The sequence below is a fragment of the Oscillospiraceae bacterium genome (assembly GCA_015068525.1).
GTDB lineage: Bacteria > Bacillota > Clostridia > UMGS1840 > HGM11507 > SIG450.
In genome coordinates this window covers 1-57,105 of record SVKJ01000007.1, presented here as the reverse complement: position 1 = coordinate 57,105, position 57,105 = coordinate 1, and the positions used below count along the sequence as shown (strand labels likewise).

Annotated in this window: 71 protein-coding genes, 2 tRNA genes and 1 riboswitch (1 of these 74 only partly in view); of the genes, 66 read left to right on the top strand and 7 right to left on the bottom strand. The window is 33.8% G+C overall.

The features are described from left to right. The 12 genes from E7419_03765 to E7419_03710 form a co-directional block, all read left to right on the top strand. Window positions 1-804, top strand: partial view of a bifunctional oligoribonuclease/PAP phosphatase NrnA gene (locus E7419_03765; protein ID MBE7014310.1) — the 3' portion only. Its footprint begins 138 nt before the window's first position; the window shows 804 of its 942 coding nt (coding positions 139-942); its start codon lies off the left edge, out of view; its stop codon occupies window positions 802-804. 10 nt (window positions 805-814) lie between these two features. Then, window positions 815-1,729 carry a tRNA pseudouridine(55) synthase TruB gene (gene truB / locus E7419_03760; protein ID MBE7014309.1) on the top strand — a complete coding sequence of 305 codons (915 nt, stop codon included), beginning with the start codon at window positions 815-817 and terminating at the stop codon, window positions 1,727-1,729. A 147-nt stretch (window positions 1,730-1,876) separates the two neighbouring features. Beyond that, complete coding sequence (locus tag E7419_03755; protein MBE7014308.1) at window positions 1,877-2,899, top strand: bifunctional riboflavin kinase/FAD synthetase; 1,023 nt, start codon at window positions 1,877-1,879, stop codon at window positions 2,897-2,899. Then, window positions 2,878-3,681 carry a peptidoglycan editing factor PgeF gene (pgeF, locus tag E7419_03750; protein ID MBE7014307.1) on the top strand — a complete coding sequence of 268 codons (804 nt, stop codon included), beginning with the start codon at window positions 2,878-2,880 and terminating at the stop codon, window positions 3,679-3,681. The genes E7419_03755 and pgeF overlap by 22 nt, the downstream gene beginning before the upstream one ends. Next, window positions 3,581-5,209, top strand: a complete 1,629-nt coding sequence (locus E7419_03745) for an ABC transporter substrate-binding protein (protein MBE7014306.1) — start codon at window positions 3,581-3,583, stop codon at window positions 5,207-5,209. Before pgeF ends, E7419_03745 begins: the two co-directional genes overlap by 101 nt. A gap of 47 nt (window positions 5,210-5,256) precedes the next feature. After that, window positions 5,257-6,303, top strand: coding sequence for a D-alanine--D-alanine ligase (locus E7419_03740; GenBank protein MBE7014305.1), 1,047 nt, complete (start codon window positions 5,257-5,259; stop codon window positions 6,301-6,303). Window positions 6,304-6,465: 162 nt separating this feature from the next. After that, entirely contained in the window at window positions 6,466-7,272 is an 807-nt protein-coding gene (locus E7419_03735) for a glutamate racemase (protein ID MBE7014304.1), read from the top strand. A gap of 5 nt (window positions 7,273-7,277) precedes the next feature. After that, window positions 7,278-7,697 carry a DUF1934 domain-containing protein gene (locus tag E7419_03730; protein MBE7014303.1) on the top strand — a complete coding sequence of 140 codons (420 nt, stop codon included), beginning with the start codon at window positions 7,278-7,280 and terminating at the stop codon, window positions 7,695-7,697. 12 nt (window positions 7,698-7,709) lie between these two features. Next, window positions 7,710-9,401: an arginine--tRNA ligase gene (locus tag E7419_03725; protein MBE7014302.1), complete on the top strand. Its 1,692-nt coding sequence runs from the start codon at window positions 7,710-7,712 to the stop codon at window positions 9,399-9,401. A gap of 3 nt (window positions 9,402-9,404) precedes the next feature. Next, window positions 9,405-10,163: a hypothetical protein gene (locus E7419_03720; protein MBE7014301.1), complete on the top strand. Its 759-nt coding sequence runs from the start codon at window positions 9,405-9,407 to the stop codon at window positions 10,161-10,163. A gap of 1 nt (window position 10,164) precedes the next feature. Then, a complete protein-coding gene (locus E7419_03715) occupies window positions 10,165-11,577 on the top strand; it encodes a PDZ domain-containing protein (GenBank protein MBE7014300.1) in 1,413 nt (470 codons plus the stop codon). Window positions 11,578-11,607: 30 nt separating this feature from the next. Further along, window positions 11,608-12,186 carry an orotate phosphoribosyltransferase gene (locus tag E7419_03710; GenBank protein ID MBE7014299.1) on the top strand — a complete coding sequence of 193 codons (579 nt, stop codon included), beginning with the start codon at window positions 11,608-11,610 and terminating at the stop codon, window positions 12,184-12,186. Between the two features lie 353 nt (window positions 12,187-12,539). Here E7419_03710 and E7419_03705 read toward each other — a convergent pair whose 3' ends face one another. Together E7419_03705 and E7419_03700 are read right to left on the bottom strand one after the other, a co-directional pair. Next, window positions 12,540-12,953 (bottom strand): transcriptional repressor, encoded by a 414-nt coding sequence (locus E7419_03705; GenBank protein ID MBE7014298.1) that lies wholly within the window; start codon window positions 12,951-12,953, stop codon window positions 12,540-12,542. A 487-nt stretch (window positions 12,954-13,440) separates the two neighbouring features. Continuing rightward, complete coding sequence (locus E7419_03700; protein MBE7014297.1) at window positions 13,441-14,403, bottom strand: RluA family pseudouridine synthase; 963 nt, start codon at window positions 14,401-14,403, stop codon at window positions 13,441-13,443. A 728-nt stretch (window positions 14,404-15,131) separates the two neighbouring features. Between E7419_03700 and rpsJ the strand changes: the two genes are divergently transcribed. From rpsJ to E7419_03505, 39 genes are all read left to right on the top strand, one after another. Beyond that, window positions 15,132-15,443 (top strand): 30S ribosomal protein S10, encoded by a 312-nt coding sequence (rpsJ, locus tag E7419_03695; protein ID MBE7014296.1) that lies wholly within the window; start codon window positions 15,132-15,134, stop codon window positions 15,441-15,443. 96 nt (window positions 15,444-15,539) lie between these two features. Then, window positions 15,540-16,169: a 50S ribosomal protein L3 gene (locus E7419_03690; GenBank protein MBE7014295.1), complete on the top strand. Its 630-nt coding sequence runs from the start codon at window positions 15,540-15,542 to the stop codon at window positions 16,167-16,169. Between the two features lie 27 nt (window positions 16,170-16,196). Then, the gene (rplD, locus tag E7419_03685; protein MBE7014294.1) at window positions 16,197-16,820 is read left to right on the top strand and encodes a 50S ribosomal protein L4; all 624 of its coding nucleotides are present in this window, start codon (window positions 16,197-16,199) and stop codon (window positions 16,818-16,820) included. Then, window positions 16,820-17,116, top strand: a complete 297-nt coding sequence (locus E7419_03680; GenBank protein MBE7014293.1) for a 50S ribosomal protein L23 — start codon at window positions 16,820-16,822, stop codon at window positions 17,114-17,116. Before rplD ends, E7419_03680 begins: the two co-directional genes overlap by 1 nt. Before the next feature lie 40 nt (window positions 17,117-17,156). Further along, the gene (gene rplB / locus E7419_03675; GenBank protein MBE7014292.1) at window positions 17,157-17,990 is read left to right on the top strand and encodes a 50S ribosomal protein L2; all 834 of its coding nucleotides are present in this window, start codon (window positions 17,157-17,159) and stop codon (window positions 17,988-17,990) included. A gap of 36 nt (window positions 17,991-18,026) precedes the next feature. Further along, window positions 18,027-18,302: a 30S ribosomal protein S19 gene (gene rpsS / locus E7419_03670; protein ID MBE7014291.1), complete on the top strand. Its 276-nt coding sequence runs from the start codon at window positions 18,027-18,029 to the stop codon at window positions 18,300-18,302. A 46-nt stretch (window positions 18,303-18,348) separates the two neighbouring features. Next, window positions 18,349-18,684: a 50S ribosomal protein L22 gene (locus E7419_03665; protein ID MBE7014290.1), complete on the top strand. Its 336-nt coding sequence runs from the start codon at window positions 18,349-18,351 to the stop codon at window positions 18,682-18,684. A gap of 15 nt (window positions 18,685-18,699) precedes the next feature. Further along, a complete protein-coding gene (rpsC, locus tag E7419_03660) occupies window positions 18,700-19,368 on the top strand; it encodes a 30S ribosomal protein S3 (protein ID MBE7014289.1) in 669 nt (222 codons plus the stop codon). 1 nt (window position 19,369) lies between these two features. After that, the gene (gene rplP, locus E7419_03655) at window positions 19,370-19,807 is read left to right on the top strand and encodes a 50S ribosomal protein L16 (protein MBE7014288.1); all 438 of its coding nucleotides are present in this window, start codon (window positions 19,370-19,372) and stop codon (window positions 19,805-19,807) included. Next, window positions 19,797-19,997: a 50S ribosomal protein L29 gene (locus E7419_03650; GenBank protein ID MBE7014287.1), complete on the top strand. Its 201-nt coding sequence runs from the start codon at window positions 19,797-19,799 to the stop codon at window positions 19,995-19,997. Before rplP ends, E7419_03650 begins: the two co-directional genes overlap by 11 nt. Window positions 19,998-20,017: 20 nt before the next feature. Beyond that, window positions 20,018-20,275 (top strand): 30S ribosomal protein S17, encoded by a 258-nt coding sequence (gene rpsQ / locus E7419_03645; protein MBE7014286.1) that lies wholly within the window; start codon window positions 20,018-20,020, stop codon window positions 20,273-20,275. A 30-nt stretch (window positions 20,276-20,305) separates the two neighbouring features. Then, window positions 20,306-20,674 carry a 50S ribosomal protein L14 gene (gene rplN, locus E7419_03640; GenBank protein ID MBE7014285.1) on the top strand — a complete coding sequence of 123 codons (369 nt, stop codon included), beginning with the start codon at window positions 20,306-20,308 and terminating at the stop codon, window positions 20,672-20,674. Window positions 20,675-20,701: 27 nt separating this feature from the next. Beyond that, window positions 20,702-21,016 (top strand): 50S ribosomal protein L24, encoded by a 315-nt coding sequence (locus tag E7419_03635; GenBank protein MBE7014284.1) that lies wholly within the window; start codon window positions 20,702-20,704, stop codon window positions 21,014-21,016. A gap of 26 nt (window positions 21,017-21,042) precedes the next feature. Further along, window positions 21,043-21,585: a 50S ribosomal protein L5 gene (gene rplE / locus E7419_03630; protein MBE7014283.1), complete on the top strand. Its 543-nt coding sequence runs from the start codon at window positions 21,043-21,045 to the stop codon at window positions 21,583-21,585. A gap of 21 nt (window positions 21,586-21,606) precedes the next feature. Further along, window positions 21,607-21,792 (top strand): type Z 30S ribosomal protein S14, encoded by a 186-nt coding sequence (locus tag E7419_03625; GenBank protein ID MBE7014282.1) that lies wholly within the window; start codon window positions 21,607-21,609, stop codon window positions 21,790-21,792. Between the two features lie 61 nt (window positions 21,793-21,853). Then, window positions 21,854-22,252, top strand: coding sequence for a 30S ribosomal protein S8 (rpsH, locus tag E7419_03620; GenBank protein ID MBE7014281.1), 399 nt, complete (start codon window positions 21,854-21,856; stop codon window positions 22,250-22,252). Between the two features lie 22 nt (window positions 22,253-22,274). Continuing rightward, window positions 22,275-22,817, top strand: a complete 543-nt coding sequence (locus E7419_03615) for a 50S ribosomal protein L6 (GenBank protein MBE7014280.1) — start codon at window positions 22,275-22,277, stop codon at window positions 22,815-22,817. Window positions 22,818-23,128: 311 nt separating this feature from the next. Then, window positions 23,129-23,491 carry a 50S ribosomal protein L18 gene (locus E7419_03610; protein MBE7014279.1) on the top strand — a complete coding sequence of 121 codons (363 nt, stop codon included), beginning with the start codon at window positions 23,129-23,131 and terminating at the stop codon, window positions 23,489-23,491. An 18-nt stretch (window positions 23,492-23,509) separates the two neighbouring features. Next, window positions 23,510-24,016: a 30S ribosomal protein S5 gene (locus E7419_03605; GenBank protein MBE7014278.1), complete on the top strand. Its 507-nt coding sequence runs from the start codon at window positions 23,510-23,512 to the stop codon at window positions 24,014-24,016. An 11-nt stretch (window positions 24,017-24,027) separates the two neighbouring features. Beyond that, on the top strand, window positions 24,028-24,210 hold the full coding sequence (gene rpmD, locus E7419_03600) for a 50S ribosomal protein L30 (GenBank protein ID MBE7014277.1): 183 nt from the start codon (window positions 24,028-24,030) through the stop codon (window positions 24,208-24,210). A 21-nt stretch (window positions 24,211-24,231) separates the two neighbouring features. Beyond that, on the top strand, window positions 24,232-24,672 hold the full coding sequence (locus E7419_03595) for a 50S ribosomal protein L15 (protein ID MBE7014276.1): 441 nt from the start codon (window positions 24,232-24,234) through the stop codon (window positions 24,670-24,672). A gap of 1 nt (window position 24,673) precedes the next feature. After that, complete coding sequence (gene secY / locus E7419_03590) at window positions 24,674-25,945, top strand: preprotein translocase subunit SecY (protein MBE7014275.1); 1,272 nt, start codon at window positions 24,674-24,676, stop codon at window positions 25,943-25,945. 25 nt (window positions 25,946-25,970) lie between these two features. Beyond that, window positions 25,971-26,603 (top strand): adenylate kinase, encoded by a 633-nt coding sequence (locus E7419_03585; protein MBE7014274.1) that lies wholly within the window; start codon window positions 25,971-25,973, stop codon window positions 26,601-26,603. A 1-nt stretch (window position 26,604) separates the two neighbouring features. Then, the gene (gene map, locus E7419_03580) at window positions 26,605-27,351 is read left to right on the top strand and encodes a type I methionyl aminopeptidase (GenBank protein MBE7014273.1); all 747 of its coding nucleotides are present in this window, start codon (window positions 26,605-26,607) and stop codon (window positions 27,349-27,351) included. A gap of 8 nt (window positions 27,352-27,359) precedes the next feature. After that, window positions 27,360-27,653 (top strand): RNA-binding protein, encoded by a 294-nt coding sequence (locus E7419_03575; GenBank protein ID MBE7014272.1) that lies wholly within the window; start codon window positions 27,360-27,362, stop codon window positions 27,651-27,653. A gap of 12 nt (window positions 27,654-27,665) precedes the next feature. After that, window positions 27,666-27,884 (top strand): translation initiation factor IF-1, encoded by a 219-nt coding sequence (gene infA / locus E7419_03570; protein ID MBE7014271.1) that lies wholly within the window; start codon window positions 27,666-27,668, stop codon window positions 27,882-27,884. Between the two features lie 26 nt (window positions 27,885-27,910). Further along, window positions 27,911-28,024 carry a 50S ribosomal protein L36 gene (rpmJ, locus tag E7419_03565; GenBank protein MBE7014270.1) on the top strand — a complete coding sequence of 38 codons (114 nt, stop codon included), beginning with the start codon at window positions 27,911-27,913 and terminating at the stop codon, window positions 28,022-28,024. A 108-nt stretch (window positions 28,025-28,132) separates the two neighbouring features. Beyond that, window positions 28,133-28,498: a 30S ribosomal protein S13 gene (gene rpsM, locus E7419_03560; protein ID MBE7014269.1), complete on the top strand. Its 366-nt coding sequence runs from the start codon at window positions 28,133-28,135 to the stop codon at window positions 28,496-28,498. Window positions 28,499-28,511: 13 nt separating this feature from the next. Then, a complete protein-coding gene (gene rpsK, locus E7419_03555; protein MBE7014268.1) occupies window positions 28,512-28,910 on the top strand; it encodes a 30S ribosomal protein S11 in 399 nt (132 codons plus the stop codon). Window positions 28,911-28,927: 17 nt separating this feature from the next. Next, complete coding sequence (gene rpsD / locus E7419_03550; GenBank protein ID MBE7014267.1) at window positions 28,928-29,557, top strand: 30S ribosomal protein S4; 630 nt, start codon at window positions 28,928-28,930, stop codon at window positions 29,555-29,557. Between the two features lie 83 nt (window positions 29,558-29,640). Then, window positions 29,641-30,588, top strand: a complete 948-nt coding sequence (locus E7419_03545) for a DNA-directed RNA polymerase subunit alpha (protein ID MBE7014266.1) — start codon at window positions 29,641-29,643, stop codon at window positions 30,586-30,588. Between the two features lie 19 nt (window positions 30,589-30,607). Next, window positions 30,608-30,952 (top strand): 50S ribosomal protein L17, encoded by a 345-nt coding sequence (locus E7419_03540; protein ID MBE7014265.1) that lies wholly within the window; start codon window positions 30,608-30,610, stop codon window positions 30,950-30,952. A gap of 59 nt (window positions 30,953-31,011) precedes the next feature. Further along, the gene (rpmE, locus tag E7419_03535; protein ID MBE7014264.1) at window positions 31,012-31,218 is read left to right on the top strand and encodes a 50S ribosomal protein L31; all 207 of its coding nucleotides are present in this window, start codon (window positions 31,012-31,014) and stop codon (window positions 31,216-31,218) included. A gap of 248 nt (window positions 31,219-31,466) precedes the next feature. Continuing rightward, window positions 31,467-31,557, top strand: a tRNA-Ser gene (locus E7419_03530). 585 nt (window positions 31,558-32,142) lie between these two features. Further along, on the top strand, window positions 32,143-32,406 hold the full coding sequence (locus E7419_03525) for a winged helix-turn-helix transcriptional regulator (protein ID MBE7014263.1): 264 nt from the start codon (window positions 32,143-32,145) through the stop codon (window positions 32,404-32,406). After that, a complete protein-coding gene (locus tag E7419_03520) occupies window positions 32,403-33,014 on the top strand; it encodes a DUF1648 domain-containing protein (GenBank protein ID MBE7014262.1) in 612 nt (203 codons plus the stop codon). The genes E7419_03525 and E7419_03520 overlap by 4 nt, the downstream gene beginning before the upstream one ends. A gap of 230 nt (window positions 33,015-33,244) precedes the next feature. After that, on the top strand, window positions 33,245-34,174 hold the full coding sequence (gene cysK, locus E7419_03515) for a cysteine synthase A (protein ID MBE7014261.1): 930 nt from the start codon (window positions 33,245-33,247) through the stop codon (window positions 34,172-34,174). A 170-nt stretch (window positions 34,175-34,344) separates the two neighbouring features. Next, window positions 34,345-35,361 (top strand): Gfo/Idh/MocA family oxidoreductase, encoded by a 1,017-nt coding sequence (locus E7419_03510; GenBank protein ID MBE7014260.1) that lies wholly within the window; start codon window positions 34,345-34,347, stop codon window positions 35,359-35,361. Window positions 35,362-35,378: 17 nt separating this feature from the next. After that, a complete protein-coding gene (locus E7419_03505; GenBank protein ID MBE7014259.1) occupies window positions 35,379-36,407 on the top strand; it encodes a GNAT family N-acetyltransferase in 1,029 nt (342 codons plus the stop codon). A 448-nt stretch (window positions 36,408-36,855) separates the two neighbouring features. Here the strand turns inward: E7419_03505 and E7419_03500 are convergent, their stop codons facing one another. After that, on the bottom strand, window positions 36,856-37,287 hold the full coding sequence (locus tag E7419_03500; protein ID MBE7014258.1) for an ACT domain-containing protein: 432 nt from the start codon (window positions 37,285-37,287) through the stop codon (window positions 36,856-36,858). A gap of 34 nt (window positions 37,288-37,321) precedes the next feature. Then, window positions 37,322-38,629, bottom strand: a complete 1,308-nt coding sequence (locus E7419_03495) for a phenylacetate--CoA ligase (protein ID MBE7014257.1) — start codon at window positions 38,627-38,629, stop codon at window positions 37,322-37,324. A gap of 719 nt (window positions 38,630-39,348) precedes the next feature. Between E7419_03495 and E7419_03490 the strand changes: the two genes are divergently transcribed. Both E7419_03490 and E7419_03485 read left to right on the top strand, forming a co-directional pair. Continuing rightward, window positions 39,349-41,649 (top strand): GGDEF domain-containing protein, encoded by a 2,301-nt coding sequence (locus E7419_03490; GenBank protein ID MBE7014256.1) that lies wholly within the window; start codon window positions 39,349-39,351, stop codon window positions 41,647-41,649. Window positions 41,650-41,662: 13 nt separating this feature from the next. After that, window positions 41,663-41,745, top strand: a riboswitch (cyclic di-GMP riboswitch). Window positions 41,746-41,959: 214 nt separating this feature from the next. Next, complete coding sequence (locus tag E7419_03485) at window positions 41,960-42,637, top strand: HD-GYP domain-containing protein (GenBank protein MBE7014255.1); 678 nt, start codon at window positions 41,960-41,962, stop codon at window positions 42,635-42,637. 272 nt (window positions 42,638-42,909) lie between these two features. On the opposite strand, the gene E7419_03480 is transcribed toward E7419_03485, so the two are convergent. Continuing rightward, window positions 42,910-42,985 (bottom strand) — tRNA-Pro (locus E7419_03480). Between the two features lie 42 nt (window positions 42,986-43,027). Further along, window positions 43,028-43,477 carry a DUF386 domain-containing protein gene (locus tag E7419_03475; GenBank protein MBE7014254.1) on the bottom strand — a complete coding sequence of 150 codons (450 nt, stop codon included), beginning with the start codon at window positions 43,475-43,477 and terminating at the stop codon, window positions 43,028-43,030. A 156-nt stretch (window positions 43,478-43,633) separates the two neighbouring features. On the opposite strand from E7419_03475, the gene E7419_03470 reads away from it, so the two are divergent. From E7419_03470 to E7419_03460, 3 genes are all read left to right on the top strand, one after another. Continuing rightward, window positions 43,634-44,674, top strand: coding sequence for an N-acetyl-gamma-glutamyl-phosphate reductase (locus tag E7419_03470; protein MBE7014253.1), 1,041 nt, complete (start codon window positions 43,634-43,636; stop codon window positions 44,672-44,674). A 96-nt stretch (window positions 44,675-44,770) separates the two neighbouring features. Continuing rightward, on the top strand, window positions 44,771-45,646 hold the full coding sequence (argB, locus tag E7419_03465) for an acetylglutamate kinase (GenBank protein ID MBE7014252.1): 876 nt from the start codon (window positions 44,771-44,773) through the stop codon (window positions 45,644-45,646). 65 nt (window positions 45,647-45,711) lie between these two features. Then, on the top strand, window positions 45,712-45,897 hold the full coding sequence (locus E7419_03460) for a hypothetical protein (GenBank protein ID MBE7014251.1): 186 nt from the start codon (window positions 45,712-45,714) through the stop codon (window positions 45,895-45,897). Between the two features lie 18 nt (window positions 45,898-45,915). On the opposite strand, the gene E7419_03455 is transcribed toward E7419_03460, so the two are convergent. Beyond that, on the bottom strand, window positions 45,916-46,731 hold the full coding sequence (locus tag E7419_03455) for a hypothetical protein (protein MBE7014250.1): 816 nt from the start codon (window positions 46,729-46,731) through the stop codon (window positions 45,916-45,918). Window positions 46,732-46,751: 20 nt separating this feature from the next. Between E7419_03455 and E7419_03450 the strand changes: the two genes are divergently transcribed. The 10 genes from E7419_03450 to E7419_03405 all read left to right on the top strand — a co-directional run. Continuing rightward, on the top strand, window positions 46,752-47,462 hold the full coding sequence (locus E7419_03450; GenBank protein ID MBE7014249.1) for a hypothetical protein: 711 nt from the start codon (window positions 46,752-46,754) through the stop codon (window positions 47,460-47,462). 83 nt (window positions 47,463-47,545) lie between these two features. Further along, on the top strand, window positions 47,546-48,019 hold the full coding sequence (gene greA, locus E7419_03445; protein MBE7014248.1) for a transcription elongation factor GreA: 474 nt from the start codon (window positions 47,546-47,548) through the stop codon (window positions 48,017-48,019). Window positions 48,020-48,030: 11 nt separating this feature from the next. After that, window positions 48,031-49,590, top strand: coding sequence for a lysine--tRNA ligase (gene lysS, locus E7419_03440; GenBank protein ID MBE7014247.1), 1,560 nt, complete (start codon window positions 48,031-48,033; stop codon window positions 49,588-49,590). A gap of 363 nt (window positions 49,591-49,953) precedes the next feature. Beyond that, window positions 49,954-50,214 (top strand): hypothetical protein, encoded by a 261-nt coding sequence (locus E7419_03435; GenBank protein ID MBE7014246.1) that lies wholly within the window; start codon window positions 49,954-49,956, stop codon window positions 50,212-50,214. Between the two features lie 190 nt (window positions 50,215-50,404). Then, entirely contained in the window at window positions 50,405-50,770 is a 366-nt protein-coding gene (locus E7419_03430; GenBank protein MBE7014245.1) for a BlaI/MecI/CopY family transcriptional regulator, read from the top strand. Beyond that, the gene (locus E7419_03425) at window positions 50,770-53,160 is read left to right on the top strand and encodes a hypothetical protein (protein ID MBE7014244.1); all 2,391 of its coding nucleotides are present in this window, start codon (window positions 50,770-50,772) and stop codon (window positions 53,158-53,160) included. The genes E7419_03430 and E7419_03425 overlap by 1 nt, the downstream gene beginning before the upstream one ends. A gap of 304 nt (window positions 53,161-53,464) precedes the next feature. Then, window positions 53,465-53,851 carry a BlaI/MecI/CopY family transcriptional regulator gene (locus E7419_03420; protein ID MBE7014243.1) on the top strand — a complete coding sequence of 129 codons (387 nt, stop codon included), beginning with the start codon at window positions 53,465-53,467 and terminating at the stop codon, window positions 53,849-53,851. Beyond that, window positions 53,848-55,740, top strand: coding sequence for a hypothetical protein (locus E7419_03415; protein MBE7014242.1), 1,893 nt, complete (start codon window positions 53,848-53,850; stop codon window positions 55,738-55,740). Before E7419_03420 ends, E7419_03415 begins: the two co-directional genes overlap by 4 nt. A gap of 313 nt (window positions 55,741-56,053) precedes the next feature. Then, window positions 56,054-56,431 carry a BlaI/MecI/CopY family transcriptional regulator gene (locus E7419_03410; protein ID MBE7014241.1) on the top strand — a complete coding sequence of 126 codons (378 nt, stop codon included), beginning with the start codon at window positions 56,054-56,056 and terminating at the stop codon, window positions 56,429-56,431. Between the two features lie 3 nt (window positions 56,432-56,434). Beyond that, a partial coding sequence (locus E7419_03405; protein MBE7014240.1) for a hypothetical protein occupies window positions 56,435-57,105 on the top strand: 671 nt, incomplete at its 3' end.

Here is a 57,105-nt window from a genome sequence, read left to right as displayed (position 1 = left end):
GTTCTTCTTAGTTCCCCTCTTCCTGAAAGCCTTAAAATTTTCGGAGATTATTTTTCTTTCGGGGACACTGATTTTTCCTATGACTTAGCAGTTTCGGTTGATACAGGCGATATTGACAGGCTGGGCGACCTTAAAAAGTATTTTAAGGGAGAAACTTTAAATATTGACCATCATAAGTCAAATACTAATTTTGCCGATGTGAATTTTGTTGATCCGTCTGCTTCTGCAACAGGTGAAATAATTGCAAGGCTTTCTAAGGCAATGAATATTGTGCCTGACGCAGAGATTGCAAGTGCCCTTTATGGTGCAATTTTAACTGATACAGGCGGATTTATGTTCTCAAATACTACTGAGGAAACTCACAAAATTGCAGGAAAACTTATATCTTTGGGGGCTTCATTTTATAACTTAAATAAAAAACTTATGCTTGAAAAAGATTATAAAAGGCAGTATCTGACTGCAAAGTGTATAGAGAATATGGAATTTTTTGAAAACTCAAAGATTTCAGTTATTACCATTACAAACGAATACGCTAAGCGTAACAATATAAAAGAAGAGGACTTAAACGGTCTTGCACAACTTCCAAGAACGGTGTCGGGCGTTGAGGTCGGAGTCTTGATTTCTGAGGTAAACAAAGGAACTGTTAAGGTTTCTTTAAGGTCAGATGAAATTGTAGATGTATCAGAAATTGCAGAAAAATTCGGCGGAGGCGGGCATATAAGAGCCAGCGGAATACGAATTGCAGACGGCGATATTGAAAAGGTAAAGAAAAATATATTAAAAGAAATATCTGATAAATTATAAGAGGTGCCAGATGATAGAGAGTGGAATTATTGTCGTAAACAAGGCAAAAGATATGACTTCTCATGATTGTGTTAATATAATAAGGCGCGCCCTTAAAATAAAAAGAGTGGGGCATACAGGTACTTTAGACCCTATGGCAACAGGAATTTTGCCTGTTTGTATAGGCAAGGCTACCAAAATTGCTGACTTTATCTCTTTAGGGGATAAAGAGTATGAAGCCGAGTTTAAATTAGGGTTAAAGACCGACACTTTAGACATAACGGGAACAGTAGTTAAGACAAGTGATGTTTCCCCGAAAAAAGAGGAAGTAATTGAAACTATCAACTCATTTTTAGGGAAAATTATGCAGGTTCCCCCTATGTACTCTGCAAAGAAAATAAAAGGTAAAAAATTATACGAACTTGCAAGAGATGGTATTGAAATTAACCGTGACCCTGTAGAAGTCGAAATAAAGGAAATTGAAATTTTAAAAATTGATTTAGATGAAAATATAATATCAATTAGAGTATTATGTTCAAAAGGTACATACATAAGAAGTCTTATTGACGATATAGGCGAAAAATTAGGAACTTATGCCACGATGACTGCGCTTAACAGGACAAAAAGCGGAATGTTCACAGCAGAGCATCCTAAAGTTATCGATATAATGGATATAAAAAAGGGAAATGTTAATGTAATAGCTAACTTAATCGGGGCAGACAAAGTGTTTATGGAATTTCCTCAGATTATTTTATCCTATAATTTAGAAATAAGATTTAAAAACGGTATTTTTATTACACTTAATGATTTAGGTTTTAAAAAAGAAGATGTGGAAGAAGATTCTATATACAGAGTTTACAGTACGGCAGGAGAATTTATGGCACTTGGAACTATGGTTTTAAATAACGGAAATCTTGTTCTAAAAGTGTTAAAGAGCTTTTATTAAAGTTGATTTAATTAGGAATTAGGAGTTAGGAATTAGGAATGAATGTATAAATTTCTTGCGAAATTTATGGAATTAACGGGAAATCTTCGATTTCTAAATTGTAGGGTACGGCGTCCTCGACGTACCGAAACATAACAATTAAAAACAATGTTGATGGGTTTAATGTTAAATGAAACAGGCAACCGCAAAAGGCTGAATAGCATCTTTTGCGTACGTTCATTCCTAACTCCTAATTCCTCATTCCTAATTATCAAAAAGGCGGAAATTATGAAGATAATTCTTATAGATGACAACAGGAAAATTGAAAATAATGACAAGTATGCTGTATGTCTTGGTATGTTTGACGGTATTCACTTAGGGCACAGGGAACTTATCAAAGAAACGGTAAAAAAAGCAAAAGAGAACAATCTTAAATCTGCCGTTTTAACTTTTGTGCCACAGTTTGAAGAGGAAAAATTATACCCTTTTTGTGAAAATTTAAAGATTCTTGAAAAATTGGGAATTGATACTGTGTTTGCAGTTAATTTTACTAAAGACTTTAAAAAACTTAGTGCCAAGTATTTTATCGATAAATACTTAATAGAATATATTAAGGCTTCTTTTGTTATATGCGGATTTAATTTTAAGTTTGGATATAAAAGAGAAGGAGATATAAAAACTTTAGAAGAATACGGCAGGGGTAAATTTGAACTTACCGTTATTCCCGAAGTTAAAATTGATGGAAAAACTGTTTCATCTACTTTTATAAAAAGCCTTTTGAAAGATGGGAATATAAAGAAAGCAAACTTATGTTTAGGGGAAGACTTTCGGATTTCAGAAGCAGTAATTATGGGTAAAAGATTGGGAAGGGAAATTTCATTCCCGACTATAAATATGCCCCTTCTTAACACTGTTACACCTATAAAAAAAGGTGTTTATCTGTCAGAGGTAAAAATAGGTAATAAAATTTACAAAGGAATTTCAAATATCGGTATAGCGCCGACTTTAAAAAGTGAAAAGAAAGCACTTATTGAAACTCATATAATAGACTTTTCAGGCGACCTTTACAATAAATATGTAACTGTTTACTTAAAGGACTTTATAAGAGAAGAAAAAAAGTTTAAAGATATAGATGAACTTAAAGAAACCATAAAAACAGATTTGAAAAGATGCCTGGAGGCTTCAAGATGATTTTTAAAAACTTTGACTCACTTACTGTTTTAGAATCGGAACTTTTTTTAAACTATGATATTAAACATTTATTTACAACAATAAAGGACGAAACGAAAGATAATAGAGTCGATTACAGTTTTAAAAATAATAATAAAACGGATATTTTAAAAAACTACGAAAAAATTGCAGAGTTTTTTAAAGTACCCGTATCAAATATAGTAAAATCAACTCAGATTCATGAGGATAATATATTAAAGATTACATCCTATCATCACGGAATGGGTATAGTGAAAGAAACTGAGATTACAAATGCCGATGGTATTTATACTAATACTAAAAGCACACCATTATGCATATTCTCAGCAGATTGTGTTCCCATACTATTTGCTGATAAATCAAAAAAGGTGGTTTTCGGTGTCCATTCGGGCTGGAGAGGAACGGCAAAGAACATTGCGGGAAAAGCAATAGACATTATGACAGGCAAATTTGGTATTAAAAAAGATGATATTATTTGCGCTATAGGCCCTGCGATTTCACAGTGTTGCTTTGAAGTATCGGAAGATGTAATTTTAAAACTTAGCGATGTGTATAAAAAGGACGACTGTTATTACAAGAAAGATAATGGTAAATATCAACTTGATTTAAAAAAATTTAACAAGCGCCTTTTAGAAGAAAAAGGAATTTTAAAACAAAATATAGATGTATGCCCATTATGCACAAAATGTGAGGAAGATTTGTTCCATTCATACAGACGGGAAGGGGAATATGCAGGAAGAAATGCTGCATTTATCATGCTTTAAAATGAAAAAGATTATACTGTTTTTGATTGTTTTATCAGTTCTGTTTATTTCAGGGTGCTCTGAAGAATTCGGAATAGTAAATAATAGTGAGGAAGAACTTAAAGATACTCTGTTTGTTATAGGGTATAACTTTGAGGGAACAAACCCTTTACTTGTAAAAAATGATACAAACAGGGAAATATTTTCTCTTATATATGATCCGTTATACAGTATTGACCTAAATTGCAAACCCTATGGGAAACTTGCAGAAGGTACGTTTATGGTAACTGATGACGGACTTAATTACAGAATTGATTTAAAGAAAAATGTTACCTTTCACGATGGGACTTATCTTACTTCGACAGATGTTTGCGCAACTATAAATTATTTAATTAAAAACAGCACATCTTTTGATTATAATGTCAGGAATATATTAAACGTCAGCGTTAATACGGAACATTCCGTAAATGTGACTTTAAAAGAACCTGTACCTTATCTGGAAGCGCTTTTAACATTTCCTATTGTTAATTCAAAAGATATACTAAAAGAGTTTTCCTTTAACGGAACGGGAATGTATAAGGTATCTTCCTACGTAGATAAAAAATATATCGACCTTGAAGTTTTTCCGAATTATTATAATGAGAAAAACGAAAATATAAGAAAAATAAAAGTTCAACTTATGCCTGATAAACAAACTTCCGATTACGCTTATGCAAGCGGAATGTCAGATGTATTTTCACAGGATATTTTTACCGATACTGAAAATGCTAATCCCAAAAGCGGAGTAAAGGCAAAAGAATTTTTAAGTATGAACTATAATTTTCTTCTTCTTAATCACGATAATCCTGTATTTAAGAATTTAAATGTAAGAAAAGCAATAAATATGGCGATAGACCGTGAATCCATTGTAACAGACGTTTTATTTTCACATGGGGAAGCGGTTTATACACCTTTTTTCAAAGATGCGTGGTGCTATAACCAGAATATAAAACCTGTGTTCAGTGTGGACGAAGCAAAAAAAATATTGATTTTGGAAGGATTTGTACCCGATGTCAATACGGGAATACTTAAAAAAGAAGACGGGACTTTGCTTTCATTTAATATACTTGTTAATAATGACAATAATTTCAGAATTCAGGTTGCAAATAAAATAAGTGAAAATTTAAAATATATAGGGATTGACTGTAAGGTTAAGATTGTATCTTTTGAGGAATATCAGAATGCATATTACTCAAAAACCTACGAGGCATTTTTAGGAACTGTTCCTATGTCTTATGATTTTTCGATGTCGCTCTTTTTAGGCGATTATAATATAAGTAATTATTATAATGCATCAGCGCTTGAAACTTTAAACAGTCTTTGCCTTCTTAAAGGCGCAGAAGAAAAACAGGGAAAATACGTAGAAATTCAAAAAATTTTTTATTACGATATACCCCATATAAGCCTTTATTACACAAAGGAAACCCTGCAATTTTCAAATAAAATAAAATCGGGGCTTAATCCTAACTCCTTTAGTATTTTTAACAATATGGAAAACTGGGAATTTTAGATTGTTATAATGATAAAAAGATTCTTATAAGAAAGGAATTGATTATATTGAAAAAGAATGTACTTGTATTATTCGGCGGAGAATCCTCCGAGCACGAAATTTCTTTAATTTCTGCATATAATGTACTATGTGCTATAGACAAAGATGTGTATAACATATATACTATAGGTATTACCAAAGATGGAAAATGGTACTACTATGATGAGGATTATGAAAGCATAAAAGACGGAAGCTGGGAAAGTAAGGACATAAAAAAGGCAATTATTTCTCCTTGCAAAAGTGATTCAGGTATTATAATATTTGATAAAGAGGTAAAAAAGATAAAAATCGATGTATGTTTTCCTGTTCTTCACGGAAAATGCGGGGAAGACGGTACAGTTCAGGGGCTTCTTACATTAGCAGGAATTAAATTTGTAGGCTGTTCTTGTATGTCATCGGCACTTTGTATGGATAAAGTTATGACGAAGATAGTACTTGAAAAGAATAACATTCCTCAGACTCCTTATGAATTTGTTAAAAAGAATGATTTTGATATGATAGATATTGCAAAAAGAGTTGACGAAAATATAGGCTATCCTTGTTTTGTTAAACCTGTTAATGCAGGCTCAAGCGTAGGTGCATCAAAGGTAGAAAAAAAAGACGGACTTTTCGATGCAATATACGATGCATTTAAATACGACTCCAAAGTTTTAATTGAAAAGTTTATAAATGCAAGAGAAATTGAAACTGCTGTTTTAGGAAATGAAAAAATTACTGTAGCAGGGCCGGGTGAAATAATATCAAACAGTGAATTTTACGATTACGATACAAAATATGTAAACGGTACAACCGAGTATAAAATTCCCGCAGATCTCAGCGAGGAAATGACTGCAAAAATAACGGAATATGCCAAAGATGCATATAAAGTTCTTGACTGCAAGGGGTTATCAAGAATTGACTTCTTTGTAGATAAAGATACCTCAGAGATTTACTTAAATGAAATTAATACACTTCCGGGTTTTACAAATATAAGTATGTATCCCAAACTGTTTGTAGAAAAAGGGTTTAAATATAAAGAACTTGTTACAACTTTAATAGAACTTGCGTCGCTGTGAAATTTCTCACTTGTGAGAAATTTCAATGAGGAATTAGGAATGAGAAATTAGAAATGAAGGTATAAATCATAAAATTTCAAAGAAATTTTATACCATAATTATTCATTATTCATCATTCATTATTCATTATTCATTATTCATTTTTTTAGAAAGGAAACCATAATGGACAAATGTATAGGCGTTTTTGATTCAGGGCTTGGCGGACTTACGAATGTTAAAGAGTTACATAAAATTTTAAAAGGCGAAAACATAGTATATTTCGGAGATACAGGCAGAGTACCTTACGGAACACGTTCGGATGACATAATTTTAAAATATACTCTGCAGGATTTAAGGTTTTTAACAAGTTTTCCCGTTAAGGCGATAATTGTTGCCTGCGGAACAGTAAGTTCAGTTGCACTTCCTAAGATTAAGGACAGGATAGATGTTCCGATTATAGGAGTTGTTGAGCCTGCCTGCAAAAAAGCAGTTAAGATTACAAAAAATAAAAAAATCGGTATTATAGGAACTGAAGGCACAATTAAAAGCGGTGCTTATAAAAAGAAACTTCTTATGGAAGATGAAACTCTTAAAATTTATGAAAATGCCTGTCCGCTTTTTGTACCGCTTGTTGAAAACGGATATTTAGAGAGCGAGGCTACTAAAATTATTGTAAAAGATTATCTTTTACCGCTTAAAGAAAAGGGGATAGATACTTTGATTTTAGGATGCACCCATTATCCTCTTCTTACAAAGGTAATAAGCGAATTTATGGGGGATGAAGTCTGCCTTGTAAGTCCGGGAGTTGAAACTGCTTCCTATGCAAAAGAACTGCTTGAAAACAAGGGGCTTTTAAATAAATCAGATACTTTGGGTAAAACCGAGTATTATGTGAGTGACAATGTTGAAAAGTTTTCATATCTTGCATCAATGTTTTTAGATGATAAGGTATTTGAAAATGTTAAGAAAATAAATATTGAGGATTGGTAAAGCAAATGAAAAAAGATGTTCTTGTTACTTTTTCAAGTAATAATGCGTATCACGAAATTGATGATAAAGATTCTGTTGTTTTTCAGACAAGGGGAACTTTGTATGATAAAGATGGGAAATTTTATCTTAACTATAATGAAGAAATAGAAAACAGTAAGGTTAAAAACACCTTAAAAATTGAAGACAGGAAAGTTACCATAATGCGTTTTGGGGAAGTGAATACCCAGATAACAATAGAACAGGGCAAAAAGCACTTAAACTATTATGAAACACCTGAAGGTACTTTTCTTATGGGAGTTTTAGGGGACAAGGTTAATGTTTCGCTTGATGACAAAAAGGGACGTATTTTACTTAAATACGGTGTTGAGTTTAATAATGTACTTACTACTTTAAATACGATAGATGTAAAATACGAAGAAATATAGGAGTTGATACAAATGATAAATCTTATTAAAGAGGTAAAAGACAATATAAGAGAGGCTTTACTTAAAGGGTATAGTCTATCATGTGAAAAAGGGCTTTTACCGGAAGTTGAAATTTTTGATATTGAAATTGAGAATACGAAAGAAAAAAAATTTGGTGATTTTGCAACTAATTTTGCGCTTAAAATGTCTAAACAGTTAGGTAAAAATCCAAGAGAAGTTGCCGCTGTTTTAGTGTCTGAAATTGAAAAAGGAGATTTAATAGAAAAGGCAGAAGTTGCAGGACCTGGTTTTATAAACTTCTTTCTTAATAATAACTGGCTTTATAATAATGTTAAGTACATAATAGAAAATAAAGATACTTATGGTAAAGTTTCAGTCGGCAACGGTAAAAAAATAATGGTTGAATATATTTCTGCAAATCCAACAGGGCCTATGCATATCGGTAATGCAAGAGGGGGCGCTTTGGGGGATAGTCTTGCCAACATTTTATCCTTTGCAGGATATGACGTGTTAAAAGAATTTTATGTTAATGACTACGGCAACCAGATTGAAAAATTCGGGGTATCTTTAAATGCAAGATTTATTCAGAAAATCTATGGGGAAGACGCAATAGAGTTTCCCGAAGATGCATATCACGGTCAGGATATAATTGATAATGTTAATGAATTTATTGAAAAATATGGTTCAGACGACTATGTGAATATGCAAGAAGATGAAAGAAAGAAGCATCTTGTTAAGTTTGCACTTTCTAAAAATATTGAAAAGTTAAAGAGTGATACTGCACGTTACGGTATAGTTTATGATAACTGGTTTTTTGAAAGCGAACTTCACAAAAACGGAAAAGTTAAAGAGGTTATCTTGGAACTTACCAAAAACGGTTATACTTATGAAAAAGACGATGCTGTATGGTTTAAGGCAACCGAATTTGGTGCTGAAAAAGATGTTGTTTTAATAAGAGGGAATAACATTCCTACCTACTTTGCAGCAGATATTGCATATCATAAAAATAAAATTGAAAGAGGATATGAAACCCTAATTGATATATGGGGAGCAGACCATCACGGTCACGTGGCAAGAATGCAGGGCGCACTTACTGCGCTCGGTCTTGGCGGAGAAAAACTAAATGTTATTTTAATGCAGCTTGTACGTCTTATGAAAAATAAAGAGGTTTATAAAGTTTCAAAAAGATCAGGTAAGGCAGTAACTTTAACCGACCTTTTAGATGATATAGGAACAGACGCAGCAAGATTTTTCTTTAATTTAAGACAAGCCAACACCCATTTTGATTTTGATATGGATTTAGCAGTTTCAAAATCTAACGATAACCCTGTATTTTACGTTCAGTATGCTCATGCAAGAATAGAAAGTATTTTATCTATTTTAAAAGAAGAAGGTATAAATACAGATGAAGATAACTTCTCTTATCTGTCATTATTAAAAGATGAAGAGGAACTAGACCTGATAGAAAAAATCTCATATTTCCCTCAGGAAATTTCCGATTCTGCGCTTACATTTGACCCGTCAAAGATTACTAAATATGTTATAAGCGTTGCATCAAGTTTCCATACTTTCTATAATGCAAAAAGAGTTAAAGTTGAAGATGAAAAACTTATGAAGGCAAGAATTATGCTTATAAAAGCGACAAAAATAACTCTTAAAAATGCGCTTGATGTTCTTGGTATATCAGCGCCTGACAGGATGTAGTATATGAAAAAATTATTTTTGGCACTAAGTTTATTTATTTTGTTAAACTGGAACACAGCTTTTTGTAATACATATTCTTATATTTCTGTATTAAATAACGGTATGGAATTTAAAGATAATTATGTATCCAAAGCAGAACTTAATGAAACTTTTAAGAATCTTTTTTTGAAAGAAACGGATTTTTTAGAAGAAAGTACAGGACATGCTACAGGATATGAGTTTTTTAGTATAATTAAAGAACTCGGTATGGAAGAATATATAGTTCCGAATAATGAAATGTACTATAGCCGTGCCCTTACGCCTGACAGATTGTATGAACTTTTAGAGTATTATTTTCCCTATATTGCAGATTTGAACGGATTGGAAAGCCATTTTGGAAAACTGTCAAAAAGCCACAGCGGATATATACTCACTTATGACAAGGGAACTGTCAGCGAATTTTCAGAGTTTGATTACTTTAAAGTAAAAGAAGAACTTACTGATGTATTCGTAATTACAAAAGATGAAAATATTATAGGTGTTTTACCTTTTTTAAAAGATATTCCTTTTTCTCAAATTACAAATAAAAGGGAAATTGAAGGGGAAATATATCTTTCTTACGAGGGAGGTATAATAATTGATACAGGAAACGACCTGTTAGAATTTCCCGTAACATATGATTTTAAAATTCTAAGAAAAAAGAATGATAGGGTTGTACTTATTTTGGGGGATTATAAATACTATAAAAATATAGCAACAATAGCGATAGGAAAGGACAATTGATATGAAAAAACTCATTGCTTTAATTTTAACTTTAACATTATCTTTTAGTTTAGTGCCTTTTTCGTATGCAGAAGAGTATACTAAAGAAGAACGAGGCTATGATGTTACACTTCAGCTAATTAATCTTTTTGGAATAACAGAGAAAACTGAGGCTCAGATTTTAGAAGAAGCACTTTTAAATATTGCAAAAGAGGACGAGGAATCTTTACATAAAGTGCTTAATGCTATTGCCAAAACAGTTGATGAATATTCAGTCTATTATAATGAGGAAGAATGGCAGGAACTTTCAAAAAGTATGTCAGGTTCAGTTTGTGGAATTGGTGTGACTGCTGTTGTTAATGATGGTTGTTTCGAGGTTGTAACAGTTTTAGACGGAGGTTCTGCCAAACAGGGAGGAATTGTACCGGGTGACAGAATTATCGAAGCAGATGGAGTGGATATAACAGGGGACAGGGCTGAAAATGCAAGTTCATATATTACAGGTAAAGAGGGAACAATGGTTACCTTAAAAGTAAAAAGAGCAAATGGAGAGATAATTGAACTGACTCTTGAAAGAAGGCTTGTAATTGTCCCATCGGTTGTCGCTTCAACCATAGATGAAAAAATAGGATATATTCTTATTAATTCATTTACCGAGCATACCCACGAAGAAGTGGAAAAAGAAGTTATAAAACTTAAAGAGAAGAATATTGACGATTTAATTATAGACTTAAGATATAATGGTGGAGGGGTAATGGATTCCGGCATTGCTACTGCCGAATTGTTTATGGAAAAGGGTAAAACCATTATTTCAACCAAGGGTAAAGACAGTGAACAGCCTACAAATTATATATCCGAAAAAGACGGATATAAATTTAATCTGGTTTTACTCACAAATGAATATACGGCATCTGCAGCAGAAATTTTTTCCTGTGCACTTATAGAAAACGGATACGCTGTAAGTGTAGGTAAAACTACTTTCGGCAAGGCCTGTGCACAAGGGCTTTATCCGCTTGGAATTGGCGGCGCATTAAGAATTACTGTCTTGAATTACTACACTCCGAAAGGAAATTTCATAAATAAAACAGGTGTTGAGGTTACTCATAATGTGGATAATACAACATACTTTTTAGAAGAAGATGAACTTCCGAAGTTATCCTTCAGTATGAAATTTAATTCGGGCGATGTCCATGAAGATGTGGAGAAAATTGAAACTATACTTTATGATTTGGATTATCTTACCGTTAAACCTGATAATAAATATGATGATAACACAAAATCAGCTGTTTTAAAATTCCAGCAGGACGCAGGGCTTTTCCCTTACGGAGTATGTGATATGACAACTCAGTCCTATCTTATCACAAAATACAGCGAAACAGAATTTTTAAAGGATAATCAATTGGAATTTGCAAAAAAATTATTAATTAAAGAATAAAAAACATACATAAGAAAGAGGTAAGTAAAAATGGAAAGAGAAAAAGTACTTGAAATTTTAAAAGAAGCAGGTGTTTTACTGGAAGGTCATTTCCTTTTAACAAGCGGAAAACATTCAAACAGATACTTGCAGTGCGCAAAAATATTTAAAGATACCAAATACTCAGAAACTTTATGCAAAGACCTTGCAGAACAGTTTAAAGATAAAAATATTGATGTTGTAGTAGGTCCTGCAATGGGGGCCGTTATAATGGCTTATGAAGTTTCAAGACATTTAGGTGTGCCTAATTTCTTTACCGAAAGAGAAAACGGAGAAATGGCATTAAGAAGAGGCTTTGAAATTAAAGAAGGTCAGAGAATTTTAGTTGTTGAAGATGTTATCACAACAGGCGGTTCTGTTAAAGAGGTAATTAAACTTCTTACCGATATGGGCGGAGTTGTTGTTGGTGTCGGCTCAATTGTTGACCGTTCAAACGGCACTGCAGATTTCGGCGTTCCTTTCTCATCGGTTATAAAAATTGATGTTGAAGCGTATGAACCTGATAACTGCCCTCTTTGTAAAGAAGGGAAAATTCCTGCATATAAACCGGGAAGCCGTAGTTTAAAATAGTTTTATTCGCCATTCGGCGAGGTATATTGTCCCTGCGGACAGTTTTATTGCTTACGCAGTGATATTACTTTCAGCAGTTAAAGACGCAAAAGATACCATTCGGTCTTTTGCGTTTTTTAATTACAAAACGGAATGGACGCAAAAGGGACAGACCCCATTGCGTCCATTTTGATTGAAAATTGCACCAAAAAGGCACGGATCCTTTTTGGTGCAATTTGTAAGTTTTTGGGATTTATTATAATAAGAACCTCACGAAAATCTAAAAGCCAAAGGCTTAAGATTTTCGGAGAACCTTGTTGTGTTAATTCACAATAAAAAAGCAAAACCATGCTATACAGTGGTTTTGCTTTCCTTCATTTTGCATTTTGCATTTTGCATTCTGCATTTATTTTGCATTCTGCACAAACTCCCGTAAACACAAGACTGTGATGTTTTATAAGATGGGAACATTCTTTTTGTGCTTCCTGTTCAATATCATTAAGATACCCGATGTTTACATCAAAAATATGATTGCATTCTTCACACATAAGATGATAGTGCTTCTCAGTATTTCCGTCATAATGTTCTGAATTACAGCTTGATGTTATTTTTATTATAAGCCCGCTCTCTGTCAGTACATTAAGATTTCTGTAAACAGTTCCCAGACTTAAGTCCGGATAGTCTTTTTTTAAACTGTTATATATGTAATCAGCTGTCGGATGCACAGGATTACTTTTTATCATATCATATATTATTTGCCTTTGTTTTGAAAATCTTCTTTGTACCATATTGATTCTCCTTTAACAATATTAGTAATTATTATTAATAATAACATATATTAAAGGAAAAAGCAATATAAATTTCAAGGATAATTATTCCAATAAGGAATTAGGAGTTAGGAATTAGGAATGGTGGAAGACAAAATCATGCTATACAGCGATTTTGTCCTTTCTTAATGTCATTCCCCATACCTATTGATGTTATTTTATTGATATGTTTCGGGAGGAGTAAGTTTTCCACCTCACCACCGCCTATGGCGGAGCCTTAGTTAAGGAGTCGCTTCGCTCTTCTTCCGACGGCTTGATGCCATCTTGCATTTTGCTAAAAACATATATGTTTTCTTAACGCAAAACCTCAAGGAGAATCCTTTCCTCCCCTATAATTTGAAATCGAAGATTTCTAAGTTAATTTCAAAAATTCTGAAAGGAATTTTTACATTTATTCCTAATTCCTAACTCCTAATTCCTAATTTAAAGAGGTATTCAACCCTCATACTTATTTGTTCGTAAACATTTCAAAGTCTTTTAAAATTACAGGATTTTTAATTTCATAAGTTTTTCCTTCTAAGTAAGTAAGCAGGTTTTCATCTTCGGTTTTATTAAAATAAGTTTTATACGAACATAAATATTGCTTTCTGCTTTTTATCGGCATATCCGAAAGTTTTGCATATTTGGTATCCCCTAACAGAGGATGGCCGATACTTGCAAGATGTGCTCTTATCTGGTGGGTCCTTCCTGTTATAAGATGAACTTCAACCAAGGATAAATTATTTTTTTCTTTTAATACTTTATACTCTGTAATTATCTCTTTTGCACCTTTTTTATATTCTTTTATAACACTTACTGTATTGTTTTTAGAATCTTTTAAAAGATAGTCTTTTAAAATTCCTTTTTTATTTTTAAAAGTGCCAAGTGCAATACACAGATAATATTTCTGAATTTCATTATTTTTAATTTTTTCATTTATTATATTTAATGTTTCAGCGTTTTTTGCAGCAATAACTATTCCCGATGTGTTACGGTCAATGCGATTGCATAAAGAAGGACGGAAAGAATGTTCTTTTTTGGGGTCATATTCCTTATTTATATATAAATAGGAAAGTATATGGTTTATAAGTGTGTTAAAAGATTCCTTTTCGTCACTGTGCACCAAAACTCCCTGCTTTTTGTTTACAAGCATTATATTTTCATCTTCGTACACTATGTCAAGATCAGGCTTTATCTTTAAAAAGTCCTGATCGCTTTCAACATTTTCAAAAAACTCGTCATTTATGTAAAGTTCAAGTACATCGCCCTCGGACAGCCTTGTTGATATCTCGCATTTCTTTCCGTTTAACTTAACCCTCTTTTTCCTTATTGCCTTATATATATAAGATAAAGGAGCGTTTTTAATATATTTACTTAAAAATTTGTCAACTCTCTGGTTGGCATCGTTTGAATTGATTATAATTTTTTTCATATTAACCCCTTTTTGTAAACTTCTAAATAAAATGTTGACAAAATGCAATATGTCTTATATAATAATTATAGAAAAGGCAAGCCTTCAAACGGTTATGCCAAAGACAGATTATTTTAAAATAACACGGCTTTGACGGGGCGTGTTATTTTTTTATGGAAATTACTAAAAGTAATAAAATAATCATAAAAGATATTATGTACTCATTATCCATAGCGACCACCTCCTTTCGGAGCGTGGCATAACCGCCCAGTTTTTACACTGTTTTCAGTCTTACCTTAAAAAGTATTATACAATATATTTTATTCCAATTCAATATTTATTTAATGAATGAAACATTGTATGTAAAATATGCACAAATAAAACTATAAAAATACTTAAATTATTGTGCAATCATACGAAATTTAAAAAATATTAAAAAAATTATAAAAAACACTTGAAAAAGGTTGCTATATAAGGTAAAATGGTTTAGTAAAAAATATTATGCGATGATGTGGGAGGTTGCGGCGAAAGCCGGTTTTTCCACGGAGTATGTCCGATTTTAAACCGGGCGGCAAGCACTGAATAAACTTTTGCATGGATTAGGCATTTTATGCCTTTTTTGCGCGACTACTATGCTTACCCGCTTGAAAAATCGAAAGCGGGTTTTAAAATGGATAGGCGCGAAACACCCGGCAGAGTTTATGGATTTTGCTGTCGTACCTAATTATGTTAAGGGAGGTATAACAGAAATGGCAGGAAATGAAAAAATCAGAATCAGACTTAAAGCGTACGATCATATGCTTATCGACCAATCAGCTGAGAAGATAGTTGAAACTGTTAAGAGAACCGGAGCGAAGGTTTCAGGACCTATTCCGCTACCAACTAAAAAAGAAGTTGTTACTATCTTAAGAGCGGTTCATAAGTATAAAGATTCCCGTGAACAGTTCGAAATGAGAACTCACAAAAGACTTATCGACATTTTAAGTCCTACACCTAAGACACTTGAAGCTTTAACAAAACTTGATTTGCCAGCTGGTGTAGAAATCAACATCAAACTTTAATTTTTAAAGTTTAAGCGATGCCTTTTAAATATTATATGGAAGGCACGAAGGTCAAGTTGGAAAAAATCCAACCAATAACCAAGGAGGTAAAAAGAAATGCAAAAAGCAATTATCGGTAAAAAATTGGGAATGACCCAATTATTCGATGAAAACGGAAAATTCATTCCGGTTACAGTTGTTGAAGTTGGTCCTTGCCCTGTTGTTATGAAGAAAACAGTGGAAAATGACGGCTACGATGCTGTGCAGTTAGGTTTTTCAGACCTGAAAGAAAAGAAAGTTAACAAACCGCAGAAAGGTCACTTTAACAAAGCAGGCGTTGGCTTTAAAAGATTTTTAAGAGAATTCAGACTTGATGACTGTTCTACTTTAAACATCGGTGACGAAGTTAAAGCAGACATCTTTAATGACGGCGACAAAATTGATGTTACAGGAACATCTAAAGGTAAAGGTTTTGCCGGCGTTATCAAAAGATGGGGTAACCACAGAGGTCCTATGACTCACGGTTCAGGTTTCCACAGAAGTTCAGGTTCAATGGGTGCTTGTTCATCACCATCCAGAGTTTTCAAAGGTAAGAAGTTACCTGGACACATGGGTAATGTAAAAGTTACAGTTCAAAATCTTGATGTAGTTAAAGTTATGGCTGACAAAAACTTATTATTAGTTAAAGGTTCAGTTCCAGGCCCTAAAGGCGGTATTTTAATTATAAAAGATTCAGTTAAGAAATAAATAATTAATTGAGAAAGGAGGATTACCATGCCTAAAGTTGATTTATATAATATGGAAGGTAAAGTAATTGGAGATATCGAATTAAGCGAAAAAGTATTTGGAGTTGAAATCAATGCCAATGCTATGCACGCTGCAGTAGTTAATCACTTAGCAAATTCCAGACAGGGCACACAAAGCACTAAAACAAGAACTGAAGTTAGAGGCGGCGGTATCAAACCTTGGAAACAAAAAGGTACAGGTCGTGCAAGACAGGGTTCTATCCGTGCACCACAGTGGACAGGCGGAGGAGTTGCTTTAGGTCCTAAACCAAGAAGTTACAGATACTCATTAAATAAGAAATTAAGACAGGTTGCATTAAAATCTGCTCTTTCAAGCAAGGTAACAGACAATAACATTATCGTTGTTGACAACATTACTGTTTCAGAATACAAAACAAAAGAAATCGTTAAGATGTTATCTAACTTAAATGTAGATAAGAAAGCATTAATCGTTTTAAATGAAAAGAATGATTTTGTTGTTAAATCAGCAAACAACATTCCTGAAGTTAAAACAACACTTTCTACATCACTTAACACTTACGATGTATTAAATTGTGAACAGTTTGTTATCACCCTTGATGCTGTTAAGAAATTAGAGGAGGTGTACGCATAATGAAATATGCACACGATATTATCAGAAGACCAATAATTTCTGAAAAAAGTATGTCAGGTATCGGAGAAAAGAAATATACTTTCGAAGTATCAAAAGATGCTAACAAAATAGAAATTAAAAATGCTGTTGAAACAGTTTTCAAAGGCGTTAAAGTTAAGAGCGTTAACACAGTTAACGTTACCGGTAAAATGAAGAGAGTAGGAGTTCATACCGGTAGAAGACCAAGCTACAAGAAAGCCATTGTTACTCTTACAGAAGATAGTAAAACAATTGAATTCTTTGAAAGTATGGCGTAGCATAAATCCTATTTATTTTTGTTAAGGAGATGAAAAAATTATGGCTATAAAAAGTTATAAACCAACCACTCCCTCAAGAAGATTTATGACAGTTACAGATTTTTCTGAACTTTCAAAGGTAAAACCTGAGAGATCATTGTTGGTTAACTTAAAGAAAACTGCCGGCAGAAACTCATACGGTAGAATTACTGTAAGACACAGAGGCGGCGGAAACAAAGTAAAATACAGAATTATAGATTTTAAAAGAAATAAGTTAGATATTCCTGCAAAAGTTTTAACATTGGAATACGATCCGAACAGAAGCGCGTTCATCGCTCTTATCGAGTATGAAGATGGTATTAAGAGTTATATCATTGCTCCTAACGGACTAAAAGTTGGAGATACTGTTATATCTTCTGCTTCAGCAGATATCAAACCTGGTAACACATTACCAATTCAAAACATTCCTGTTGGTACAATAATTCACAATATTGAATTAGCACCTGGAAAAGGCGCTCAATTAGTTAGAAGCGCAGGTAACTCTGCTCAGCTTATGGCTAAAGAAGGCAAATATGCACAGGTTAGACTTCCATCAGGCGAAGTTAGAATGGTACTTACAGTATGTAAGGCAACTATCGGACAGGTTAGTAACATCGACCACGAAAACGTTTCTATCGGTAAAGCAGGTAGAAAGAGACATCTTGGTTGGAGACCAACTGTCAGAGGGGTTGTTATGAATCCATGCGATCACCCTCACGGTGGTGGTGAAGGTAAATCACCAATCGGAAGACCGGCACCGGTTACTCCTTGGGGTAAACCTGCTCTTGGTCTTAAGACAAGAAGCAAGAAAAAACAAAGTAACAAGTTTATTGTTAAAGCTAGAAACGCTAAATAATAACTTTTCGGTTTTTATAAGAGAGGAGGTTGTCAAATGGGTAGATCTTTGAAAAAAGGACCTTTCGTTGACGCTAAACTATATAAAAGAATAGAAGAAATGAACACAGCAGGCGAAAAAAGAGTGCTTAAGACATGGTCAAGAGCATCTACAATTTTCCCAGAGTTCGTTGGACATACAATTGCTGTTTATGACGGCAGAAAGCACGTTCCCGTTTATGTAACCGAAGATATGGTTGGACACAAGTTAGGTGAATTCGCACCTACAAGAACATTCAGAGGCCATGCAGGTTCAAAAACAGGCGCTAAATAGTAAGAAGATTAACTGAATTGAACGGTTAAGAGAGGAGGATAAACAAATGGAAGCAAGAGCAAAGCTTAGTTATGCTAGAATATCTCCACGTAAAGTAAAGATAGTTATAGACTTAATCAGAAATAAGCCTGTAGGAGTTGCCCTTGGTATATTAAAGACTACTCCTAAAGCTGCATCTCCAATTGTTGAAAAATTATTAAAATCTGCTATCGCAAATGCAGAAACAAATCATAATATGACTGCTGACAAATTATATGTTAAAGAAATATATGCAAATCCCGGCCCAATCCTTAAAAGAATTATGGCAAGAGCACAGGGAAGAGCATTCCGTATCAATAAAAGAACAAGCCATATAACTGTTGTAGTTGCTGAAAAAGAGTAATAAGGAGGCGAAATTATGGGACAAAAAGTTAATCCCCATGGTATAAGAGTCGGAATAATCAAAGACTGGGATTCAAAATGGTATGCGAACCGTAAAGATTTTGGAGACAGTTTGGTTGAAGATTATAAAATCAGAAAATTCTTAAAGAAAAAATTATTCAATTCCGGTATTGCTAAAATCGAAATTGAAAAGAAACAGGAAAAAACATTGATTACTCTTCATGCTGCTAAGCCTGGTATTATTATCGGTAAAGGCGGAGCAGAAATTGAAAAGTTAAAAGCAGATGTTAAAAAACTTATCGGTAAAGATGTTCATATAAACATAATGGAAATCAAAGTTCCTGATATGAACGCTCAGTTAGTTGCAGAAAACATTGCGGCACAACTTGAAAAGAGAATATCTTTCAGAAGAGCAATGAAACAATGTATGCAAAGAACAATGAAAATGGGTGCTAAAGGTATCAAAACTGCAGTTTCAGGACGTTTAGGCGGAGCAGAAATCGCAAGATGTGAACATTACCATGAAGGAACTATTCCACTACAGACTTTAAGAGCAGATATCGATTACGGTTTCTGGGAAGCTGATACAACATACGGAAAAATCGGCGTAAAAGTTTGGATTTATAAAGGTGAAGTTCTTCCTGAAAACAAGAGAGCAAAAGCTCAAGCGGAAGGAGGAAAATAATATGTTAATGCCAAAAAGAGTTAAACGTCGTAGAGTTCAGAGAGGCAGAATGAAGGGTGTTGCTACAAGAGGTAACAAAGTAACATACGGAGATTTCGGTTTAGTTGCTTGCGAACCTTCATGGATTACTTCAAATCAGATTGAAGCAGCCAGAATTGCTATGACTCGTTATATCAAAAGAGGCGGTCAGGTTTGGATTAAAATATTCCCTGACAAACCTATTACAGAAAAACCTGCTGAAACCCGTATGGGTAGTGGTAAAGGTTCACCTGAATACTGGGTGGCTGTTGTTAAACCGGGCAGAGTAATGTTCGAAATCGCAGGTGTTTCTGAAGAAGTTGCAAGAGAAGCATTAAGACTTGCTATGCACAAATTACCTGTTAAGTGTAAAATCATAGCTCGTGAAAAATCAGAGGGTGGTGAAGTCAGTGAAGTTTAATGAAATCGTTGAAATGGCTGATATAGAATTAAATCAGAAATTAGCCGAACTTAAATCAGAATTATTCAATTTAAGATTCCAATTAGAAATAAACCAACTTGACAATCCTATGAGAATAAAGGAAGTTAAGAAAAACATAGCGCAGATTAAAACAGTCCTTCGCGAGAGGGAAATTAAAAACGCTAATTAATTCAGTAAGGAGGGTTTAAAATGTCCGAAAGAAATTATAGAAAAACCAGAGTAGGTAAAGTTGTAAGTGATAAGATGGACAAAACCGTTGTTGTTGCTGTAGTTGATAGCGTTAAACATCCTTTATATAACAAGGTTGTTAAAAGAACATATAAACTTAAAGCACACGACGAAAACAATGAATGTAAAGTAGGAGACAGAATTAAAGTTATGGAAACAAGACCATTATCTAAAGATAAGAGATGGAGACTTGTATCTATAATCGAAAAAGCAAAATAATCCTAACTTAGTTTAAAAAGGAGGATAACTATGATCCAGCAAGAAACAAGATTGAAAGTTGCCGACAACACAGGCGCTAAAGAACTTCTTTGCATCAGAGTTATGGGTGGTTCCAAAAGAAAATTTGCTAACGTTGGCGATGTTATCATTGCTACTGTTAAAAAAGCAACACCCGGCGGAGTTGTGAAAAAAAGCGAAGTTGTTAAGGCAGTTATCGTAAGATCTAAAAAAGGCGTTGGCAGACCCGACGGCTCATATATAAAATTTGACGAAAATGCGGCAGTTATTATTAAGGATGACAAGAATCCTAGAGGAACCCGTATTTTTGGCCCTGTTGCAAGAGAACTACGTGATAAAGAATATATGAAGATTTTATCTCTTGCACCTGAAGTACTGTAAGGGGGGTAAAATAAGATGATTAAAAAAATTCACGTTAAAAAAGGTGAAACTGTTATGGTAGTATCCGGTAAGGATAAGAACAAGAAAGGTAAAGTTCTTGTTGTAATGCCAAAAACAGGTAAAGTTATAGTTGAAGGTATCAATATTGCTACAAAACATACTAAAGCAAGAAAACAGGGAGATGTTGGCGGTATCGTTAAACAGGAATCTCCAATCTATGCTTCAAAAGTTATGTACGTTTGTGACAAATGCGGAAAACCTGCAAGAGTAGGTAAGAAAATACTTTCAGACGGTACTAAAGTAAGATACTGTAAAAAATGTAATGAAGTAATTGATAACTAAAAGTTTGGGAAGGAGGATTTAAAGATATGGCAAGATTAGAAGAATACTACAAGAACGAAGTTGCGAAAGCACTTAAAGAAAAGTTCGGATATAAAAATGTTATGGAAATTCCAAAACTTGATAAAATCACAATAAATATCGGTGCTGGGGATTCCAAAGATAATTCCAAACTTTTAGACGCTGCTGTTTCAGAACTTGCTATTATAACAGGTCAACAGCCTATTATAACAACAGCGAAAAAATCAGTTTCAAACTTTAAGGTTAGAGAAGGTATGAAACTTGGATGCAAAGTTACATTAAGAGGCAAGAGAATGTATGAATTCCTTGACAGATTATTTAACATTGCACTACCAAGAGTTAGAGACTTCAGAGGAATTAACCCTAATTCGTTTGACGGAAGAGGTAATTACTCAATGGGAATTAAAGAACAACTTATTTTCCCTGAAATCGAATATGATAAAATTGAAAAATTAAGAGGTATGGACGTTAACTTCGTTACTACCGCTAAAACTGATGAAGAAGCAAAAGAGTTACTAACACTTATGGGCGCTCCATTTGCTAAAAACTAACCTGAAGGGAGGTTCTTAATAGTGGCTAAAAAAGCGATGATTTTAAAACAACAAAGAACACCTAAGTATTCAACAAGATTTTATAATAGATGTAAAATTTGCGGAAGACCGCATGCATATCTTAGAAAATTCGGCATTTGCAGAATTTGTTTCAGAGAATTGGCTTACAAAGGTCAGATTCCTGGTGTTAAGAAAGCAAGTTGGTAAGATATAAGACGATAAACTTAAAAAAGCTGTAGTCTTATTCAAACGGAAGGAGGCATGACGAATGCAAATCACAGATCCAATCGCTGATATGTTAACAAGAATCAGAAATGCTAACTCAGCAAGACATCTTTCGGTTGACATTCCAGCGTCAAATTTAAAGAAATCAATAGCAGAAATATTACTTGAAGAAGGTTATATAAAGAACTATCAGATTATTGATGACGGCAAACAGGGTATTATAAGAGTTTCTCTTAAATACGCTGAAAACAAACAGAGAGTTATAAGCGGTATTAAAAGAATTTCTAAGCCTGGTCTTAGAATTTATGCAAGCAAAGACGAACTTCCTAAAGTTCTTAAAGGCTTAGGTATTGCTATTATCTCAACATCAAAAGGTGTTATGACCGATAAAAAAGCCAGAAAAGAAAATGTTGGTGGCGAAGTTTTAGCATACATCTGGTAATTAAAAGAGGAGGTAGACGATTATGTCAAGAATAGGAAAAATGCCTATAGAGCTTCCAGCAGGTGTAGAAGTTAAAATTGCTAACGATAACACTGTTACCGTTAAAGGTCCTAAAGGAACTCTAGAACAGACATTTTCAAATCAAATTAAAATTGAATTAAACGACAATGTTATAACTATAACAAGACCAAATGACATTAAGGAAGTAAGAGCACTTCACGGTTTAACCAGATCATTACTTAATAACATGGTTATCGGTGTTACTCAGGGCTTCACAAAGGAACTTGAAATCAACGGTGTTGGTTACAGAGCAGCAAAACAGGGTAATACTCTTGTTTTAAATCTTGGTTATTCACACCAGGTTGAAGTTTCAGAAATTGATGGTATTACCATTGATGTTCCTAACCCAAACAAACTGATAATAAGCGGTATCGACAAACAAAAAGTAGGTCAGTTCGCAGCGAACATCAGAGAAAAAAGACCTCCTGAACCTTATAAAGGCAAAGGTATTAAGTATGTTGATGAAGTTATTAAGAGAAAAGAAGGTAAAACAGGCGGTAAATAATAAGTAAACTTACGCTTAGGCACTCGGAAGCCAAACACCTTATGGTTTTAAAATATAAATTTTGCTTCATATTGCAGAAATTCCTGCAGATATACGAAAGTATAATCTTTGAAATTTCTTTATCTGAAACATAATTTCTTATTTTAAAACTCTTCGACCTTAAACGCAGGAAGATTTCTAAGATTTTTAATGCGAAGGACGAAGTCAGGCTGTAGCCTTACGAGGACGCCAAATTAAAAAGCTTAAGATATAACAAGTTTAAGGCATAAGGGGTTTGACTACCGAGTGCCTATGAAAGGAGCGAAATAGTTATGATAAAAAAAGCAGACAGTAATGTTGCAAGAGTTAGAAGACATAAAGCAATCAGAACAAAGATTTCAGGAACTGCTGAAACTCCAAGACTGAATGTTTTTAAAAGTCTAAATAACATATATGCTCAGATTATTGATGACACTAATGGTGTTACACTTGTTTCTGCTTCATCACTTTCAAAGGATATTGAAGTTAAAAACGGTGGTAATATCGAAGCAGCAAAAGAAGTAGGAAAATTAATCGCTAAGAAAGCACTCGAAAAGAATATTGAATCTGTTGTATTTGACAGAGGCGGATATTTATATCACGGAAGAGTTGCTGCATTAGCAGACGGCGCTCGTGAGGGCGGTCTTAAATTCTAATAAGGAGGTAAAACCCAAGTGAGTTTAGATAAAGTAGATTCAACAGTATTAGACATAAAAGAAAGAGTTGTTAGTTTAAACCGTGTTGCTAAAGTTGTTAAGGGTGGTAGAACATTCAGATTTAGCGCATTGGTTGTTGTCGGCGACGAAAACGGCCATGTTGGTTGCGGAATGGGCAAAGCGGCTGAAATTCCTGATGCAATCAGAAAAGGTATCGAAGATGCTAAAAAGAATATGGTTACTGTTTCTTTGCTTGGCACATCAATTCCTCACGATGTTATCGGTAAATTCGGAGCAGGTAGTGTGCTTCTAAAAGCAGCACCTGAAGGTACCGGTGTTATCGCCGGCGGCGCAGTGAGAGCGGTTATCGAGTTAGCAGGTATCAGAGATATCAGAACAAAATGCTTAAACTCAAATAATCCAAGAAATGTTGTTAACGCAACAATTAACGGACTTGCCAGCCTTAAGAAAGCAGAAGATGTTGCTAAATTAAGAGGTAAAACCGTTGAAGAAATATTAGGATAGGAGGGATAATTGTGGCTAATAAAACATTAAAAATCACATTAGTTAAAAGTACTATTGGAAGAAAAAAAGATCATATCGCCACAGTAAAGGCCCTTGGTCTTAAGAAGATCAGAGATTGTGTTGAATTAAACGACACACCTCAAATCAGAGGTATGATTGATAAAATATCTTATTTGTTAGATGTTACTGAATAAATTTTTGAGGAGGTGTAACAAATGAAGTTATTCGAATTATCTCCTGCAGAAGGTTCAACTAAAGAACCTAAGAGAAAAGGTAGAGGTCATGCTACCGGTAACGGTAAAACAGCAGGCAGAGGTCACAAAGGTCAGAAAGCCCGTTCAGGCGGCGGAGTAAGACCTGGTTTTGAAGGCGGTCAGATGCCTTTATACAGAAGACTACCAAAAAGAGGCTTCATAAATATATTTGCAAAACAATATACTGAAATTAACGTTTCTGAACTTGAAAGATTTGACAATGATACAGTTGTTACTGCAGAACTTTTAAAAGAAGTTGGTGTTATTTCTAAAATCAATGATGGTATCGTTGTTCTTGGCAGAGGAGAATTAACAAAAACCTTAACAGTTAAGGCTTGCCGTTTCTCAAAATCTGCTGAAGAAAAAATTACTGCCAAGGGCGGAAAAGTTGAGGTGATATAACATGTTCAAAGTGTTTGCTAATGCTTGGAAAATTCCTGATTTAAGGAAAAAACTGTTGTATACCCTTATGCTTATCGTTATATTCAGATTAGGTTCTTCCATCCCTGTTCCATTCGTAAGTGCTGCTGCACTTAAAGAAATGTTATCAGGCGGAGATACTCTATTTAGTATGTACAACATCATTTCAGGGGGAGCATTTGAAAATGCTACAATCTTTGCGATGAGCATTACCCCTTATATTAACTCGTCCATTATTATGCAGCTTTTATCAGTTGCAATCCCTGCTTTAGAAAGAAAAGTTAAAGAAGGGGAAGAGGGCAGAAAATTCATTGCTCAGTGGACCAGATATTTAACAGTTGTTTTAGCACTTCTGCAGGCAACCGGATTATACTTCGGTCTTCAGGGCGCTATCACAACAAAGAGTGTTTTCTCTTACCTTGTTGTTGTCTTTACATTTACAGCAGGTACCGCATTCCTTATGTGGCTTGGAGAACAAATTAACGAAAAAGGTATCGGAAATGGTATTTCACTTATCATTTTCTCAGGTATCGTTTCAAGCGGACCGGCCCTTATCAATTCTTTAATAGGATTAAATCAGGCTGGAAAACTTAATATATTCACTACTGTTTTAATCGTATTATTTGCGATTTTAGTTGTAGGTATCGTTGTTCTTATGAACAATGCTGAAAGAAGAATTCCTGTTCAGTATGCAAAAAGAGTTGTAGGAAGAAAAATGTACGGCGGTCAGAGCACTCATATTCCAATTAAAGTTGCTATGGCAGGCGTTATGCCAATCATCTTTGCCGTTTCCATTATTTCATTCCCTGCCACAATCTGTCAGTTACTTGGCGTAACTGCTCAGTCAAGCGGATTCTGGGGCGGTTTCTTAAGAATTATGTCCCAAGGCTCTTTAGTATATGGAATAATCTATTTCTTACTGATTATATTCTTCACATATTTCTATACTGAAATGCAATATAATCCAATTGAAATGGCTAACAATATGAAACAAAACGGTGGTTTTGTTCCTGGTATCAGACCGGGAAGACCAACATCAGATTTTATTAAATCAATTTTAACTAAAATCACATTAGTAGGCGCTATCTTCTTAGCACTTATCGCAGTGCTTCCTATGTTCTTAACATCAGTTATCGGAGCAGGGGTTGCATTCGGCGGAACAAGTATACTAATCGTTGTTGGTGTTGCTCTTGAAACAGTTAAACAGTTAGAATCCCAGATGTTAATGCGTCACTATAAAGGATTCTTAGAATAATTGGTTTTTAAGAAAGAGTGATTTTATGAAACTTATTATGTTAGGTGCTCCGGGTGCAGGTAAAGGCACTCAGGCTAAGATAATTTCTGAAAAGTTAAATATTCCTACAATTTCAACAGGTGCGGCTATCCGTTCTGAAATTGAAAAGGGCAGTGAAATCGGACTTAAAGTTAACGATATTATAAAATCAGGAAATCTTGTTTCGGATGAAATAGTTTTAGAACTGATAAAAGAAAGATTAAAAGAACCTGATTGCGCTAACGGATTTATTTTAGACGGTTTCCCAAGAACCATCAACCAGGCTGACGGACTTTCAAAACTTGGTTATGAGATTGACAAGGTTTTAAACATTGACCTTTCAGATGAAATAATTATTGACAGATTATCAGGAAGAAGAGAATGTTCAAAATGCCACGCAATATTCCATGTAACAAGCAATCCTCCTAAAGTTGAGGGTATATGTGATGTTTGCGGCGAAGAACTTTCAATAAGACCTGATGATAAAAAAGAAGTAATAATTAACAGACTTAATGTATTTCATGAAGTAACCGAACCTTTAAAAGCATATTACGAAGATAAGGGTATCTTAGTAAGTGTAAAAGGTCTTGGTAAAGTTGAAGATACAACTAAAGCAGTATTTGAAGCCTTAGGAGTATAATATGATATACGTTAAGAACAAAAAAGACATTGAGTTAATGAGGGAATCTTGCAGACTCACCAAGATGGCATTAAACTTTGTTGGTGAGCATATAAAACCCGGGATAACAACCGGTGAACTTGATAAAATTGCTTTTGAATTCTTAAAGGAACATAAAGCAATTCCCTCTTTCCTTAATTACAATGGCTTTCCGGCATCAATATGCAGTTCCGTAAATGACGAAGTCGTTCATGGAATTCCCGGTAAGAGAGTTATCTTGGACGGGGATATAGTGAGCATCGACATCGGTGCTTACTTAAATGGTTTCCATGGCGATTGTGCTAAAACATTTTTTGTTGGAAATGTATCAGAAGAAGCAAGAAAACTTGTTAATGTTACAAGGCAAAGTTTTTATGAAGGAATAAAAATGGCAAGAGCGGGCAACCGTATCGGCGATATTTCAAATGCTATTGAAACTTACGTTGAGAGTTTCGGCTACTCAGTTGTAAGGGATTTAGTAGGTCACGGGATAGGAAAAGCACTTCACGAAGATCCTTCTGTTCCTAATTTCGGGAAAGCAGGAAGAGGTACAAGACTTATTCCGGGAATGACACTTGCTATCGAACCAATGATAAACTGCGGTAAATACAATGTATATACTGAAGATAATAATTGGACTGTAAAAACATGTGACGGCAAGTTATCTGCTCATTATGAAAACACAATTCTGATTACAGAAGGTGAACCGGAGATTTTAACCAAAGCTTAATTGAGGTGATGACGGTGAATATTGCTCCTGCATCTTTAGTGAAAGTTACAGCAGGGCGGGATAAGGATAAGTATTTTGCTGTTATATCCATAATAGATAATAACTATTTATATATATGTGACGGCAGAAGAAGAAAAGTATCAACTCCCAAGAAAAAGAAGATTAAACATTTGGAAAATCTTAATTATTCACTTAATTTAATAAAAGAAAAATTAGAACGAGGTAACGAAATCAGTAATTCCGATATAAAAAAATCTATAAGAGAAGGTTTAATTCATCTTAAGATTTTATACGAGGAATAAGGAGGGTTTATTATGGCAAAAGATGATGTTTTGGAACTGGAAGGCACAGTTATAGATGCTCTGCCAAATGCAATGTTTATGGTAGAACTTGAAAACGGCCACAAAATTTTATCACATATTTCAGGTAAACTTAGAATGAACTACATTAAGATTTTACCGGGAGATAAAGTAACAGTTGAAGTGTCTCCATACGATTTGACAAAAGGCAGAATTACTTGGAGAGCAAAATAGTATTATATAGAAATGAGGTATAAACTATGAAAGTAAGACCATCAGTAAAACCAATGTGCGAAAAATGTAAAATAATCAAAAGAAAAGGCAAAGTAATGGTTATTTGCGAAAATCAGAAGCACAAACAAAGACAAGGTTAATAAAAGATTTTAAAAGGTGCGGCTGTACAATTTATATTGTAAACTTGTTTAAAATCTTAATTTATAAAAAACATTATTGATACACATTACAGGAGGTGTAATATCAGTATGGCAAGAATAGCCGGCGTTGACTTACCAAGAGAAAAACGTGTTGAAATTGGTTTAACATATATTTTCGGTATTGGTAGAACAACTTCAAACAAAATCTTAAAAGATACAGGTATCAACCCTGACACAAGAGTTAAAGATTTAACTGACGAAGACGTTTCTAAATTAAGAACTGCTTTGGAAGGATATACCGTTGAAGGTGATTTAAGAAGAGATATAGCGCTTGACATCAAACGTTTGATGGAAATCGGATGTTACAGAGGTTCAAGACATAAGAAAGGACTTCCTTGCAGAGGTCAGAATTCTAAAAACAATGCAAGAACAAGAAAAGGTCCTAAGAGAACAATCGCTAACAAGAAGAAATAAGAGGGAGGGATAGATCTTGGCTAAAACAGCAAGAAAAACTACTCGAAGAAGAAAAGAGCGTAAGAATATAGAACGCGGTGCTGCTCATATCAGTTCTTCGTTTAACAATACAATTGTTACAATTACTGATGTTGCCGGAAACGCTTTGTCATGGGCAAGTGCCGGTGGACTTGGTTTCAGAGGTTCAAGAAAAAATACTCCATTTGCAGCGCAGATGGCAGCAGAAACTGCAGCTAAAGCAGCAATGGAACACGGTTTGAAAACTGTTGAAGTATTCGTTAAAGGTCCTGGTTCAGGAAGAGAAGCTGCTATCAGAGCGCTTCAGACTGCAGGTTTAGAGGTTACTCTAATTAAAGACGTAAGCCCTATTCCTCACAACGGTTGCAGACCACCTAAGAGAAGAAGAGTATAACAGGAGGTGTAGAAGATATGGCAAGATATACTGGCGCAGTATGTAGAATATGCAGAAGAGAAGGTCAGAAACTTTTCTTAAAAGGTACAAAATGTTATTCTGAAAAATGTGCATTCAATAAGCGTTCTTATGCACCTGGTCAGCACGGTCAGAGCAGAAAGAAAATGTCTGAATACGGAATGCAGTTAAGAGAAAAACAAAAAGTTAGAAAAACATACGGTATTTTAGAAGGTCAGTTCGAAAAATACTTCGAAATGGCTGTTGCTAAAAAAGACGGTATCACCGGTGAAAATTTCCTACAGATTTTGGAAAGCCGTTTTGACTCTGTTGTTTACAGAGCAGGTTTTGCTACATCAAGAGCAGAAGCTCGTCAACTTGCAAGACACGGTCACTTCACAATTAACGGTAAAAAGGTTAACATTCCTTCATACCTTGTTAAACCAGGTGATGTAATTGCTATTACAGATAAATCTAAAGACAGTGCTAAAATGAAAGCAGTTTTGGAAACAACAGACGGAAAATTAGTTCCTCAGTGGTTAGATGTTAACAGAGATGCTTTAACTGCAACTGTTACAAGACTTTCTGAAAGAAGCGAAATTGATTTAGATATTAAAGAACACTTAATCGTTGAGTTCTATTCTAAATAATAATTAACCCTCGGGGTATATATAGTTAGAGACTTTATATTATTAGAAAAGACCGAAAGGTCAAAAAGAGGAGGGTAACAAGCATGATAGAAATGGAAAGACCAAAAGTTGAGATTGCTGAAATAAGCGAAGATAAAAGATATGCAAGATTTATCATTTCGCCTTTAGAAAGAGGCTATGGTACAACCTTAGGTAACTCTTTAAGAAGAATTCTTCTTTCTTCACTTCCCGGTGCGGCTGCTACAAGCGTTAAAATTGACGGTGTAAGCCACGAATTTTCAACAATTCCGGGTGTTACTGAAGATGTTACTGAAATTATCTTAAATATCAAAAGCATTGCGGCAAAACTACATTCGGAAACTCCAAAAGTATGTTTTGTTGATGTTGCAGGTCCTTGTGAAATCACTGCAGGGGACTTAAAACATGATGCAGATGTTGAGATTTTAAATCCTGATTTGCACATTGCAACATTAAATGAAGATGCTAAATTATACATGGAAATCAATTTTAATAGAGGAAGAGGTTATGTTACTGCTGAAAAGAACAAAGTAGCAAATATGCCAATTGGTATTATTCCTGTTGACTCTATTTACACACCTGTCAGAAAGGTTAATTGCACAATTGAAAATACTCGTGTTGGTAATGAAACAGACCACGATAAACTTATTATCGAAGTTTGGACCAACGGTGTTATTATGCCTGATGAAGCAATCAGCTGGTCAGCAAAAATAATGAAAGAGCATTTAGATTTATTTGTTGATCTTTCTGAAGAAGCGAAGAACGCTGATATTATGGTGGAAACAAAAGAAAATAAGAAAGAAAAAGTTTTAGAAATGACTATCGAAGAACTTGATTTTTCTGTTCGTTCTTACAACTGCTTAAAAAGAGCAGGCATCAATACTGTTGATGATCTTATTAAAAAGACTATTGATGATATGATGAAAGTAAGAAATCTTGGAAGAAAATCTTTAGAAGAAGTTATCCATAAACTTGAAGCGTTAGGTCTTCACTTAGCAAGCGAAGAAGAGTAAAAAAAGGAGGTATGTTAAAATGCCGGGCACAAGAAAATTAGGTCGTACAACTGACCACAGAATGGCAATGCTTAGAAATCTTGTAACTTGTTTACTTGAAAACGGTAAAATTTCTACTACTGTAACAAGAGCAAAAGAAGTTAGATGCTTAGCTGAAAAAATGATTACATTAGGTAAGAAAAACACATTACACACAAGAAGACAAGCACTTTCATTCATAACAAAAGAAGATGTTGTTACTAAGTTGTTTAATGAAATAGCACCAAAATATGCAGAAAGAAATGGTGGATACACCAGAATTCTTAAAACCGCTCCAAGAAAAGGTGACGGTGCAGAAATGGCTATTTTAGCACTTGTTGACTAATTTTTAAAAGTAAGTTAACATTGAATAATAGAAAGACTTTGTAAAATGAGGTGAATTAAATGAAACAAGGAATTCATCCTGAATATAAGGATACAAAAATCATCTGTGCATGCGGAGCAGTTTATGAAACTGGCTCTACAAAAGAAGATGTTCACGTAGAAATATGTGCAAAATGTCATCCATTCTTCACCGGTAAACAAAAATTAGTTGATACAGGCGGAAGAGTTGACAAATTCAGAAAGAAATTTAACCTTCAGGGTAAATAATTTCTTAAAAGAAAAAATCTTAAAGAAAAATGATATCATTTTTTTACCGGATAAAAGAGAGGTAATCTCTTTTATCCGGATAAAAAGATTGATTTTAACTTTTATAAAAAAGTTTATCTTGATTTTGAAGATAAATTGTGATAATATATTATGGTGTGGATTGTCCATATCGGGAAGTAATATCGATGTGAATTCTTATGAATTCCCGATATGTTGACTTACGGCAACAAGATTTAAAAAAAGAATATGGAGAGATGGCTGAGTTGGTCTAAGGCGCACGCCTGGAAAGTGTGTGAACTGGAAACAGTTCCGAGGGTTCGAATCCCTCTCTCTCCGCCAACAAAAAAGGCACTTGTAAAAGTGTCTTTTTTGTTGTCTATAGAAATGGGATTCGAACCCGAGGACGAGGGAACCGAGCAGCGACCGCGTCCTTAATGGACGATGAAGGGAGCGCGCAAGGGTTGTGCTGTAACACAATGAAAACGAGGGTGGCTTGTCCGCGTGAAGTTTGAATTGATGTTACGAACGGCTGCGAAGCAGGAATCCCTCTTTTTCAGCTAAATTCGCTGACGCGAGCTAAATGTTCTAAAGTACGCTAAATTACTTCGTAGCTAAATTGACCTACGGTCAGCTAAAAGCAAATTTAATTTAGTTACTCCAAAGGAGTTATTTAGCTAATGCAAAGCAATAATTTAGTTTTGCAACTTGTTGCGAAATTTAGCTAAAATATACTTGACAGTAAAATTATATCGTTCTTCCAACAAGAAAGACACTTTTACAAGTGTCTTTTTTTAAGCCAATACTTTATATTAAAATGCAATTTAGAAAAAATTCTAAATAGATATTGACATTAAATATGTTTTATGGTATAGTCTATTTAGAAATATTTCTAAATACTTTTTTGGGGGTGTGATGATAATGGGGATGAACGAAACATTAAAAGCTATATCTGATCCAGTCCGACGCGATATATTGTCCATGCTTAAGGAAGGGAAAAAATCAGCAGGGGAAATCGGGGGGCATTTTAATTTGACGGGTGCAACTGTTTCCTATCACTTAACAAAATTAAAAAAAGCAGATCTGATTTCTGAGCAAAAACACAAAAATTTTATATACTATGAACTGAACACATCTGTTTTTGAAGATGTAATACGTTGGATTTACATGTTAGGAGGTAATATGAAATGAAAATCTTTAAATGGAAAACATTTATAATTACAAGTATTGTTTGTCTGTTACCGATACTGCTTGGAGTTTCGCTATGGGCCAAATTGCCGGATACAATGGCAATTCACTTTAATATTTACGGAACCCCGGATAATTTTGCATCAAAGGGATTTGTTGTTTTTGGACTTCCTATACTGATGGTAGTATTGCAAGCGTTTTGTTGTTTGATAAATGACATAAATTCGCATAAATATGGAGACAGAAAAAAGTTTGTAACAGTAACCAAATGGATTGTGCCTGCTTTGACCGTTGTATTGCAGATTATAACCTTAGGATACGGACTTGGTTGGAATTTGGATATACGAAAAGTGGTTTCATTTATTGTCGGAGTTCTTTTTCTTGTAATGGGCAACTATATGCCAAAGTTTGATTACATTAAAAATTATGATATCAATACTGAAAAGGCAAGAAAAATAAACCGATTTATAGGTTATGAAACAGTTGTTATGGGGTTGTTGTTTTTTGTAAGTATTTTTCTTCCGCCGATTAGTTCAATTGTATGTCTGCTTTTACTGATACCATATGCAATTATGGGTGTAGTATATGGAATAATCACAGGACGAAAGTAAGAAAAAATTGCTTTCATACAGGCATCTAAACCATTCGTTTCTTTCAAAACAAAAATCCTGTCGAAAGATAGGATTTTTGTTTTGAATTATTCATTATTCATTAAGTTCGACAGGATTTTTAAATGAATAGTGAAAGATGAAGTACTTACTTCCAAAAATCAGAACAGTACATCTTTTTATTGTATTATTGTATTTAAAAGTGTATAATAAGTATAAAAGGAAGTGTTAAAATGAACATATATAAATCAATAGATTTACTAATCGGTAAAACACCGATTGTAAATTTAGGAAAAATAGAAAAGGAAGAGAACCTTAAAGCAAATCTTTATGCCAAAGTTGAGTTTTTTAATCCGGGAGGCTCAGTTAAAGACAGGGTTGCAAAAGCAATGATTGTTGATGCCGAAGAAAAGGGACTTATAAAAGAAGGCTCGGTTATAATTGAGCCTACAAGCGGAAACACTGGGATTGGACTTTCCTTGGTTGCTTCTCAAAGAGGGTATAAAACTATAATTGTTATGCCTGAAACAATGTCAGAAGAAAGGCGTAAAATTTTAAAGGCATTTGGTGCCGAACTCGTTTTAACTGATGGGAAAGAAGGTATGGCAGGCGCTATAAAAAAAGCAGAGGAACTTAAAAAAACTATTCCTTTAAGTTTTATTCCCGACCAGTTCAATAATAAAGTAAATGCTAAGGCGCATTTTGAAACCACAGGTCCTGAAATATATGAAGATATGGACGGTAAGGTTGATATATTTGTTGCGGGAGTTGGCACAGGCGGTACTATAACAGGTGTAGGCGAGTATTTAAAATCTAAAAACAGTAATATAAAAATAGTTGCAGTTGAGCCATATAATTCTCCCGTTTTATCAAAAGGGGTATCAGGTGCTCACGGTATTCAGGGAATTGGTGCAGGATTTGTGCCTGAAGTTTTAAACACTGAAATCTATGACGAAATAATAACAGTAACGGAAGACCAAGCGTATATGGCAGGAAGAATGTCAGGGGAAAAAGAAGGCATTTTAGTTGGAATTTCGTCAGGAGCAGCACTTTATGCAGGGATTACACTTGCAAAAAGAGAAGAAAACAAGGGTAAAAATATAGTTGTTCTTCTTCCCGATACAGGCGACAGGTATCTTTCTACCGAAATGTATAGAATTTAATTGTGTTACGATTAAATTCAGCGAGATAAATTCCCGATGGAATTTATATCATATCGCAGTCGAACAAGGTGAGAGTATATAGCAAAAAAATCACAAAAGATATTGAAAAGATAAATATAAATATGTATAATATATTTAAATGAGTAAATCTATTTTAAAGGAGAAAAACAATGAATTTGGTATTTGTGGGTTACAAACACAGACACACAGGGGAAATATATCATGAGGCAATGGCAAATCCTGACATAAACGTTCTTGGAGCATGGGAAGATACAGAGGAAGGGAAAGCACTTGCAGACGGGTTAGGGCTTTCTTTTAATTACGAAACATTTGAAGACGTTTTAAACGATAAAAATGTTGATGCAATCTGCCTTGGTGGATCTTACGGAGAACGTGGACAAGAGGCAATTGAGGCTCTTAAGGCAGGAAAGCACGTATATGGTGATAAGCCTATTTGCACAAGCCTTACAGAACTTGCAGAAATTGAAAGTTTAGCATCAAAAAACAACCTGAAAGTAGGTTGCTACTTTACAATGCGTTTTCAAAAAGGTATGAAAACAATCCGTGAACTTATATTAAACGGAGATTTAGGGGAAATCGGTGCTGTTAATATGACTGCACAGCATCCGCTTCAGTATGGTGTAAGACCTATGTGGTATTTTGAAGAAGGTAAGCATGGCGGAACTATAAACGATATTGCAATTCATGGAATTGACCTTATCCGTTTTGTTACCGGACTTGGACTTAAAAAAGTTACTTGTGCGCGTACCTGGAATCATTTTGCAAAAGAGGTTAAATCTTTTAAAGATTGTGGACAGTTTATGATAGAACTTGATAACGGTGCAGGATTTATAGGCGATGTTTCCTATGCTGCTCCTGCAAGTTGTGGTTTTAATTTGGAAACTTACTGGAGAATTACAATCTGGGGCACAAAAGGTGTAATTGAATATAAATTAAAAGGCGGCTCAAAAGATGTTGGAATAGACAGTTCTGACGGTGCTTTGTTACAGGTTGCCTTGGAGGGTACAAACGGTTTTGTTCCTTATGAAAAAGAAGGATATGAAACTACAGGGTTAGAAGAATTTTTAAAGGATATTAAAGGAGAAGAAAGTATCAACTCTACAAAAGAAGTACTAAAAACCTGTAAAGATATTCTTACTATTCAGGCGTACGCCGACAAAAATTAGGAATAGTGTTTATTAAGATGAATAAGAATTATTATAAACTATACAAAGAAGAAATAGAAAAGATAAGGGGAAGCAAAGAGAAACCGTCTTTGCTTCTTCATGTTTGCTGTGCTCCTTGTTCGAGTGCGGTTTTAGAAAAATTAAAGGATATATTTAATATAACATTATTTTTCTATAATCCCAACATCAGTCCTGAGAGGGAATATAATTTCAGGCTGGAAGAATTAAAAAAACTTCTTGAACTTATGAATTTAAAAAATATAAAAATAATTGCTCCAAAGTATGACAACAACGAATTTTTCGATATTGCAAGGGGTAAAGAACTGTACCCTGAGGGTGCAGGGCGATGTAAAGATTGTTTTTATCTTCGCCTTGATAAGACTTTCTCTTACGCAAAAGAAAATAATTTTGATTATGTTACAACAACTCTTTCGATAAGTCCTCACAAAAATTCAAATACTTTAAATGAAATAGGCTTATTACTTGAAGAAAAGTACAATATAAAATATCTTGTGTCAGATTTTAAAAAGGAAAACGGATATAAACGCTCCTGTGAATTATCCGAGCAGTATGATTTATACAGGCAAAATTTTTGCGGATGCGTTTTTTCGCAAAGAATGAGTGATTGTAAAATAAAAGTATATAAAGTTATTCCTGACGAGGCAAGAAACATAAGGGAAGAAGTATTTATAAAAGAGCAGGGATTTTTAGAAGAATATGATGAGATTGATAATAGTGCAACACACTTTGTGTATTTCTATAAAGGCGTTCCTGTCGGTACTTTGAGATTATTTACCTTAGATAATCCCAAAGATTATATTTTAGGAAGACTGGCAGTTTTAAAAAATTATCGTAATTTTAAAATAGGAACAATTTTAGTTGAGAGTGCTATAGATTATGCTAAAGAAAAAAACGGAGAAAAGATTATTTTACATTCTCAACTTCACGCAAAAGATTTTTATAAAAAACTTGGTTTTTCAGAGTACGGAGAAATTGAGTACGAAGAAGACTGCCCGCATATATGGATGGAAAAAATTTTAAACTGAGAACTTTGCTTTGCTATTATATAATAATAAGAACCTCACGAAAATCTAAAAGCCAAAGGCTTAAGATTTTCGGAGAACCTTGTTGTGTTAATTCACAATAAACGGGGATGACTCTTTACACTTTCAAAGTGTAAAGAGTCATCCCCGTTTTCTTGATTGGGGGGAATACGGAAAAAACTTCAGAATGGACGAATTTAGCAAAAAGTATAAATTCCAAAGATTTTTCAAAAAATCTTTACCTTCATTTTGCACTTTGCCTTTTGCATTTTGCATTTACTGGAGGGCACGTAAGTCCGTTCGTAACATCAATTCAAACTTCACGCGAATAAATCACCCTCGTTTTCATTGTGTTACAGCACAGCCCTGCACCCTTCCTTCATCACCCACAGGGTGCGGTCGGGTTCGGTTCCCTCCCCTACAATCAGTTCTGAGTTTTTTAACATTCCTCCTACAGTTTGTTTATATCTGCTTCTGTAATAAGTTTAAATCCTGCACTTGACAGTGCTTCTTCGGCTGTTTTATTGTTTTCAACTCTTAAAACAACATAAGCATGCTTTTCGGTACGAGCCATAAATGCATAAAGATATTCAACGTTAATATCATTTTTATCAAGAACATCAAGTGCTGCTGTAAGTTTACCGGGTGCATCACCGATTTTAACACCTACAACATCAACTACTTTAATAAGATACCCCTGTTCTCCAAGCACTTTTTCTGCTTTGTTTTCATCATTTACAATAAGACGAAGAATACCAAAATCCTCTGTTTCTGCAATAGAGAGTGCTCTTAAATTAATATCGTTTTTAGCAAGTATATCTGTTACTGCAACAATTGTACCTTTTCTGTTAGGAACAAATACTGTTAATTGTTTAATAGCCATTTTAAAATTCTCCTTTCCTGAATTTATAAGACAATTAAATTAACTTACGTTTATCAATTACACGAACTGCTTTTCCTTCGCTTCTCGCAATTGTTTTAGGTGCTACAAGATGAACGGAAGGATTTATGCCAAGCATTGTTTTCATAGCGTTTGCAAGAGATTTTTCCATTGCAAGTACTTCGCTTACTTTGTCGGTGAATTGTTCAGGTGACAATTCTACATTAACTTCAAATGTATCTGTATTATTCTTTCTGTCAACAACAATCTGGTAGTTAGGCTGATAGCCTTCGTTTAAAAGAACAGTTTCAATCTGGCTTGGGAATACATTAACACCCCTTATTATAAGCATATCGTCGGTTCTTCCCATTGGTTTTGCCATTTTAACAAGTGTTCTTCCGCAAGAGCATTTTTTTCTTGAAAGAACGCAAATATCTCTTGTTCTGTATCTAAGAAGCGGAAACGCTTCTTTATCAAGTGAAGTGAATACTAATTCACCTTTTTCACCTTCAGGAAGCACTTCGCCTGTATCAGGGTCAATGATTTCTGCAATAAAATGGTCTTCGTTTATATGCATACCGGTTTGTTCCGAACATTCAAATGCAACTCCCGGTCCTGTTGATTCAGTAAGACCATATATATCATAAGCCTTAATACCAAGTGTTCCTTCAATGCTTTTTCTCATTTCTTCGGTCCATGGTTCTGCACCAAAAATTCCGGCTCTTAGGGGAATATCTTCAGGTTTATATCCCTGTTCTTTCAAAGTTTCGCCAATATATGCCGCATAAGAAGGTGTACAGCAAAGAATTGTTGCACTAAGGTCTGTCATAAACTGAATCTGACGTTCGGTATTTCCTGATGACATAGGAAGTGTAAGACATCCAACTTTGGAAGCACCTCCGTGAAGTCCGAAACCGCCTGTAAATAATCCATAACCATAGGCTACCTGACAAACGTCTTTTTTACTGCCTCCTGTTGCAACAATAGCACGGGCACAGCAATCTTCCCACAAATCAACATCGTTTTGTGTGTAGAAAGCAACAACACGCCTTCCCGTTGTTCCTGATGTCGAATGGATACGTACACAATCTTCTAAAGGCTTTGCCAAAAGTCCGTAAGGGTAAGCATCTCTTAAATCTGCTTTTGTAAGAAACGGCAGTTTGTGTAAATCTTCAATACCGTTTATATCTTCGGGTTTGACGCCTTTTTCGTCCATAAGATTACGGTAGTATTCCACATTCTCATAAACGTGTTTAACTTGTTTTTTCAGTTTTTCCGACTGAAGTTTCTTCATTTCTTCATAAGGCATGGTTTCGATTTCTTTCTGATAGTAGTTGTTGCTCATTTTTACTCATCCTTTCCTGATAATATAACTTTTTAACAGGTCTTACAGGAATAAAAAAATCCTCTGCAATCCTGTTTAAGGATACAGAGGACGAAAATATCATTTCCGTGGTACCACCTCAGTTTATCGCTATCTCACGGTAGCGACCTTGTCAGGTACTTAAAATACCTTAGTTCTGTAACGGGAACACCCGTTGCCTCCTACTTAAGATTAATCTTGTTCAGTGCACTGCTAACAGAAGGAATTCGGGAAGGACGCCCCGTTTGCCTCGCACCATCCGGCAACTCTCTCCATGTTCTTTCCAACCTACTATTTTCTGGTCATCGCATTTAATTTAAGGATATTGTATCACACTAAAGTGATAAAGTCAATGATTTTTTTAAAAATCAAGATATTGATTTTATATAAAGGATATGGTAGAATAGATTTAACAAAGTTAAATCTATTCAGCTAAATTCGCTTGGCAGCGAGCTGAATGTGCTGACGCACGCTAAATTACTTCGTAGCTAAATTGACCTGCGGTCAGCTATTAAGCGAATTTAATTTAGCTACTCCGAAGGAGTTATTTAGCTATGGAGCAAAGTGGAATAATTTAGCTTTGAACTTTAGTTCAAAATTTAGCTAAAATGACTGGCATCTAAAATGTACACTCATTTTAAAATAAAATTATCAATCATTAATTATTAATTATTCATTTATTTTAACGGGAGAGAGTTTATATGACAATTAAAGAATTTGTAAAGAAAAGTTATAATAATATTTTTTACACATTCGTTTCAATAATACTGCTTTGTGCTGTCTTTTTATCTATGGTAGCCCTTGTTTATCATAAGGAGGAAGAGGAATGTTATGACGACCTTCATGTTCAGACAAAGCAGATTAAAGATGATATAAAAAGGCGAATAGATTCGGACAGGGAAACTTTATTTCTTTTAGCAAATCATGCATCTAAACTCTATAGTGAAAATCGTAATTTCGGACTGATTTTTGACTCTTATACGCCGACAGGTTTAGTAAAAAATGTAGGCATTTTAAAACCTGATAATTCTTTTACAACCAAAAAAGGTATTCTTAATTTTAACGGGCAGTTGTCTTTTTTTGACGAAGCAAAAAAAGGCAGATACATAACAGGCAGAGTTTCCGATGTTACAAATTCAAGTATAGATATTATAAGAATTGCAGAACCTATTGTGGTGAATGGGGAAACTGTCGGTATATTATACGGCTCTATAGATCTTTCAGATTTATCCTTAAAATACGTGCAGACAGTTAATGAACTTGATGCTCAGCTTTATGTATATGAAAGTGAAAAAGGGCATTTAATTATTGATACTTTCAATGATAAACTGGGGAATATTTCTTCCTTAAGTGACAGGAAGTATAAAAAAGGATATTCTTATAAGCAACTTATTGAGGAAGAAAAAGGATATTCTGTTTTCGAGTCTAAAGTATTAAACGAAGATATGTATATTCATTTTTCTCCGCTTGGAATAAACGACTGGAAAATAATGCTTGTAAGAAGCGAAAGTCAGGTTTTTAAACAGTCAAACGAAATAGCAGGTGTATTAATTATATCATTTGCTTTAATTTCCGCTATACTTATTGCATACTTTGTATTTCTTATGAGAAATGAAAGAAGAAAGAAAAATGCAATAACAGAAGCATCTCAGATAAGAAAACTTCTTCTTGAAGTTAATCAGCAGGATAATAATATAAGAGAAGCACTTGAAAGAATTACTGATTATTCGAAATCACGTTCTACTGCTTTTTTTGATACAGATGAAGAGGATTATAATTATGTTTCTCCTTTGTACACAGAAAACCGTTTAACAGGAGAGGACAGAAAGTATTTCATATCTGAAATTTTAGGGTACGCGGCATCTCTTAGAGCAGCAAGCGGAAAATCGGTTAATATTGTTACAATAAATGCAGGCAGTACGCTTGAAAAGAATAATCCGAAATTTAATTCGTTCTTAAAAGAACGTATGATAGATAATGTTGTTTTTGTTGCGGTTGCTGATAAAAATAACAGAATAAGTGTGCTTTCATCTATTAATCCTGTAAAAGTTGAGGAAGCAAAAACCATACTTGTTGAAATAGCAGTTTGTTTTTCTATTGCTGTTTTTAATAAGAAACATCTTCACAAAACAGAAAAAGCGGCAACAACTGATTCTTTAACAGGTCTTTTAAATCGTGTTACATATAAAAAGGATATTAAGATATTTGATGAGGAAAAACCAGAGAATTTTTCATGTGTTTATATTGATGTCAATGAACTACATTTGTGTAACAACAGATACGGTCATGCTGCCGGCGATGAAATGCTAATTTATATAGCAAATACTCTAAAAGAAGTATTTTATGGTAATTATATATATAGAATGGGCGGAGACGAATTCCTTGTTTTTATGAAGGATACTGATCAGGAAACCGTCAAAGAAATGATAGATATCATGGCAAAAAGGCTTCAGCCTATGGGATACCATGTTGCTATGGGAATGTCATACAGAACTCAGAATTTCAATACCGAAGAAGTAGTAAATGATGCTGAAATAAGAATGTATGAGGCAAAGGCACGTTATTACCAGAGTAAAGAAAATAAGAGTGTTGCCACGGTAAAAGAAACTGAATATAAGATAATTAAAACAGGAATAGGCGAAATAGATACTCTGCTTAATGTTATGAAGCAAAGATATAACGGAATTTATAAAGTTTCTTTAAATACTGATAAGGCACAAAGAATTCTTATGCCGGCGTATCTTGGATATAATGAAACGGAAGATTCATTTAAAAAGTTGTTTGTAAAATATGTTGAGGATATTGTCAATCCGGATTTTGCAAGGGCAATGTTCAGTTTCTTAAATTATGATGCCATAAAACGCGAACTTATCGATGGAAATATTCCGAGAATAACATATAAGAAGAATAACAGCGAAACAGTTACGCTTAGTGTATATGGTTTCCCCAGAAAAAATGACACAGACCCTGACGATACACTTTGGGTTTTTGAAAAAATATAAAGATAAGTACAACTAAATAATTAGGCAAAACCGCCGAAAGACGGTGACGCAAAGCAAAGAGACTAAGGCTTAGGCTATGTTCGTCCTGCTGCACTTTAAATATGTTAGTGTAGTAATACTCGAACCCAATATGGTTTAAGGCATATTGTGTTCAAGTCTTACTGCACTAAGGGTTTATTTGATGTGCAGTTTTTTTATTGCAAATTAGCGCAAAAGTTTTTTATCAGAGTGCATTATAAATTATTTTTAATACAATAATAATAGAAAAGTTTAGTTGACTCTTCTGGCAACTAAAAAGAGGTAATTGTATATGATAAGTGAACAGTTAAAAAAGAATTTTTATCAAAATTTCATATTAAACTTTGATGCACTAAAACCTATGACAAAGATAATTGAAGAATGCGACTCAAGTACAGTAAGTCACAGTTTTCACGTAAGCGAATATGTAAGAATGATGCTTGAGTATATTAAAAATAACAGATTATATCCTCATATCGTAAGTGACGATTATGTGGAAAATATTAAATTCGCTTCAATTTTTCACGATGTTGGAAAAATAAAAATCCCTGATGAAATATTAAATAAAGCAGGGAAATTTACCAAAGAAGAATATGAAATTATGAAAACTCATACCACTGAAGGCAAAAATATAATGAAAAAAGTTTTTTCTGGTCCTGAGAACAGTACATTGTTAAAATATGCAGAAGATATCGTACTATACCACCATGAAAAATGGGATGGAAGCGGCTATCCGACGGGAATTTCCAAAGAGGATATTCCCCTTTGCGCAAGGATTATGGCTGTGGCAGATGTTTTTGATGCTCTTGTATCAAAACGTGTATATAAAGAGAAAATGTCTGTCGATGAAGCATACAATGTATTAAAAGAAGAATCAGGAAAACACTTTGACCCCCAAATTGTTGATATTTTTATAAATATAAGATACGATGTGGAAGAGTATGTTAAAAAAATAGAAGAAGGTATATGATAAAAAGCACCCGAATGGGTGCTTTTTTGAAAGATTTAAACTGTACTACTATGATATTTATATTTTAATTAAATCGTTCACTTTGTTCACGATGAAATCCAAACTTGTTTGGATGAAATCAAAGTTTTACAACTTTGATGAAATTAAATCCGTCTTCTATCCGCCAAAGGCGATTTCATCTGCGAAGCGGGTTTCATCCACGATAGTGGATTTATTCCGTTGCAAGACGGATTTAGATGAAAAAAGACTATTCGGAAGAATAGTCTTTTTTCTGGTCGGAGTGACAGGACTTGAACCTGCGGCCACTAGACCCCCAGTCTAGTGCGCTACCACCTGCGCTACACCCCGTTATAGCAAGAAACCTATGTGATTTCTTGCTGATAATACATATTAAATATGAATTTTAATTAAAATCTTTTTAACAGGAAGGCTTTCTTTTATTTTCATTCCCGGTTTGTGAACATCATTCGGGAAGAATACTGCAAATTCATCTTCATTAACTTCCAAAGCAACAGCGGTTTCAGTATCGTTATAGAATGTAACATCTTTGTCAGGATTGTAAGGAATCATTTCAGTACATTTAGCCAAATCTTCCCAGTACATCATTTCGTTACCTTTTAGGATATACTGAATGTCTATGTAATTATCGTGGTTTTCAAATTTTGCTTCTTCTTTTGAATTGTATTCCTGAACGTTTGCATATACGTTTTTACCATCAAGTTCATATTTTCCGACTTCAATGCCTTCTTTTCTTGCTTTGTCGATAAAATCAAGACCGATTTTAAAACCTTCGCCCAATTTGTAATAAAGTTCTTTATTTTTAATGTTATCAAGTATCATTTGTAACAACCTTTCATTTTTAATTAGTTTACTTTACTATTATATCACAGTCTGAGAATAAATCAAGAAGAATTTTAATTAAAATATTGCATTTTTATTAAAAAGAGTGTATAATATTCAAATGGTTTTAAATTATAAAAAGGGGAATGATAAATAATGATTAAAGTATCTGTTCTCGGAGCGACAGGTTATGCCGGAGTTGAACTTGTAAGGCTTTTATGCTCTCATAAGGAAGTTGAGATTACAAATCTTGTTTCCAAAAGTTTTGCGGGTAAAAAATTAAGCGAAATTTATCCTAATTTTTCAGGAGTACTTGATATAGAACTTACCGACCTTGATATTAAAAAGGTAGTAAAAGAGTCGGACGTTGTGTTTACGGCACTGCCTCACGGAGCATCAAAAGAAGTTATTCCCGAACTTTTTAAATCGCAAGTTAAAGTTATCGATTTAAGCGGAGATTTCAGATATGATGATATAAAGGTTTATGAAAAGTGGTATGGCGAACCTCATTCATCTCCCGAAGTTTTAGAAGAGTCTGTTTACGGGCTTTGCGAACTTCACAGAGAGAAGATAAAAAATGCATCATTGATCGGAAATCCCGGTTGTTATACAACCTGCTCAATTTTAGGAGCAGCACCACTTCTTAAAAATAACATTATTGATGAAGATTCAATTATAATAGATGCTAAGTCAGGGGTAACAGGAGCAGGAAGGTCAACAAATCTTGACTATAGTTTCTGCGAATGTACCGAAAATATGAAAGCATACAAAATTGCAACTCACAGGCATACTTCGGAAATAGAACAGGAATTATCGAAGTTTGCATCAAAGGATATAATGGTTTCTTTTACACCTCACCTTGTTCCGTTAAAGAGAGGAATACTTGCAACAATTTACGCTAATCTTACAAAAGATGTAGGCGATGAAGAAATTTATGAATTTTATAAAGAATTCTACAAGGGAGAACAGTTTATAAGAATATATGAACCGGGCAAACTGCCTGAAACAAATCACGTGGCAGGTTCAAATTTTGTTGATATCGGTTTTAAAGTTGATAAAAGATTAAAAAGAGTAATTGTAACAAGCGCTATTGACAATATAGTTAAAGGCGCTGCAGGTCAGGCTGTTCAGAATATGAATATAATGTTTGGTTTTAACGAGAATGAGGGACTTGCAAACCCTGGATTTTACTTATAGCCGTCGGATATTTCCAAGGCTTTTAACGGTTATTTATCAAAAATTCACAATTTAAAAACGAGTTCGGATAACTTTCCGACGGCTAGGAGAAAAAATATGAATGATATGGAATTACTTATAAAAAAAGCGGGGATACTTATTGAAGCCCTGCCGTATATACAAAGATTTGCAGGTAAAACAATTGTTGTAAAATATGGCGGTAACGCTATGATAAATGATGAACTTAAAAATTCGGTTATGGAGGATTTGACACTTTTAAAATATATCGGGCTTAATCCTATCTTAGTTCACGGAGGCGGACCTGACATTTCAGAAGCGTTAAAAACTTTTAATATTGAAAGTGAATTTATAAACGGTTTAAGAGTTACAGACGAAGAAACTGTTAAAGTTGCGCAAATGGTACTTGTTGGTAAAACCAATAAAGAAATCGTATCACTGCTTAATCAAAAAGGCGGAAACGCACTTGGTATTTGCGGTATAGACGGAAATTTAATAAAATGCAAAAAACTTTATACCGAAGTTGACGGTAAAAAAACCGATATTGGTTATGTAGGAGATATTATTGAAATAAATAATAAAGTTTTGGAGTATATTATAAAAGACGAGTTTATCCCTGTTGTTGCACCGATAGGCGTAGGGGAAAACGGAGAAAGTTATAATATAAATGCAGATACCGTTGCAGGAGCATTGGCAGCAAGTTTAAACGCAGAAAAACTTATTATGCTTACCGATGTTGAAGGAATTAAAACAGGTGCAGACGGTGAACTTTTATATTATACAAATAAACAGGAAATTTTGGACTTAATTGATAAAGATGTTATAACAGGAGGTATGATTCCTAAAGTTTTAGGGTGCCTTGAAGCACTTGATAAGGGAGTTAATTCAGTACATATAATTGACGGCAGAGTGCCTCATTGCCTGCTTCTTGAAATATTTACAAAATCAGGAATAGGTACAATGATAGAAAAATAATTTTTCTGCATATAATATCATAGAAACCATACAAGGATACAAATAGATTTAAGAGGTGATATTTTGTGGAAAAGGAAAAGAAAAACAAAGATACGTTCCCTCAGGAACACGATTTTAAAGTTTCTGCTTTGTGCGACTGTACAGGGCTTGTGGCTTCGGGTATGGGCACGGAGGAAGAATTAGAACAGTATAACGAAATATATAACTTTATGCAGGAACCGATTGTAAATACTAAAAATGACGGCGTTTAATTTCAGACGCCGTCTTTTTTAGTATGAAGAATTATAAATCAAATCTATAAACTCGTCAAGTTCAATATCGCCTCTTATATTAAGACGCCTTAATTCGTTAAGAGGTGTAAGGTCATTGTTGAGTTTTCCCATAACTGTGCATTGAATTTTATATCCTGCATCTTCTGATGCTTTTTTGGATAATTCTGTAAATGCACCTGTGGGATAAGCGTAACAAAAAGGTTTTATTCCAATATTTTTATAAATATCAAAATATGATTTTCTTGACTCGAAAACACATTGGTCATAACTTAAGTTTGTGTGAACAAGATGGTTTGCTGAGTGGCTTTCAATATCTATAACTTGGCTTTCTGCCATCTCTCTTGCTTCTGCCCATGTAAAATGATTAAAAACAAAAGTTTTCGGAATGTAGGAAGAGAATGTTACTGTAAATATTGTTCCTTTCATTCCCATATTTTTTAAAATGGGATATGCAATTTTATAGTTGGAATAATATCCGTCATCAAAGGTAATTATAATCGGGTTTTCGGGAAGCGGTGTTCCGTTTGTCCTGTACTCATAATAATCTTTGAAAGTTATTGTATTAAAATTATTTTCCTTTAAAAATTCAAGTTGCTCAGTAAATTTTTCTCTTGATATATGTACATCATAATCAAACCCCTGATCAAAATCGGTTATGTTATGATATAGTAAAATAGGCAGTGTAACCCCTTCGGCATATACACTAAGAGAAAAAAATAACAGTATAAGAATAGACACAAGTATTTTTTTCATTATATCACCATAAAAATTGTAACATAAATTAAAGATATTGTAAATATATTTTAATAGCATAATATTTAACAGGTGATTATATGAATTTGATAATAATAAAAGAGGATAAAAGAGCAATCCCGTTTTCTTTTAAAAAAGAGATAAAAGAAAAATACATAGTTTATAAAATTTTTGATGAGCATAAATTAACAGCAAAAAGAATTTATAAAAAATTAAATAAAGACAGGATAATGAGTGTTGCTTTTGATAATAATATATCCCATAGTTTTAAAAAGTATTTTGAAGGCAAAGTAAATATTATAAAAAAAGAAGACGTGCTTTTTTTTAATATGGATAAAGTTGTTATTAAACTTGCAAATTCGCTTGGTATAAAAGATGGCAAACTCTCTTTGGGCATTTTGGCAGATAATAATTTAAGTGCTGTAATAAGAAAAATGGAAAAGTTAAAGAATAAATTAAAAACTTTGACAGTATATTCCGACAACACAGAAGAATTAGGGTGTTTGCTCGATTCATTCTACAAAGAAACAGGAGTTCCTGTTATAGTAAGGGAAGACTATAAAAATATAGACTGCGACATTTTAATATACCTTAAAAACAAAAAGGTAAATCTTTATAAATTCAAAGGACATCTTATAGATATTTTTGAGGCAACCGATAAAAGAGGAGTCAAAGATATTAAGGTTAAATTTAAGGAAGAAAAAAATATTTATAACATAAGCGATGCCGTTTTTTTAAAAATACTTTCCGAGCCTTTTAAGATTGATAAGTTTATAACAAAAAACACTTAATAGATTATAACAAAAAACACTTGACATAACAGGGCAAAAATAATATAATAAACTGATAGATTAGTATATTGGAGGATTAGGTAATGTCTAAAGAAATTTTACTTACTGCCGACGGTCTTAAAGACTTAAAAGACCAGTTGGAATATTTAAAAACTGAAAAAAGAAATGAGATTGCTGAAAAAATTAAAGAAGCACTTTCATTTGGCGACTTATCCGAAAATGCAGAATATGATGCGGCTAAAAACGAGCAGGCAGAAGTTGAAGAAAAGATAATTAAACTTGAAAACACAATTAAAAATGCCAGAATTATTGAAGATGATAATTCAGGCGACGGTGTTGTTACAATAGGTTGTAAAGTCAAACTTTACGATAAAGAGTTTGATGAAGAAATTATTTATAAAGTAGTAGGCTCTACCGAAGCAAATCCTGCTCAGTATAAGATTTCAAATGAATCTCCTTTAGGAGCTTCGCTTCTTGGCAAAAAAGAAGGGGACGAAGTTGAAGTTAACGCACCACAGGGAATAATGGAATTTAAAATTTTAGAGGTTACAAAGTAGGGGGAATTCTCTTGAGTGAACAAATGAAAAATAATATTATAGAAGAAGATATTAATGAACTTAAAAGAATAAGAATTGAGAAACTTAACAATCTTGCAAGTGAAGGAAAAGATCCTTTCGAGATTACAAAATATGCAAGAACTTATTCTTCAAAAGACGTTTCAGAAGGTTATACAACTGAAGAAAGAGAAGTTTTGGTTCGCGGCGAATCAAAAACCATAACTGCAAAAATATCTCCTCTTGACGGTCAGCCTGTTTGCGTTGCAGGCAGAATTATGTCTAAAAGAGGTATGGGTAAAGTTGGTTTTTGTCATCTGCAGGATATGGATGGCCAGGTTCAGATTTTTGTTAAAAAGGATATTTTAGGCGAAGAAGAGTATGAAAGATTTAAGAAACTTGATATCGGCGATATCATAGGTGCAACAGGCGAAGTTTTCACTACGCAGACAGGGGAAATCTCAATAAGAGTTGATAATATAACACTTTTATCAAAATCACTTTTACCTCTTCCTGAAAAATTCCACGGAATGACTAATACCGATTTAAGATACCGTAAGAGATATATTGATTTAATTATGAACGCTGATGTTAAGGATACATTTATTAAACGTTCAAAAATAATCTCATCTATTAGAAAATACTTAGACGCGCAGGGCTTTTTAGAAGTAGAAACACCAATGCTTGTATCAAACGCAGGTGGTGCGGCTGCCCGTCCTTTTGAAACTCATTTTAATGCACTTGGCGAAGATTTTAAACTTCGTATTTCATTAGAGTTGTACTTAAAACGTCTTATCGTAGGCGGTATGGAAAAGGTATATGAAATAGGACGAGTTTTCAGAAACGAAGGACTGGATACCCGTCATAACCCTGAATTTACTTTGATGGAACTTTATCAGGCATACACCGATTATCACGGTATGATGGACTTAACTGAAAATCTTTATCGTCATGTAGCGACTGAAGTTTTGGGAACAACCAAAATAGTTTATAACGGTATTGAAATGGATTTAGGAAAACCGTTTGAAAGAATAACAATGGTTGACGCTGTTAAAAAATATTCAGGTGTTGACTTTAACGAAATTAAATCCGATGACGAAGCAAAAGAAGTTGCTAAAGTGCATCATGTTGAATTTGAAGCACATCATAAAAAAGGCGATATATTAAATCTGTTCTTTGAAACTTATGTTGAAGAGCATTTAATTCAGCCAACATTTGTTATGGATCACCCGATAGAAATTTCTCCTCTTACCAAGAAGAAACCGGAAAATCCTGAATATGTTGAAAGATTTGAGTTCTTTATGAACGGATGGGAAATGGCTAACGCATACTCAGAACTTAACGACCCGATTGACCAGAGAGAAAGATTTAAAGCACAGGAAGCACTTCTTGCAATGGGCGACGAAGAAGCAAATACCACAGACGAAGACTTTATGAACGCTTTAGAAATCGGTATGCCACCAACAGGCGGTATCGGCTTCGGTATCGACAGAATGTGTATGCTTCTTACCGACTCACAAGCCATAAGAGATGTACTTCTGTTTCCTACAATGAAGCCTTTGGATAACAAATAATTTAACTGTTAAACTCCTTGCAGATATCAAACTGCAGGGAGTTTTTAATATGCTTTTTTACGAAAAAGAGAATTTTGGAAAAATAATTGTATTTTGGGCATAATAATGATATAATGAGAGTGCCAAACAATTTTAATATGTAGAATTATATATTCTCTTTTTTGAAATGGGTATTTTAATACCCTTTTTTGTGATGGCTCTCGTTATTTGAATTGGCAAAAACGCAAATTCCATTAGCGAGAGTGCAAGAGGATATATCCACATTCTACGTGAAATTGTTTGGCGACAATCGGAGTTTGCGTTTTTCAGCGTATTGACTTCGGTTGATACGCTTTTTTTAATTTTAGAAAGAAGGAATTATTTATGAAATGTTTAAAATGCAGGTATAAATCGCGCCCTAAATTATCAACAATTGTTACATATTGTATATCTATGTCGCTCGAAATTATCGATTCATATTATATTATTGAAAATGCAGGATATAAATTATCTCCATTTAATAAGATTCATAGGGCATATTCAGAATTGCTTCAGGATTATAATTACGGAGATATTAAATTGTGCAATGAATATTTAGAAAGTTTGGGAATAGATAAAAAGTATTTTTTAGGAACAAACAAATAAGTAAATAGGAAAAGTTAATTATTTTGATAAACGTAATATCAGTTTTAGATTGGTGTTACGGTTTTTATTGTGCATTAACACAATAAGTTTATCCGAAAGTCTTGTTTTATAAATTTCAAAAAAACTATTGACATTCGCTTCTACACAATGTATAATAAAAACAACTTGTAGAAACGAAGGGGGAATTATTATGAAAATATCAGAAACTGAAATGGAGATTATGAGAATAATCTGGGATAAAAACGGTAAGGTTACGACAAGTGAACTTGCGGAAAAGATGCCCGATAAGAAACTTACTACAATATCTACTTTGGCGGGCAGACTTATTGACAAGGGATGTTTAAAGTCAGAAAAGATAGGTCGTTCGCATGTTCACGAATATGAGGCGATTATTTCCGAACAGGAATATCAGGCTATGCAGACAAAGGAATTTGTAAAGTTTATTCACAGGGGGAGTGCAAAGAGTCTTATTTCGGCTCTGTTCCGTGACGAAGATTTTACAAAAGAAGACATTGAAGAATTAAAAAGGTTTATTGATAAAAAGGGTGATGAATAATGTTAGAATCAGTTATAATATCAACTCTTGCAGGTTCTTTGGTTTGTATAATGGTTTTGATATTTAAAAACAAGATTTTATCCTTACTTGGCGGTAAGGCGTTATATTACATAAGTTTACTTGCAATGCTTATTTTTGTATTACCTATGAATATCGGGGAGATAACGTTTCCTGAAATTCAGATACAAAGAGAGGTAAATATAACAGAATTTAATACCACAACACCTATCAACAATACAAATAATGCACAACCAAAAAATCAAAAGCAACAAATTTACGATAAACCACAATATAATACATTGCCCAAACCATCAAATATAGTAAGAAGGTCTAATCCTGTAACCATACAGGAAATACTGTTTGCAGTCTGGATTTTAGGTTTTATTGTTTCAATGTTAAGATATTTTATATCTTACTTTCGATTTAAGAAGAAAATTTGTGATTTTGATACCCACGAAAAAATAAATGGTGTTGATGTTATCAAAAGTCCCTTAATAACATCGCCTATAATTTTTGGCTTTTTTAAACCAACCCTTGCAATTCCCGAAATTGAAATGAATGAGGAAGATTATAACCTTGCAATCAAGCACGAAATGGTACATTACAAGCATCACGACAGTTGGTTTAAGCTCTTTGCAGTAATTGTCAATTCAATTTGTTGGTTTAATCCGATTGCATACTTTATGGTGAATTTAATCGGCGAAGCGTGTGAATATGCTTGCGATGAACAAGTAACAAAAGAAATGAATGTTGAGGACAAAAAGCAGTACAGCACAATGATACTTTCAATGGTATGTCAGTCTTCTCCTGCGCTTTCAAGTAATATGGCAAAAAATAAAAAACAACTTAAAAGGAGGTTTGAAATGATTATGAAAAATAAAAGATTTAGTATATTTAAAACAGCATTTTGTACTTTGCTTATATTGGCAGTAACCTGTGGTAGCGTGGTTCTTGCAAATGAGGTTGCTCCTATCGTATCTTCACTGCTTAAAGATGATTATGTTTATGTTGCTAACTTTGGAAAAGGAAATTATAATGGTTTTGTTCCAACCGAAAAAGATGGAGTATATTATTTGCCATGGAGAGAATTTTTGAATAATTCGGATGTTGAAAATGATAAAATAAAATATGAAAACGGCACAGTTACGGTTGATTTCTGGTCTAAGACACATAAAATAATAACTGCATTAGAACCTAATTATAGCAGTGAATTAACAGAACAAAATGAAACAACTGTTCCGGGTAAATTTGTATGGTCAACAAGTTGCAGTATTGGAAGTAAAGAGGTAATCATTGATGGAAATAAATATACGCTGTCAAATCCGCCTTATATGGAAAATGACATAACCTATGTTCCGTATGAATATATTAAATTGCTAAAAAACTATGAAGAAATAGGTGTAGAAATAAAATCGGATTTCAGCAACCTTACAAGTGTGTTTGTTGCCAATATGAAATATGGCTTTGACAGTTTGAATAGCAGATTCTATATTGATGATGCAGAAATAGAAAGTTTGCCGAGAGAAAAGACAGTTGATGAAAATGCACTTATAATAAATAAATGTTATATTTGTAAAGATGCTGACATTTCTATTTCCAAAACAGGCTATAGAACAGAATTTAATGCAAAGTTGAATTTTATGGATATTAACAACAAAGAAGATACCGGAAATGCTGAGATTGTACTCAATAAAGTAACCCGTATTTATAGTAAAGGTAGCGACATAGAAGGTCTGTTTACTGTAAAGATTGACGGCGAAACTGTATATGAAAACGAAGTCGGATATATAACTACGTTACCTATGCCGGCTGGTGATGGAATTGCTGATTTTGGAGAAACAATTGTAAAAATCGGTGAAACGAAAATCAGAATTTTCTTTTTTGGATTAGGAACTGATAGTCATGATGAATATAGTGCTTTGAGTGTAAGAAATAGAGAAATAGCAAAAAAATCGGATACAACAACAATTGGTATATTTCCAACTGAAGCGAAATTAGGAGGGAAAACCATCAAACGAACGGATAAGGACAACTATTTTCAGTATAATATTCAGGATGAATACGCACTATTGAGTTTTGGTTTTGATGATTACACAGAAGAAAGTAAAAAATGGTTTAATAGTTATAATATTACTCGTAATGAAAACAGTCAAATTAAAGTAATAGCTGAAAACACATTTGCAGGACATTTCTTTTTGGAAAATAATCAGATTCGTATAGATTCCTTTGACGCAATTATTACACTCCTACCTGACAATAAATTTGAATTCAGGTCAAACGATGGTAAATATATTGTAAGAGGTACAACAGGAGAATTTGTTCCGCAATGGCAATGGAGCGAGGAACAGAAAATGTCATATCCTCCACAGGTGGTAATGATTGATGAATGATGAACAGCAAAATAAAGTATGGTCTGCCTGGATTGACGAAACTAAAAAGATAATAACAATCAAAGAAAGACCAAACACAAAGCAAGTATTCTTTGAAAACCGTGAAATCGGAATGGAAGAAATTTTAAAACTCGTTTCAAAAGGATATAAAATAGGTTAATATGAAGCCCTTCGGCAGTATGTGTCGAAGGGCTTTCTACATATTTTTTTAAACAAATTCTTAAAAAAGTATTGACAATACGACAGTTGTCGTATATAATATAACCAACATACGACAGTTGTCGTAGAAAGTGAGGTAATTATCTTGAAAAAAACCGATAAGAGACTTCCGGACGCGGAACTTGAAATTATGAAGGTAATTTGGCACAATCAAACTCCTATATCTACAAGCGAGGTGAAGCAAATTATTGATGATGAAGGCGTAAACGATTGGACACAGCAAACAATTCAGACGCTACTTAACCGTCTTATCGTAAAAGAATTTATTTCAAAGGAAAATCGTGGTAAAGGATATATTTATACACCGCTTATATCAGAGAGTGACTATATCAGCTATGAAAGCAAGATGTTTTTGGAAAAGTTACACGGTAATTCAGTAACAAGTTTAATGCGAGCTTTATTTGACAGAAATAAAATGAGTGATGAAGATATTTCTAAACTTGAAGAAATGTTTAAGGAAAAGCAACAATGATAGAATTTATAATGCAAATTTTTTTACAAGTAGTGATTTCATCATTAAAAGTGTCAATTATTGTAATTTTACTCTTGTTGCTAACAAAATTGATTGAAGAAAGATATAGTGCAGGTTTTCGTTATTACTCGTGGCTCGCAGTAATTATAATCTTTCTCATTCCGTTTAATAGCTTTGGGCTTAATTATAGTGTAGAATTGCCTGGTTCTACTTTGCACATTCAAAAAGAAGTACAAGAAATGTTTAATCAGATTTCACAAAAAGCGCCTATCTATGAATTTGAGGAAGAAATTTCTGGAAATGGAAATAATAAATTCTCATCAGTACACAATAATAGTAAGCGTGTTGAAGAAAACGCTGTCGAGCATACAAAACCACTTAATGTTGCATTTCTTATTGCACTTGTATGGGCGTTAGGAGCAATCTTGTATTTTGTTATACATATAAAGCGATACCGTTTTTTTAAAAAAGCTGTAAAACGATTTTCATTACCACTCTCTGATACCCACATTAAAAAAATTCTTGAGGAAGAACAAAAGCGTCTGAAAATATCCAAAAATATACCTGTAAGGATTTCTTCTATTGCAGATACACCGCTTCTAACAGGTTTGTTTAGGGTAATGTTAATATTACCGAACAATAATTATACTAATGATGAGTTGCATTTTATATTGCGTCACGAGTTGATTCACTATAAACGCAAAGATATATGGTATCAGTTTTTAACTTTAATATTTGTATCTCTGCATTGGTTTAACCCATTTGTTTACCTTATGGCACACGCCATTGAAATTGACGGGGAAACCTCCTGTGATGAAGCTGTACTCAAAGAAAATTCATACGGAAAAAGAGTTTTTTATGGTGAAATGCTGATTGCATTTTTGAAAACAGAAAATCAAAAAAAATCTTATTTAACAACAACATTTTTCGGAGGTGAAAAAGCTATGAAAAAAAGACTTACGTTAATAGCAAGTAAAAAATTAAGAAAAAAAGGAATAGCAGCAATGGCAGTTTTAATGGTTATAACTGTTATGATGTCTCTCACAGCAGTGGCAACTACCATTGAATTTGTTGACAGTAAAGATATGGTGAAAAACAGTTCAAACCGTGAAAACACAATTATAATGGACACAAGTGAAGGTTATGATGTCTTTATTGGTTGTGAGCCTATTCGTGAGACAAATGAAAAAATTAAGGTTCCTTTAAGAACTTTTATAGTTTTTATCGACTATAAAATCATATCTGAAGAGGCGGGAAAAACAATCACCATATCGAATGGAAACAGACAGATTGAATTGTCAGCTAACTCTAATAAAGTAAAGATAAATGGTGATAGCGCAAACATAACAAAGAATATCATAGCTGAAAATGATGATTTTTATGTGTATATTGATGATATAGAAACATTATTCTCTTATAAGGTTTCTTATGATTTAGAAAAAAATAATGTTGTTTTAACAGTAACAGACGAGACACCCGAAGCTGTCAAAACTATAACACCACCGGAGTCACTTCCAGAAGATTATATCGCTCCCCAAAGGGTAACTGTTTTGACACAGGGAGAAACAATAACTATTCTAATTGATGATAACCCTGTAACATATTCTGATGCTCAACCGTTTATTGACGAGCAAGACAGAACACAAGTTCCAGTAAGAGCTTTGGCTGAAATGTTGAACTGTCAAGTTATATGGAATGATCAAACACAGGGCGTTACAATAATAGATGTTGACGGTACTGTTATAACAACAAAAATTGGTGATAATAAAATAGTTGCTGACGGTAAAATGATTGAAATGGATACCACAGCAATAATTATTAACAATAGAACATATCTTCCATTGAGATTTGTTTCGGAAGCATTGGGATTTAATGTCTTTTGGCAATAATAAGTAATGGAACAATAAATGTTAAATTCATGATCTACTTGGATTGACGAAACTAAAGGACCATAACCATAAAAGAATCCCCAAATGCAAAGCAAGTATTCTTTGAGAACCGTGAAATCGGAATGGAAGAAATTTTAAAACTCGTTTCAAAAGGATACAAAATAGGATAATATGAAGCCCTTCGGCAGTATGTCGGAGGGCTTTCTACATATTTTTTAAACAAATTTTCAAAAAAGTATTGACAAATTCAAACTACAACTGTAGTATATAAATATAAACTACAGTTGTAGGATGAAAAAATGGAGGTATTTCTATGGCGCAAAGAAATATAAACATCTCTGATGCAGAACTTGAGGTAATGAAGGTAATATGGAATGAAAAAAGGCCTGTCACTTCTCTTGACATTTGTGAAGCATTTGAAACAAAGGGATGGAAAAAAACAACAATAGGGACATTCTTGACAAGACTTGTAGAAAAAGGAGCATTAACTTTTGAAAAACAAGGCAAATTATATTACTATACTCCTCTTGTCTCTCAAAGGGAATATCGTAAATCGCAGACTAAAAATCTTATTTCCAGTTTGTATAACGGTTCTGCATTCGATTTTGCTGTTTCATTTTTTAAAGAGCAAAAATTATCTGATGACGATATTAAGGAGCTGAAGGCGATATTTGAAGATAAGGAGGTATAAACAATGTTACAAGACATATTCAAAGCCATACTTGTTACCTCTTTTATCGGAACGGCACTTACGCTTGTTCTTACCTTGATTAAGCCAATTACAAAAAGATGGTTTACAAGCAGTTGGCACTATTATATGTGGCTTGTTGTTTTGGTTGTAATGCTTCTTCCTATCAGAATTTCACTTCCCAACAATTCGCATCCTGTTCCAGCATTGGAAATCAATTCACAAATTTCTGATAAAAAAGAATCAGGTGATGCATATGAGCCTATACAAGTTACCAAGCAAGATTTAGAATTAAATTCTGACAAGGAAGGCAATACATACAACCGTATAGAAAACTTGAAAATTTTTGCATATGACAAACTAAATATTGTTTCATTTGTGTGGTTTGTTATTATGATTGCACTCTTTTTTAGTAAACTTATTGGATATATGATTTTCTTAATCAAATTACGCAAATATTCGGATATAATTTCTTGTCCTGAACTTATGCGATTTACAAATAAGAAAATCGTTGCAAGAACAAGTGATAGAATATCGTCACCACTTATGATAGGACTTTTTAAGCCAACATTATTGTTACCTGAAACTGAAATGACTCCAGAACAACTTGACAATGTTTTGGCACATGAAATGACTCATTTTAGGAGAAAAGACATTTTATATAAATGGTTTATCAG

Bases quoted from the DNA above. Each gene is read 5' to 3' on its own strand.
- E7419_03665 (MBE7014290.1), top strand. From the start codon at position 18,349: ATGGAAGCAAGAGCAAAGCTTAGTTATGCTAGAATATCTCCACGTAAA.
- rpsQ (MBE7014286.1), top strand. From the start codon at position 20,018: ATGTCCGAAAGAAATTATAGAAAAACCAGAGTAGGTAAAGTTGTAAGT.
- E7419_03680 (MBE7014293.1), top strand. From the start codon at position 16,820: ATGAAATATGCACACGATATTATCAGAAGACCAATAATTTCTGAAAAA.
- E7419_03545 (MBE7014266.1), top strand. From the start codon at position 29,641: ATGATAGAAATGGAAAGACCAAAAGTTGAGATTGCTGAAATAAGCGAA.
- rplD (MBE7014294.1), top strand. From the start codon at position 16,197: ATGCCTAAAGTTGATTTATATAATATGGAAGGTAAAGTAATTGGAGAT.
- E7419_03455 (MBE7014250.1), bottom strand. From the start codon at position 46,731: ATGCTATTAAAATATATTTACAATATCTTTAATTTATGTTACAATTTT.
- rpmJ (MBE7014270.1), top strand. From the start codon at position 27,911: ATGAAAGTAAGACCATCAGTAAAACCAATGTGCGAAAAATGTAAAATA.
- E7419_03610 (MBE7014279.1), top strand. From the start codon at position 23,129: ATGATAAAAAAAGCAGACAGTAATGTTGCAAGAGTTAGAAGACATAAA.
- E7419_03520 (MBE7014262.1), top strand. From the start codon at position 32,403: ATGAAAATCTTTAAATGGAAAACATTTATAATTACAAGTATTGTTTGT.
- E7419_03690 (MBE7014295.1), top strand. From the start codon at position 15,540: ATGCAAAAAGCAATTATCGGTAAAAAATTGGGAATGACCCAATTATTC.
- truB (MBE7014309.1), top strand. From the start codon at position 815: ATGATAGAGAGTGGAATTATTGTCGTAAACAAGGCAAAAGATATGACT.
- E7419_03410 (MBE7014241.1), top strand. From the start codon at position 56,054: ATGGCGCAAAGAAATATAAACATCTCTGATGCAGAACTTGAGGTAATG.
- E7419_03470 (MBE7014253.1), top strand. From the start codon at position 43,634: ATGATTAAAGTATCTGTTCTCGGAGCGACAGGTTATGCCGGAGTTGAA.
- E7419_03415 (MBE7014242.1), top strand. From the start codon at position 53,848: ATGATAGAATTTATAATGCAAATTTTTTTACAAGTAGTGATTTCATCA.
- secY (MBE7014275.1), top strand. From the start codon at position 24,674: ATGTTCAAAGTGTTTGCTAATGCTTGGAAAATTCCTGATTTAAGGAAA.
- rpmE (MBE7014264.1), top strand. From the start codon at position 31,012: ATGAAACAAGGAATTCATCCTGAATATAAGGATACAAAAATCATCTGT.
- E7419_03710 (MBE7014299.1), top strand. From the start codon at position 11,608: ATGGAAAGAGAAAAAGTACTTGAAATTTTAAAAGAAGCAGGTGTTTTA.
- rplB (MBE7014292.1), top strand. From the start codon at position 17,157: ATGGCTATAAAAAGTTATAAACCAACCACTCCCTCAAGAAGATTTATG.
- E7419_03615 (MBE7014280.1), top strand. From the start codon at position 22,275: ATGTCAAGAATAGGAAAAATGCCTATAGAGCTTCCAGCAGGTGTAGAA.
- E7419_03705 (MBE7014298.1), bottom strand. From the start codon at position 12,953: ATGGTACAAAGAAGATTTTCAAAACAAAGGCAAATAATATATGATATG.
- E7419_03525 (MBE7014263.1), top strand. From the start codon at position 32,143: ATGAACGAAACATTAAAAGCTATATCTGATCCAGTCCGACGCGATATA.
- argB (MBE7014252.1), top strand. From the start codon at position 44,771: ATGAATGATATGGAATTACTTATAAAAAAAGCGGGGATACTTATTGAA.
- infA (MBE7014271.1), top strand. From the start codon at position 27,666: ATGGCAAAAGATGATGTTTTGGAACTGGAAGGCACAGTTATAGATGCT.
- pgeF (MBE7014307.1), top strand. From the start codon at position 2,878: ATGCCTGGAGGCTTCAAGATGATTTTTAAAAACTTTGACTCACTTACT.
- rplN (MBE7014285.1), top strand. From the start codon at position 20,306: ATGATCCAGCAAGAAACAAGATTGAAAGTTGCCGACAACACAGGCGCT.
- E7419_03425 (MBE7014244.1), top strand. From the start codon at position 50,770: ATGTTAGAATCAGTTATAATATCAACTCTTGCAGGTTCTTTGGTTTGT.
- E7419_03745 (MBE7014306.1), top strand. From the start codon at position 3,581: ATGTATGCCCATTATGCACAAAATGTGAGGAAGATTTGTTCCATTCAT.
- rpsJ (MBE7014296.1), top strand. From the start codon at position 15,132: ATGGCAGGAAATGAAAAAATCAGAATCAGACTTAAAGCGTACGATCAT.
- rplE (MBE7014283.1), top strand. From the start codon at position 21,043: ATGGCAAGATTAGAAGAATACTACAAGAACGAAGTTGCGAAAGCACTT.
- rpsC (MBE7014289.1), top strand. From the start codon at position 18,700: ATGGGACAAAAAGTTAATCCCCATGGTATAAGAGTCGGAATAATCAAA.
- E7419_03725 (MBE7014302.1), top strand. From the start codon at position 7,710: ATGATAAATCTTATTAAAGAGGTAAAAGACAATATAAGAGAGGCTTTA.
- E7419_03510 (MBE7014260.1), top strand. From the start codon at position 34,345: ATGAATTTGGTATTTGTGGGTTACAAACACAGACACACAGGGGAAATA.
- rpsM (MBE7014269.1), top strand. From the start codon at position 28,133: ATGGCAAGAATAGCCGGCGTTGACTTACCAAGAGAAAAACGTGTTGAA.
- rpsD (MBE7014267.1), top strand. From the start codon at position 28,928: ATGGCAAGATATACTGGCGCAGTATGTAGAATATGCAGAAGAGAAGGT.
- E7419_03495 (MBE7014257.1), bottom strand. From the start codon at position 38,629: ATGAGCAACAACTACTATCAGAAAGAAATCGAAACCATGCCTTATGAA.
- E7419_03730 (MBE7014303.1), top strand. From the start codon at position 7,278: ATGAAAAAAGATGTTCTTGTTACTTTTTCAAGTAATAATGCGTATCAC.
- E7419_03475 (MBE7014254.1), bottom strand. From the start codon at position 43,477: ATGATACTTGATAACATTAAAAATAAAGAACTTTATTACAAATTGGGC.
- E7419_03595 (MBE7014276.1), top strand. From the start codon at position 24,232: ATGAAGTTATTCGAATTATCTCCTGCAGAAGGTTCAACTAAAGAACCT.
- E7419_03715 (MBE7014300.1), top strand. From the start codon at position 10,165: ATGAAAAAACTCATTGCTTTAATTTTAACTTTAACATTATCTTTTAGT.
- E7419_03540 (MBE7014265.1), top strand. From the start codon at position 30,608: ATGCCGGGCACAAGAAAATTAGGTCGTACAACTGACCACAGAATGGCA.
- E7419_03735 (MBE7014304.1), top strand. From the start codon at position 6,466: ATGGACAAATGTATAGGCGTTTTTGATTCAGGGCTTGGCGGACTTACG.
- rplP (MBE7014288.1), top strand. From the start codon at position 19,370: ATGTTAATGCCAAAAAGAGTTAAACGTCGTAGAGTTCAGAGAGGCAGA.
- E7419_03450 (MBE7014249.1), top strand. From the start codon at position 46,752: ATGAATTTGATAATAATAAAAGAGGATAAAAGAGCAATCCCGTTTTCT.
- E7419_03700 (MBE7014297.1), bottom strand. From the start codon at position 14,403: ATGAAAAAAATTATAATCAATTCAAACGATGCCAACCAGAGAGTTGAC.
- E7419_03755 (MBE7014308.1), top strand. From the start codon at position 1,877: ATGTTGATGGGTTTAATGTTAAATGAAACAGGCAACCGCAAAAGGCTG.
- E7419_03490 (MBE7014256.1), top strand. From the start codon at position 39,349: ATGACAATTAAAGAATTTGTAAAGAAAAGTTATAATAATATTTTTTAC.
- E7419_03430 (MBE7014245.1), top strand. From the start codon at position 50,405: ATGAAAATATCAGAAACTGAAATGGAGATTATGAGAATAATCTGGGAT.
- E7419_03720 (MBE7014301.1), top strand. From the start codon at position 9,405: ATGAAAAAATTATTTTTGGCACTAAGTTTATTTATTTTGTTAAACTGG.
- rpsS (MBE7014291.1), top strand. From the start codon at position 18,027: ATGGGTAGATCTTTGAAAAAAGGACCTTTCGTTGACGCTAAACTATAT.
- E7419_03585 (MBE7014274.1), top strand. From the start codon at position 25,971: ATGAAACTTATTATGTTAGGTGCTCCGGGTGCAGGTAAAGGCACTCAG.
- E7419_03485 (MBE7014255.1), top strand. From the start codon at position 41,960: ATGATAAGTGAACAGTTAAAAAAGAATTTTTATCAAAATTTCATATTA.
- rpsH (MBE7014281.1), top strand. From the start codon at position 21,854: ATGCAAATCACAGATCCAATCGCTGATATGTTAACAAGAATCAGAAAT.
- greA (MBE7014248.1), top strand. From the start codon at position 47,546: ATGTCTAAAGAAATTTTACTTACTGCCGACGGTCTTAAAGACTTAAAA.
- map (MBE7014273.1), top strand. From the start codon at position 26,605: ATGATATACGTTAAGAACAAAAAAGACATTGAGTTAATGAGGGAATCT.
- cysK (MBE7014261.1), top strand. From the start codon at position 33,245: ATGAACATATATAAATCAATAGATTTACTAATCGGTAAAACACCGATT.
- E7419_03435 (MBE7014246.1), top strand. From the start codon at position 49,954: ATGAAATGTTTAAAATGCAGGTATAAATCGCGCCCTAAATTATCAACA.
- E7419_03505 (MBE7014259.1), top strand. From the start codon at position 35,379: ATGAATAAGAATTATTATAAACTATACAAAGAAGAAATAGAAAAGATA.
- E7419_03575 (MBE7014272.1), top strand. From the start codon at position 27,360: ATGACGGTGAATATTGCTCCTGCATCTTTAGTGAAAGTTACAGCAGGG.
- E7419_03500 (MBE7014258.1), bottom strand. From the start codon at position 37,287: ATGGCTATTAAACAATTAACAGTATTTGTTCCTAACAGAAAAGGTACA.